The organism is Acinetobacter sp. ANC 5045, assembly GCF_004331005.1.
Lineage (GTDB): Bacteria > Pseudomonadota > Gammaproteobacteria > Pseudomonadales > Moraxellaceae > Acinetobacter > Acinetobacter towneri.
Genome location: NZ_SJNS01000014.1, coordinates 1 through 57,671, shown reverse-complemented (window position 1 = coordinate 57,671; position 57,671 = coordinate 1). Strand labels below are relative to the sequence as shown.

50 protein-coding genes are annotated in these 57,671 nt (G+C 39.9%); 31 read left to right on the top strand and 19 right to left on the bottom strand.

The window, feature by feature from the left end; all coding sequences use genetic code 11:
• Positions 1-90: 90 nt before the first annotated feature.
• The 3 genes from E0H79_RS11195 to E0H79_RS11185 all read right to left on the bottom strand — a co-directional run bounded on the left by E0H79_RS11195 (position 91) and on the right by E0H79_RS11185 (position 5,236).
• Positions 91-1,038, bottom strand: coding sequence for a sensor domain-containing diguanylate cyclase (locus E0H79_RS11195; RefSeq protein WP_131261648.1), 948 nt, complete (start codon positions 1,036-1,038; stop codon positions 91-93).
• Between the two features lie 164 nt (positions 1,039-1,202).
• Positions 1,203-3,767, bottom strand: a complete 2,565-nt coding sequence (locus tag E0H79_RS11190; protein ID WP_131261647.1) for an EAL domain-containing protein — start codon at positions 3,765-3,767, stop codon at positions 1,203-1,205.
• A 393-nt stretch (positions 3,768-4,160) separates the two neighbouring features.
• Positions 4,161-5,236 (bottom strand): IS3-like element ISAba20 family transposase gene (locus tag E0H79_RS11185; RefSeq protein WP_131261646.1). Its coding sequence is split into 2 segments (ribosomal slippage): positions 4,161-4,984 and positions 4,984-5,236, totalling 1,077 coding nucleotides; the frame shifts between segments, so codons are not numbered across the junction.
• Between the two features lie 418 nt (positions 5,237-5,654).
• Here E0H79_RS11185 and E0H79_RS11180 point away from each other — a divergent pair.
• From E0H79_RS11180 to E0H79_RS11160, 5 genes are all read left to right on the top strand, one after another.
• Complete coding sequence (locus E0H79_RS11180) at positions 5,655-6,500, top strand: OmpA family protein (protein ID WP_131261645.1); 846 nt, start codon at positions 5,655-5,657, stop codon at positions 6,498-6,500.
• A 45-nt stretch (positions 6,501-6,545) separates the two neighbouring features.
• Positions 6,546-9,761: a BapA/Bap/LapF family prefix-like domain-containing protein gene (locus E0H79_RS11175; RefSeq protein ID WP_131261661.1), complete on the top strand. Its 3,216-nt coding sequence runs from the start codon at positions 6,546-6,548 to the stop codon at positions 9,759-9,761.
• A 226-nt stretch (positions 9,762-9,987) separates the two neighbouring features.
• On the top strand, positions 9,988-11,502 hold the full coding sequence (locus E0H79_RS11170) for a TolC family outer membrane protein (RefSeq protein WP_131261644.1): 1,515 nt from the start codon (positions 9,988-9,990) through the stop codon (positions 11,500-11,502).
• Positions 11,499-13,628, top strand: coding sequence for a type I secretion system permease/ATPase (locus tag E0H79_RS11165; RefSeq protein ID WP_131261643.1), 2,130 nt, complete (start codon positions 11,499-11,501; stop codon positions 13,626-13,628). Before E0H79_RS11170 ends, E0H79_RS11165 begins: the two co-directional genes overlap by 4 nt.
• Positions 13,625-14,812, top strand: a complete 1,188-nt coding sequence (locus E0H79_RS11160; protein ID WP_005134206.1) for an HlyD family type I secretion periplasmic adaptor subunit — start codon at positions 13,625-13,627, stop codon at positions 14,810-14,812. Before E0H79_RS11165 ends, E0H79_RS11160 begins: the two co-directional genes overlap by 4 nt.
• A gap of 79 nt (positions 14,813-14,891) precedes the next feature.
• Here E0H79_RS11160 and E0H79_RS11155 read toward each other — a convergent pair whose 3' ends face one another.
• From E0H79_RS11155 to tehB, 3 genes are all read right to left on the bottom strand, one after another.
• Entirely contained in the window at positions 14,892-15,512 is a 621-nt protein-coding gene (locus E0H79_RS11155; RefSeq protein WP_131261642.1) for a helix-turn-helix domain-containing protein, read from the bottom strand.
• 269 nt (positions 15,513-15,781) lie between these two features.
• On the bottom strand, positions 15,782-17,029 hold the full coding sequence (locus E0H79_RS11150; RefSeq protein WP_131261641.1) for a tyrosine-type recombinase/integrase: 1,248 nt from the start codon (positions 17,027-17,029) through the stop codon (positions 15,782-15,784).
• 322 nt (positions 17,030-17,351) lie between these two features.
• Positions 17,352-18,218 (bottom strand): SAM-dependent methyltransferase TehB, encoded by an 867-nt coding sequence (gene tehB, locus E0H79_RS11145; protein WP_131261640.1) that lies wholly within the window; start codon positions 18,216-18,218, stop codon positions 17,352-17,354.
• A 279-nt stretch (positions 18,219-18,497) separates the two neighbouring features.
• Between tehB and E0H79_RS11140 the strand changes: the two genes are divergently transcribed.
• The 6 genes from E0H79_RS11140 (at position 18,498) to E0H79_RS11115 (ending at position 22,914) form a co-directional block, all read left to right on the top strand.
• A complete protein-coding gene (locus tag E0H79_RS11140; RefSeq protein WP_131261639.1) occupies positions 18,498-19,124 on the top strand; it encodes a 2'-5' RNA ligase family protein in 627 nt (208 codons plus the stop codon).
• Positions 19,121-19,642, top strand: a complete 522-nt coding sequence (cobU, locus tag E0H79_RS11135; protein ID WP_131261638.1) for a bifunctional adenosylcobinamide kinase/adenosylcobinamide-phosphate guanylyltransferase — start codon at positions 19,121-19,123, stop codon at positions 19,640-19,642. Before E0H79_RS11140 ends, cobU begins: the two co-directional genes overlap by 4 nt.
• The gene (gene cobT / locus E0H79_RS11130) at positions 19,639-20,697 is read left to right on the top strand and encodes a nicotinate-nucleotide--dimethylbenzimidazole phosphoribosyltransferase (protein ID WP_004976913.1); all 1,059 of its coding nucleotides are present in this window, start codon (positions 19,639-19,641) and stop codon (positions 20,695-20,697) included. The genes cobU and cobT overlap by 4 nt, the downstream gene beginning before the upstream one ends.
• Positions 20,694-21,299, top strand: a complete 606-nt coding sequence (locus E0H79_RS11125; protein ID WP_131261637.1) for a histidine phosphatase family protein — start codon at positions 20,694-20,696, stop codon at positions 21,297-21,299. The genes cobT and E0H79_RS11125 overlap by 4 nt, the downstream gene beginning before the upstream one ends.
• Positions 21,296-22,039, top strand: coding sequence for an adenosylcobinamide-GDP ribazoletransferase (locus E0H79_RS11120; protein WP_004976907.1), 744 nt, complete (start codon positions 21,296-21,298; stop codon positions 22,037-22,039). The genes E0H79_RS11125 and E0H79_RS11120 overlap by 4 nt, the downstream gene beginning before the upstream one ends.
• Before the next feature lie 665 nt (positions 22,040-22,704).
• Entirely contained in the window at positions 22,705-22,914 is a 210-nt protein-coding gene (locus E0H79_RS11115; RefSeq protein ID WP_131261636.1) for a hypothetical protein, read from the top strand.
• Between the two features lie 85 nt (positions 22,915-22,999).
• Here E0H79_RS11115 and bioB read toward each other — a convergent pair whose 3' ends face one another.
• On the bottom strand, positions 23,000-23,992 hold the full coding sequence (gene bioB, locus E0H79_RS11110) for a biotin synthase BioB (RefSeq protein WP_104851863.1): 993 nt from the start codon (positions 23,990-23,992) through the stop codon (positions 23,000-23,002).
• 288 nt (positions 23,993-24,280) lie between these two features.
• Positions 24,281-25,381, bottom strand: coding sequence for a tRNA epoxyqueuosine(34) reductase QueG (gene queG / locus E0H79_RS11105; protein WP_131261635.1), 1,101 nt, complete (start codon positions 25,379-25,381; stop codon positions 24,281-24,283).
• Positions 25,382-25,402: 21 nt separating this feature from the next.
• Between queG and E0H79_RS11100 the strand changes: the two genes are divergently transcribed.
• Positions 25,403-26,923 (top strand): NAD(P)H-hydrate dehydratase, encoded by a 1,521-nt coding sequence (locus tag E0H79_RS11100; RefSeq protein WP_131261634.1) that lies wholly within the window; start codon positions 25,403-25,405, stop codon positions 26,921-26,923.
• A 24-nt stretch (positions 26,924-26,947) separates the two neighbouring features.
• Here E0H79_RS11100 and ruvC read toward each other — a convergent pair whose 3' ends face one another.
• Positions 26,948-27,493 (bottom strand): crossover junction endodeoxyribonuclease RuvC, encoded by a 546-nt coding sequence (gene ruvC, locus E0H79_RS11095; protein ID WP_004976895.1) that lies wholly within the window; start codon positions 27,491-27,493, stop codon positions 26,948-26,950.
• A 200-nt stretch (positions 27,494-27,693) separates the two neighbouring features.
• Between ruvC and E0H79_RS11090 the strand changes: the two genes are divergently transcribed.
• The 3 genes from E0H79_RS11090 to E0H79_RS11080 all read left to right on the top strand — a co-directional run bounded on the left by E0H79_RS11090 (position 27,694) and on the right by E0H79_RS11080 (position 29,616).
• Positions 27,694-28,077 carry a YkvA family protein gene (locus E0H79_RS11090; RefSeq protein WP_131261633.1) on the top strand — a complete coding sequence of 128 codons (384 nt, stop codon included), beginning with the start codon at positions 27,694-27,696 and terminating at the stop codon, positions 28,075-28,077.
• Positions 28,078-28,245: 168 nt separating this feature from the next.
• Entirely contained in the window at positions 28,246-28,821 is a 576-nt protein-coding gene (locus E0H79_RS11085; RefSeq protein ID WP_004976892.1) for an FxsA family protein, read from the top strand.
• Positions 28,822-28,980: 159 nt separating this feature from the next.
• Positions 28,981-29,616, top strand: a complete 636-nt coding sequence (locus tag E0H79_RS11080; protein ID WP_096901197.1) for a LysE family transporter — start codon at positions 28,981-28,983, stop codon at positions 29,614-29,616.
• 20 nt (positions 29,617-29,636) lie between these two features.
• Here the strand turns inward: E0H79_RS11080 and E0H79_RS11075 are convergent, their stop codons facing one another.
• Positions 29,637-29,846, bottom strand: coding sequence for a hypothetical protein (locus E0H79_RS11075; RefSeq protein WP_131261632.1), 210 nt, complete (start codon positions 29,844-29,846; stop codon positions 29,637-29,639).
• Positions 29,847-30,161: 315 nt separating this feature from the next.
• Here E0H79_RS11075 and E0H79_RS11070 point away from each other — a divergent pair, with 315 nt between their 5' ends.
• A complete protein-coding gene (locus E0H79_RS11070; RefSeq protein ID WP_372238839.1) occupies positions 30,162-30,392 on the top strand; it encodes a hypothetical protein in 231 nt (76 codons plus the stop codon).
• Between the two features lie 143 nt (positions 30,393-30,535).
• Here E0H79_RS11070 and E0H79_RS11065 read toward each other — a convergent pair whose 3' ends face one another.
• Together E0H79_RS11065 and metK are read right to left on the bottom strand one after the other, a co-directional pair.
• Positions 30,536-30,856 (bottom strand): monooxygenase, encoded by a 321-nt coding sequence (locus E0H79_RS11065; RefSeq protein WP_131261631.1) that lies wholly within the window; start codon positions 30,854-30,856, stop codon positions 30,536-30,538.
• Positions 30,857-31,013: 157 nt separating this feature from the next.
• Positions 31,014-32,180: a methionine adenosyltransferase gene (metK, locus tag E0H79_RS11060; RefSeq protein WP_004976883.1), complete on the bottom strand. Its 1,167-nt coding sequence runs from the start codon at positions 32,178-32,180 to the stop codon at positions 31,014-31,016.
• Between the two features lie 749 nt (positions 32,181-32,929).
• Between metK and tkt the strand changes: the two genes are divergently transcribed.
• The 4 genes from tkt (at position 32,930) to E0H79_RS11040 (ending at position 36,669) form a co-directional block, all read left to right on the top strand.
• The gene (tkt, locus tag E0H79_RS11055; protein WP_004976881.1) at positions 32,930-34,918 is read left to right on the top strand and encodes a transketolase; all 1,989 of its coding nucleotides are present in this window, start codon (positions 32,930-32,932) and stop codon (positions 34,916-34,918) included.
• A gap of 152 nt (positions 34,919-35,070) precedes the next feature.
• Complete coding sequence (locus E0H79_RS11050) at positions 35,071-35,286, top strand: hypothetical protein (RefSeq protein ID WP_004976879.1); 216 nt, start codon at positions 35,071-35,073, stop codon at positions 35,284-35,286.
• A gap of 221 nt (positions 35,287-35,507) precedes the next feature.
• Positions 35,508-35,948 carry a GNAT family N-acetyltransferase gene (locus tag E0H79_RS11045; RefSeq protein WP_004976877.1) on the top strand — a complete coding sequence of 147 codons (441 nt, stop codon included), beginning with the start codon at positions 35,508-35,510 and terminating at the stop codon, positions 35,946-35,948.
• 136 nt (positions 35,949-36,084) lie between these two features.
• Entirely contained in the window at positions 36,085-36,669 is a 585-nt protein-coding gene (locus tag E0H79_RS11040) for a YceI family protein (RefSeq protein WP_004976875.1), read from the top strand.
• Positions 36,670-36,896: 227 nt separating this feature from the next.
• On the opposite strand, the gene E0H79_RS11035 is transcribed toward E0H79_RS11040, so the two are convergent.
• A complete protein-coding gene (locus E0H79_RS11035; RefSeq protein WP_131261630.1) occupies positions 36,897-38,408 on the bottom strand; it encodes an aldehyde dehydrogenase family protein in 1,512 nt (503 codons plus the stop codon).
• Positions 38,409-38,652: 244 nt separating this feature from the next.
• On the opposite strand from E0H79_RS11035, the gene E0H79_RS11030 reads away from it, so the two are divergent.
• Positions 38,653-39,834, top strand: a complete 1,182-nt coding sequence (locus E0H79_RS11030) for a hypothetical protein (RefSeq protein WP_004976871.1) — start codon at positions 38,653-38,655, stop codon at positions 39,832-39,834.
• A 64-nt stretch (positions 39,835-39,898) separates the two neighbouring features.
• On the opposite strand, the gene E0H79_RS11025 is transcribed toward E0H79_RS11030, so the two are convergent.
• On the bottom strand, positions 39,899-40,894 hold the full coding sequence (locus E0H79_RS11025; RefSeq protein WP_131261629.1) for an alpha/beta hydrolase: 996 nt from the start codon (positions 40,892-40,894) through the stop codon (positions 39,899-39,901).
• A 246-nt stretch (positions 40,895-41,140) separates the two neighbouring features.
• A complete protein-coding gene (gene mdh, locus E0H79_RS11020) occupies positions 41,141-42,313 on the bottom strand; it encodes an iron-dependent methanol dehydrogenase (protein WP_004976867.1) in 1,173 nt (390 codons plus the stop codon).
• A 456-nt stretch (positions 42,314-42,769) separates the two neighbouring features.
• Between mdh and E0H79_RS11015 the strand changes: the two genes are divergently transcribed.
• From E0H79_RS11015 to E0H79_RS10995, 5 genes are all read left to right on the top strand, one after another.
• Entirely contained in the window at positions 42,770-44,773 is a 2,004-nt protein-coding gene (locus E0H79_RS11015) for a hypothetical protein (RefSeq protein WP_131261628.1), read from the top strand.
• An 89-nt stretch (positions 44,774-44,862) separates the two neighbouring features.
• On the top strand, positions 44,863-46,575 hold the full coding sequence (locus tag E0H79_RS11010) for an AAA family ATPase (protein WP_131261627.1): 1,713 nt from the start codon (positions 44,863-44,865) through the stop codon (positions 46,573-46,575).
• Between the two features lie 140 nt (positions 46,576-46,715).
• Positions 46,716-47,699 carry an ion transporter gene (locus tag E0H79_RS11005; RefSeq protein WP_096901190.1) on the top strand — a complete coding sequence of 328 codons (984 nt, stop codon included), beginning with the start codon at positions 46,716-46,718 and terminating at the stop codon, positions 47,697-47,699.
• Positions 47,700-47,982: 283 nt separating this feature from the next.
• Positions 47,983-48,903: a LysR family transcriptional regulator gene (locus tag E0H79_RS11000; protein ID WP_131261626.1), complete on the top strand. Its 921-nt coding sequence runs from the start codon at positions 47,983-47,985 to the stop codon at positions 48,901-48,903.
• Between the two features lie 130 nt (positions 48,904-49,033).
• Entirely contained in the window at positions 49,034-50,209 is a 1,176-nt protein-coding gene (locus E0H79_RS10995) for a CynX/NimT family MFS transporter (RefSeq protein ID WP_131261625.1), read from the top strand.
• An 85-nt stretch (positions 50,210-50,294) separates the two neighbouring features.
• On the opposite strand, the gene E0H79_RS10990 is transcribed toward E0H79_RS10995, so the two are convergent.
• Positions 50,295-50,750: a DUF441 domain-containing protein gene (locus E0H79_RS10990; RefSeq protein ID WP_004976854.1), complete on the bottom strand. Its 456-nt coding sequence runs from the start codon at positions 50,748-50,750 to the stop codon at positions 50,295-50,297.
• Positions 50,751-50,909: 159 nt separating this feature from the next.
• Here E0H79_RS10990 and E0H79_RS10985 point away from each other — a divergent pair, with 159 nt between their 5' ends.
• The gene (locus tag E0H79_RS10985) at positions 50,910-51,632 is read left to right on the top strand and encodes a pseudouridine synthase (RefSeq protein WP_131261624.1); all 723 of its coding nucleotides are present in this window, start codon (positions 50,910-50,912) and stop codon (positions 51,630-51,632) included.
• A 101-nt stretch (positions 51,633-51,733) separates the two neighbouring features.
• Here the strand turns inward: E0H79_RS10985 and E0H79_RS10980 are convergent, their stop codons facing one another.
• From E0H79_RS10980 to E0H79_RS10970, 3 genes are all read right to left on the bottom strand, one after another.
• Positions 51,734-52,177 (bottom strand): GNAT family N-acetyltransferase, encoded by a 444-nt coding sequence (locus E0H79_RS10980; protein ID WP_004976850.1) that lies wholly within the window; start codon positions 52,175-52,177, stop codon positions 51,734-51,736.
• A 93-nt stretch (positions 52,178-52,270) separates the two neighbouring features.
• Positions 52,271-52,627 carry a type II toxin-antitoxin system RelB/DinJ family antitoxin gene (locus tag E0H79_RS10975; protein ID WP_004976848.1) on the bottom strand — a complete coding sequence of 119 codons (357 nt, stop codon included), beginning with the start codon at positions 52,625-52,627 and terminating at the stop codon, positions 52,271-52,273.
• 110 nt (positions 52,628-52,737) lie between these two features.
• Positions 52,738-53,652 carry a pseudouridine synthase gene (locus tag E0H79_RS10970; protein ID WP_131261623.1) on the bottom strand — a complete coding sequence of 305 codons (915 nt, stop codon included), beginning with the start codon at positions 53,650-53,652 and terminating at the stop codon, positions 52,738-52,740.
• Between the two features lie 216 nt (positions 53,653-53,868).
• Here E0H79_RS10970 and tsaE point away from each other — a divergent pair, with 216 nt between their 5' ends.
• The 4 genes from tsaE to hfq form a co-directional block, all read left to right on the top strand.
• Positions 53,869-54,345, top strand: a complete 477-nt coding sequence (tsaE, locus tag E0H79_RS10965; RefSeq protein WP_004976844.1) for a tRNA (adenosine(37)-N6)-threonylcarbamoyltransferase complex ATPase subunit type 1 TsaE — start codon at positions 53,869-53,871, stop codon at positions 54,343-54,345.
• Positions 54,338-56,320: a DNA mismatch repair endonuclease MutL gene (gene mutL, locus E0H79_RS10960; protein WP_131261622.1), complete on the top strand. Its 1,983-nt coding sequence runs from the start codon at positions 54,338-54,340 to the stop codon at positions 56,318-56,320. The genes tsaE and mutL overlap by 8 nt, the downstream gene beginning before the upstream one ends.
• Before the next feature lie 6 nt (positions 56,321-56,326).
• Positions 56,327-57,271: a tRNA (adenosine(37)-N6)-dimethylallyltransferase MiaA gene (gene miaA, locus E0H79_RS10955; RefSeq protein WP_131261621.1), complete on the top strand. Its 945-nt coding sequence runs from the start codon at positions 56,327-56,329 to the stop codon at positions 57,269-57,271.
• Positions 57,272-57,363: 92 nt separating this feature from the next.
• Positions 57,364-57,671: RNA chaperone Hfq (gene hfq / locus E0H79_RS10950; RefSeq protein ID WP_131261620.1), on the top strand; the 308-nt coding region annotated here is incomplete at its 3' end.

Sequence of the window (57,671 nt, the reverse complement as noted above, 5' to 3'; positions counted from 1 at the left end):
AAATAATCAAAACTTTTAAAATCATATAGTTATGAAATCTTTGTGCAACAAAGCCTTAAGATCCTCAAACATCCTGTTCATATGGATCAATCAAATGATGACTTTAATTTGACGTTTATGCTGATACATTTTTTCATCTGCTTCAATTACTGCCATTCGTAAATTTTTACTTGGTTCACGTGCCGCAACACCAACAGCAGCATTAATTCCAGCATTTTGTAAGGACTTTAAAAGCCGATTCACCAATTTCTGAGTATTTTCTAAAGTCGTTTCAATATTTAGAATGCCAAACTCATCTCCTCCTAAACGCGCGACTAAATCATTGGAGCGTACATTTTTCTTTAAAATTTGGGCCGTTTTTTGGATCATTTGGTCTCCAGCCGAATGACCAAATTTATCGTTTATAGCTTTTAAGTCATTTAAATCTATAATAATCACTGTGGTTGGATGTCCGTACGTTTTACATCGATCTTCCTCCAAATCCAAAAATGTATCCCAAGCACGACGATTAAAAACACCCGTTAAATGATCGGTTAATGAATCCATTTCAAGCTTTTCACTAACTCTTTTTTGTTCATTAATTTTAAGTTCATTTTGTAAAATTCGACTAAGTAATAAACTGAATAGCTCTAATAGATCACTATATTGTTCTATACTTTGAGGCTGTACTGATGGATCAATAGCACATAATGTGCCGAAAATAGAACCATCCTCATTGAATAAAGGTTGCCCAATATAGGCGTTTATATCGACCAGTTTGTTGATGCCTGCTTCTACATACAGTGGAATCTTTTTCGAATCAGGTGCTATGCGTGGCCCTTTATCTAATACCATCTTAGAGCAGTATGAGTCAGCCCAATTGAAAACCTGTCCTGCCTGTACTCCATATCCATGATCTTTAGCTTGCAAAACTATCCAATCATTACTTTCAGTACGAGTAATCATCCATAAAGCAAAGCCTAAGTGATTATGTAAATACTCTAAAATTTTTTCACCAGCATCTTTAAAATCTTTAAAGTTTTCATAAGAAGGGATCATAATTACTCACTATTTTGATTAGGATTAAACCTAAAAAGTGGCAAAATGCCATTAAATAGGACCGATAGAAACTTTAATTCTCATCGTGTGAACCGTACTGGGTTTGTCAGAGACGTTTTTATTTAAGGTAGGCCATTTAGAGGGGAACTCATCCTTTCAGGTATTTATACAATAAAGTCATCTAAAATAACTTTTAAATCTTCTATAGAAACGGGCTTAGAAAAATAATAGCCTTGCAAGTAATTGCATTGGCTCTCTGTTAAAAACTTAGCTTGTTCTTCTGTTTCAACACCTTCAGCCACGACTTCTAAGTTTAATGTTTTTGCCATTTGAGTAATTGCTATAACAATTGCCGCATCATTTTTATGTTCTGGCAAATGTTGAATAAAACTACGATCTAACTTAATTTGATCAATAGGCAGTTGACGGAGGTAACTCAGGCTGGAATAGCCCGTACCAAAATCATCGATTGCTACTTTGATTCCAAGTGCTCGTATAGCTTTTAAAATTTCAACCGATCTTTCAATACCCATCAGTAACATCCCTTCTGTTACTTCTATCTTCAATAACTTAGCATCAAAGTTATTTGTTAGTAGGGTATTCCTTAACTCAGCCAAAAAATTAGTACGTTTAAATTGTATAGGAGATATATTTACAGCCACGCTAAGTTGATCTGGTCTATTCTTATTAAGCTCAGTAATATCTTTGCATGCCTGATTTAATGCCCAATTTCCTATTGCTGAAATTTGTCCAGTACGTTCGGCTAAAGGTATGAAAGACAATGGAGAAATTAAACCACGCTCAGGATGGAACCATCGAATAAGTGCTTCAACGCCTACAATCTTATTAGTTAAACTATCAACGATAGGTTGATAAAATAATTTAAATTGCTCATCTTCCAAGGCCATAATGAGTTCATGGCGTAACTGGATGTCATTCACTTTGTGAACCGTATTTCTGCCACTTGTATACCAGTGCCAAGTGCTACGGCCTTCATTTTTGGCTTCATACATTGCATGAATTGCATGATGCAATAACTCTCTAAAATTTTCGACTTCCTCTGTATCAGTCGCAATACCAATACTAGCGCTAAGACGAATATGATGCCCTTTTATATTAAAAGGTAAAGCTAAAATTTTTAAGATGCCTTCTACTGTTTGAGTTACTTTTTCCTGAGTATATTCTTTGTTTAATAATAGAGCAAAGCCATCAGCGGCAAAACGTGATAGAACATCATCTTCTTGCAAAATAGTCCGTAGACGCTGACTGACCAGCTTAATTAATTGATCTCCTTCAGCATATCCGAGATCTTTATTTATTGTACGGAAGTCATCTAAATCAATATATAAAACCGCTAATGTATTGTTCATTCCACCCTTTTTGTAAAAGGCAAGGTCCAATAACTCTTCAAAAACTTGACGGTTAACTAATTCAGTTAGACTGTCATGAGTATGCTGATAATTTATATATTCTTCATCTATACGTTTCTGGGTTACATCTTGCTGGGTTCCAATAAAATGAGTACATTCATTATTTTGATTCCATACTGGGCTAAGAGTAAGTTGATTCCAGAACCAGGCGCCATCTTTCCTATAGTTTTTTAAGGTAATTTGAACTTCTCGCTTATCTTTAAGCGCTTGGTGAATTTCCTGAACTGCATTAATATCGGTATCTTCTCCTTGTAGAAAGCGACAATTACGACCTAGAATTTCTTTCTCGGAATATCCGGTTAATTTTAGAAAAGCAGGATTAATGTATACAATTTGATGATTTGAAGTAGCATCAGTAATTACAATACCATTAGGACTTGCATCTAATCCCCGTTTTAATAATTGTAAATGCTCTTCTGTTTTATATCGGTCTGTAATATTTTTTACAATTGCAAATACACCTACAATTTTTCTATTTTGAAATAATGGTAAAAAGGTGAGATCTGCCCAATATTTTTCCTCTCTAACGTCATAAACCTGTATTTCTAGACGTTGAATATGACCTTCTGTAGCTTTTTTAAAAGCTTCTTCTGTTATTTTTTGATATTGAAGATGAATAAAATTTAAATAGTGTAGTCCTACAATCTGCTCTATCTCAAATCCATTAATCTTTTTTGATGTTATATTTAATTGGTTAATATTTCCATGTAAATCCAATTCATATACCGTATCAGGATGATGATCAAAAAAAGAATGATATTTATCATTCATAGCATTTTTATGCTGACGCTCATAATATAGATCGATCCCTAAAGCAGTCAGGTATGCCGCATGATTAAGCATTTTAATCTCATCATCTGTTGGGCTCTTCGGTTTTCGATAATAAGTTGCAAAAGTTCCATATAAAGTACCTTCAGCACTAATTATAGGAACAGACCAACAAGCAGAAATATTTTCTTCAATAAGAAATTTTTGATAGCTTATCCAGTTAGGATGAGTAAAAATATCTTCACAAATAACGATTTTACGATAATAGGCTGCTGCTCCACATGCACCAACATATGGCCCAATCTTTAAATTTGTTAATGCATTACGATATGCTGAAGTAAAATATTGTCCTCCACTGATCAAATTTAAATGTTTTTCATTCTCTGAGAAAAACATAATAGTTACCATTGATCCAGGAATTAAACCTTCCAACCACTTTGAAACTGTATCCAAAACAACTTTTAAATCAGTTTGTTTACCTAAAAAATCAAGAATAAATAAAGTATCAGGATTATTAAATTCTCTAGACATTACACACCATTCAATAAACGCAAACTCAAATCATAAGTGCGACACATTTGTAGTTAGTTGAAAAAGTTAGGTGTATTCGTAAAATCATTAGACTTTTTCAACTCGCAATTGGAAGGCACACAATGAAGAAATGGCTTTGTTACACAAAGATTTCATAACTATATGATTTTAAAAGTTTGATTGTTTTTTGATCTAAAATTAAATCTATTTAAATCAGATGCTTACATATTTATGCAACAAAGCCTATAAAATTAGACAATTAATTGTATCTTTATTTAAAATAGTGTTCCAAACAAAATATGACTTTCTTAAAAGTTCTGTAAGCATCCGGCTAACACAGCGGTAATACCCCCATTTTTAATTGAATTAATGGGTAGAAAATCTAAAGCCTTGTTATTGTTTAAAAATAGGTGGACAACCATTTACTGACATATGAGGTCGTTCATGATTATAAAAGTACTGCCAGTCAGTTGTATAGTCCTGCACCTCGCTCAGATCTCGAAATAAATATTGATTTAGACACTCATAACGTACTGTACGATTAAATCGCTCAACATATGCATTTTGCTGTGGATTGCCTGGTTGAGTAAATACATGCTCAATACCATGCTGATCACACCACTTTTCCATCAGCTCACTTATATACTCTGGGCCGTTGTCGGTTCTAATGCGTTTAGGTTTGCCTCGCCATTCAATGAGCTGATCAAGTCCTCTCAGTACACGTTCTGCTGGCAATGAAAAGTAAATCAATATATCCAATGACTCGCGATTATAGTCATCAATCACGTTGTGAACTCGATAACTACGTCCATCACTGAGTTGATCATGCATAAAGTCCATTGACCATGATTCATTCTTAGCTGTCGGTACTGCAAGGGTTTCTGGCTGTTCTCGTTTAATCCGCTTATTAGGCTTGATTCTTAAATTAAGCTCAAGCTCCTTATAAATGCGATAGACACGTTTGTGGTTCCATTTGTATTTTTTAACATTACGCAAATACAGGAAACAAAGCTTGAAGCCCCATGTTTTATGATCATTGGTTAATTGAATCAACCATTCGGCAATCTGTTGATTCTCTTCATCTAAACGAGCTTTATAGCGATAACACGTTTGACTGACTTTAAAAATTAAGCAGGCCATGCTGATTGAAATCTTAAATTGCTCAGTAGCTTGCTGAGCAAGTGACTTTCGCTGAACAGGCCTTAAAACTTTTTTAAAAGTGCATCTTGCAAGATGTCTGACTTTAGCCGCTCATCAGCATACATGCGTTTTAAACGGGCATTTTCAGCCTCAAGTTCTTTAAGCCGCGTCATCATTGAAAGATCCATGCCGCCATATTTGGACTTCCACTTGTAGAATGTAGCAGAGCTCATACCATGTTCGCGGCACAAGTTCGGTATGGGTGTTCCTGCTTCAGCTTGCTTCAAGATACTCATGATCAAGCTGTCTGAATACTTAGATGTTTTCATAGAAAATCTCCTTAAATCAAGGTTATTCGATTTTCTACTTTTAAACTCAATTATTTTTAGGGAGGATTACCGTATGATTTTTGTAATGCTCATCAAAATAGAAATTTGATGAGCTTTTTTATGGCGACCAATATTGATCAAGTGAATAGGTGGAAACTTTTTGAATTTAGTTGCATCTTGTTGATATATTTGATTTTTAATCTTCGTTTAATTAGGGCTATCTAGTTGAGTATTTCTAATAAAACTATAAAGTGATACAGTTCACATAAAAAATAAATGTTCAAAATACACATTTATTTTGATATAAAGATGTTAGGAATGTATACTGCGTCACAATAATAATCTTTCAGTAGATTCATGGAAAGATATTTGTGTAGAAAATGTGCTTGAAATTGTTCTAAGTCCACAAGGGGTAGTTATGTTGAGATTGTCACTTTTAGCTGTTGTAGTTTCATTGGGAGTAGCGGCTTGCACATCAAGCCCATATACGAAGCCATCAGATTTACGTTTTCAGAAAAAAACGCAAGAAAATAATCAACCTATTGTATTAAAGCGAGATGAGAAGCTGTGTGGTGGTGATACAGCAGAACAGCAAAATTGCCCGATTGAATTTTATATTGACAGTATTAAAGCTGGAAATTTTTATATAAATAATTCGGCTCAATATGCATTGAAACCAGAAACATATAATTTCAAAGTAAAAAACTGTACTGAAGAATCATGCCAAAGTTGTGATGTTGACTTAAACGTAGGAAAGCTAACAAGCAATGAATTTTTACTCTCTGTCAATACAGACGGTAAACCTTTTATTTCCAATAATGGTCAGCCTTTAAGTTGTGAGGTGAAGCATCAGGTTGCTGCTCAGGAACAGATAATACGAGTGGATTTAGCTGCGGACACTTTATTTAAATTTAACGGTTCTTCCTTGAATGATTTACTGCCAAAGGGGCGTCAAGAGGTCTTGAATGTTGCTTCGCAAATTCATAACAACTTCGTTTCTGTAAGCCGCATTAATTTAGTTGGTCACACAGATCGTTTGGGAAGTGATAGCTATAACAATCAATTGGGGCAAAACCGTGCAGACACAGTACGCAACCTGTTGGTTCAAAATGGTGTGGCAGGGAATGTTATTTCGACTGCAAGCGCAGGTAAAGGCCAGCCTGTGACGAATGGTTGTTTTGATGTAAAACAGCGTGAAGAACTCAAAGCTTGTTTACAGCCTGACCGCCGTGTAACTGTCGAAATTACAGGCATTACTAAATAGTTAAAGTTTTAGAAGATAAAAGAATATAATTTTTTGGGTAAAAATATGACTAATTTTATTGTAATTGAGAAAGACTCATTAAATAAGTCTACAGTAAATGCGACACAGATTACATTAACCGAAGCTTCTATTGTTCATACTAAAATGAGCCGTGATGACGTCGATGAATTTATCCGTGATGGCAATAACTTAGTGCTTAAGTTAAAAAATGGTGAAGTTGTTGTTATTGAGAATTTTTTTATAACATATGACGATGTCGCTTCAGATTTGGTTTTTGAAGAAGATGGGTGTGTTCTATATTGGTTTGATGGCGTATCGGGTTTTAAAGGCATTCCAGGATTAGAAGCATTATTGCCTGCTGTTGAAGGCAGTAAACTTGTTGGATTGTTACCTTGGTTGGTCGGCGCTGCTGTAGTTGGTGGTGCTGCGGCGATTATTGACCACAATGACAAGGATAAGACAGATTCGATCCCGAATGGCACTAATACGCTTAAAGTAAATACAGATGGTACAGTTACAGGTAAAACAGAGAATATCCCTGAAGGTACTGACGTTAAAATTACTATTAGCGGCAAAGATAAAGATGGGAATAATATTGAATATCAAGATATTGTTAAAGTTGATAAGGATGGCAATTACGTAACGGATGTGCCACCAAATTTTGCAGATGGTGACTTAGTTGTTGAGTCTGAAGTTATTGATCGCAATGGCAATACGATCACTGCAGAAGACAAATTGGGCACAGGCAAAACTGATGATCCAGCAACTCCAGGTGATGAAAGCGAAGGCCTAGATCGCGTTGATGGCAAGATCACGGTTGAAGTTGACAACAAAGGTAAGATCACGGGTACAACCGAAGATGTTAAGCCTGGCGAGAAAGTAATTATTACTGTTGAAGGCTTTGACAAAGACGGCCAGCCAGTATCGAAAGATGTTGAAGCGATTGTTCAGCCAGACGGTAGCTATAAAGCAGATGTGCCAGCAGAAATTGCAGACGGTTCATCCGTTGATGTTGAGGCGAATACAACAGACCGTAATGGTAAGCCTGTAGGTCCAGCAACAGATGCGGTTGAAGGCAAGACTGATCATGACAATGATCCAAGCACACCAGACCAAGGCGGCCTAGATCGCGTTGATGGCAAGATCACGGTTGAAGTTGACAACAAAGGTAAGATCACGGGTACAACCGAAGATGTTAAGCCTGGCGAGAAAGTAATTATTACTGTTGAAGGCTTTGACAAAGACGGCCAGCCAGTATCGAAAGATGTTGAAGCGATTGTTCAGCCAGACGGTAGCTATAAAGCAGATGTGCCAGCAGAAATTGCAGACGGTTCATCCGTTGATGTTGAGGCGAATACAACAGACCGTAATGGTAAGCCTGTAGGTCCAGCAACAGATGCGGTTGAAGGCAAGACTGATCATGACAATGATCCAAGTACACCAGACCAAGGTGGTCTAGATCGCGTTGATGGTTCGCTTAAGATTACCGAAATTAATGAAGATGGAGTGGTAAAAGGCCAAACTACTGATGTGCCAGTAGGCAGTGATGTTGTTCTGACCTTCAAAGATCATACTGGTAGTCAAATTAATGACCCAGTAACAGGAAAACCAGTAACAGTAACGACAGTAGTTAAGCCAGATGGTAGCTATGAAGTTCAATTACCTGAGGATTTAACAAGTCTGACAGATCAAATTAATGTAAAAGCTGATTCATTTGATAACAATGGTAAACCAGTTAGTGATAATGAGGATACCAAAAAGCCAATTACGGAAGTTACTTCAAATGACGACAATAATTTAATTGGAACTGCGGGTGATGATATACTGGCTGGCGACACAGGAGGCCTAAAAACTAACTTTGAAGCAGGGCATAGTTATAATGTTTCTGTAGTGTTGGACTTGTCTGGTAGTATGAATTATGCACTAGATAGTAATAATAATCCTGCTACTGGACAGTTAAGTCGCCTAGATATTGCAAAAGCAGGCTTAAAAGCTTTTATTCAGCAAATGGTTGAACATGATGGAATTATTAACCTTCAGCTAGCATCCTTTTCTAGTGCCGGATATAAGGGGAATGATTACAATAAGTCGTGGGTTGTGAATAAAGATAATCTAAAAGCTATCTTTGACTATATTGATGGATTAGAAGCAGCAGGTGGTACGAATCCAAACGTCGGTTGGGATAAGGCTTCAAAATGGTTCGATGGGGCTGAAACAGGACTAGCAGAAGGATCAGTTAAAGCTGATTCCAGTTATGAAAATCAGACTTATTTCCTGACAGATGGTAAACCAAATACCTATAATGGTACGGGCCAAAATCCAACTAATTCAGATATGGCAAAATATGATGCTGATTTTGCCAAACTAGCCAATAAAGGTAAGGTTTTCGCAGTTGGGGTAAGTAATGCGACTGGAGTACAAGAAGCTGTTTCGCGTTATGATAATACTGATGTAGATGGAAATATTATCCCTAATTGGTCGAAAGATAATCATGGTTCGGCACAAGCCATTGCTGATGCAGATAAACTGATTGCATATCTCATAGGCGGTTCTGAAAACTTTATTCCAGCTGATGTTGGAAATGATATTGTCAAAGGCGGCGCAGGTAACGATATTCTGTTTGGTGATGCCATGAATACAGATTGGATTACGGGTCTAGATCCCCTGCAATATCCAAAGTATTCAGGCTACTCAAAACTGATTGCGCATTTAAAAGCTACCGTGACTGGTGGCGCAGAACCAACCCAGCAGGAAATCTATGATTTCGTAAAAGACAACTACCAAAAATTTATCACTGCTGATGCTACTGATACTGCAACTAAAGGTGGTAATGACACCATTTATGGCGGTTCAGGTAATGACATCATTATTGCTGGTGCAGGAGATGATCGCATCTATGGTGGTTCAGGTAATGACATCATTTCCACAGGTCCTGGTAAGGACACTATTGTTTTTGATGTGTTAAATGCTGCCGATGCAACAGCTGGTAATGGAACCGATACATGGGTTGATTATGCAGCCAATGACAAAATTGAGTTTGGGGCAGATTTCTTTAATGATTTACTTGCTGATGATAAATCAAATATTTCTGAGTACATTAAGGTTGAAGATGTAGACGGAAAAGCAGTATTGAGAGTCGACCGTGATGGTGCTGCTGAAAATGGCGGTACAACTCATGATTGGGCTGATTTGTTAATTATTGAAGGTAAGACCGCATCGGAATTACAGGATTTAATTAATAACCAAATTATTATTGGCTAATCGCTAAGTGGCGGATTGGTTTTAGATTGATCCTTCACAAGGAGCGTTATGTCAAACATAACGCTCCTTTCATTCATTTTAAATTTGAATTTATCTTGAGTTCATTTTAGGCAAAGATAGATTAAAATTTGCAATGAAAATGGCTGCAAATTACTGTACTCAATTTAATGCTATGACACAGCATTCGAAAACTCACACGGTATGAATTTACCAAGATGTTTAAATCATGAATTTTAGAATATCAAAGATATGGCTTGTACTGTTTCTTCCACTATATATGCCAATAACGCCTAGTTATGCAGCAGCACCAAAACATTATTTGGGCTCAGCAAAAGAAAATATTGAGCAGTTTTTTTCGCCGGCAACTGCTGATATGAATAAAGTGAGTATTCAAGAACTGAGCAAATTCTCATGGGGTGAGCAGGCAGGTTTAGATACATTGCCAATAATTCAATCGAGTGGTATTCAACCGCAACCTAAAGGTATGGCAAAAATAAGTATTAACTCAGAAGCTGAGCTAACACTTTTTGATGCAATTCATCAAGCGCTACAGCGTCGACCAGAAATTACGCAGAGTATTGCGGCTATTGCAGGTCAAGGTGCAAACATTGATGCGGCGAGGGCACAATATTTTCCTCAAATCTCTGGTGGTATTAGTACAGCTGATTTAACGACTGGCGAACGGGGAAGACAGCTTTACAGTTTATCAGCGACACAGGTTTTATATGATTTTGGAAAAATTAAAAGCGATATCAATATAGAAGAAGCGAGGTTGCTGCAAGAGCAAGCAAATGCATTAGAAAGTATTGATGATATTGCATATCAAACAGCGAATGCGATGGTCAATATCAATCGTTATCAAGAAATCGTTCGCATTGCTAATCAACAAATTAAAGGAATTGCTCGAATTGCGGAAATCGCCAATTTACGGGCTAATGCGGGTATTAGTAGTCAGGCAGATCCGATTCAGGCACAGTCAAATTTAGAAGCGGCGCAGTCAAATTTACTCATACAAGAAACGCAATTAAAGCAGTATCAGCAAAAGTTACAAATGCTGCTGGGCTATGATGTGTCCCATGTAAAGATGCATATTCCAGATACGGTCATTCGTAATGCTGGTTTATACAATGACCCAAACTTTACTCAAATTCCCAAGATGATAGCAGCTCAGGCATCAGTGCAAGTCGCTAAATTTCAAAAAGAGCAAACAAAACTAAGTACATATCCAACAATTAATATTAAAGGTAGCTTAAATCAAGCGTTGAATGGAAAAAACCCGAATAATAATGAAGATGATGGTTTTTATAGCTCTGTCATGTTGGAAGCGAATAGTAACTTTTTCCAAGGCGGGGCAGCTCGATCAAAACTCCGTTCTGCTAATTATGCGGAAGAAGCAGCAAAAGCAGCAGTTAACACAGTTTATTTAGATGTTTTGGATCAGGTACAGCTCATTCGTGTACAAGTCGAAAATAAGCAAAAGCAAATGGAAGTTCTAGCTTTAAGAAAAGAAACCACGGCTCGGACAAAAGAGCTGTATCAAGAACAATATAAATTAGGCACACGCACAGTGGTGGATTTATTGAATTCTGAACAAGCAATTCATGCTGCTGCACAGGAAATTGAAAATGCTAGATATGATATTTACGCGGCACTCATTCAGTATATCTATGTTACTGGTGCTTCAAGAGCATTTTATCAACTAAATAATATTTCTATTCAAGGGTTTGAAATTTTACCATGAGCAAAACTATGAATTATCAGCCATGGCTTCAAGCCGTTCTAGCAATTGCAAAACATTATCGTATCGAACCATCTGAAGAGCGTTTACGTTTGCAACTCGATTGGAATCCGAGCCAGTCACTTGATGATATTTTGAGTTTGGTGAGCCGTCAGATCGGGATGAGTCTAAGAAAAACTGAATTTAGTGAAGATATTTTGAATCCGTGGCGTTTACCACTTCTAATTCAAATGCAAGATGGACAAGTTGGCGTATTGAATCAACTTGATGTCAATGGGAATGCAAATATTCAGTTCAGTGGTGATCAGGGATTAGCACAGGTACTTACTGTAGAGCTATTAAAAGAAAATGTGAACAATGTTTATATTTTAAGACCTGAGAAATCAATTCCTGATGTCCGTATTGATGAATATATTAAACCATATGAGCAGAACTGGTTTTGGACGATTGTACTAAGAGATTGGAAGCGCTATTTGGATGTGATGTTTGCATCATTAATGGCCAATATCCTTGCCTTGGCGACAATTCTATTTTCTATGAATGTTTATGATCGAGTGATCCCTGCACAGTCTGTTCCAACTTTATGGGTATTGGCTGGTGGTGTACTCATTGCTGCAATATTTGAATTTTGTTTACGAGTTGCACGTATTTATTTATCAGACATTATTGGAAAACGTGCAGATCTAAAAATCTCAGATAAGGTATTTGGTCATGCCTTAAGAATTAAAAATAAAGAGCGATCTAAATCAACAGGTACGTTTATTTCTCAGATACGTGAATTGGAAGGTGTTCGTGAATTAGTCACTTCTACAACCATTTCAGCGATTGCAGATTTGCCTTTCTTCTTTTTGTTTTTGGCAATCTTTTGGCTGATCGGTGGCAATCTGTTTTGGGTAATGGTTTTGGTTGTACCTTTAATGATCATTCCTGGAATTTTGATTCAAAAGCCATTGGCAAAATTAGCATCTGAAGGAATGCGCGAAGGTGCTATTCGCAATGCAACACTGGTGGAAGCTGTTCAAGGTATAGAAGATATTAAGTTATTGCGAGCGGAATCTCGATTCCAGAACCAATGGAATCACATGAATGAAGCTGCTGCAGATATTTCAATGCGCCAGCGGAAATTAGTTGGAATTGTGGGGGTGTGGACTCAGAAAGTGCAAGGGCTTACTTTTGCGCTTGTCGTCCTTGTTGGATGTTTTGCTGTGATGAAAGGGGAAATGACTACAGGTGCATTAGTTGCTTGTTCAATTTTATCATCGCGCATGCTTGGACCAATTGCACAGATTTCAGGAGTTCTAGGGCGTTTTCAACAAGCTAAAGTTGCTAAGACAAGTTTAGATGAGCTTATGAAGAAACCTGTTGACCAAGCACCAAATGCACATTTAATTCATAGGCCTGTTTTGAATGGACATTATGAACTTAATAATATTGTCTTCAAATATAGTGAAAACGATGCAAAACCTACTCTCATCATTCCTAAACTTGAAATTCAAGCGGGTGAGAAAATTGCGATTTTAGGTCGTAATGGTGCAGGTAAATCAACGCTATTACAGTTGCTATCAGGGATGCAAGAACCTGTTCAAGGGAAAATCAATTTAGATGGGGTTGACTTGGGGTTAATTGATCCAACTGATGTACGTCGAGATATGGGCTTACTCAATCAGAATGCACATTTGTTTTTTGGTTCTGTACGTGAAAATTTAACATTAGGCTCACCTTTGGCGACTGACCAAGAGCTTTTAAATGTGCTCAAGCTCACAGGGGCATTAAACTTTGTATTAGATAAGAAAGAAGGTTTAGATCATCAAATTTTAGAAGGTGGTGTTGGTTTTTCTGGTGGCCAGCGTCAAGCTTTACTTTTATCACGATTATTACTTCGTCAACCAAATATTCTATTGCTTGATGAGCCGACAGCCGCAATAGATGACGTTTCTGAAAAACAACTAATTCAGAACCTTAAGGGGTGGTTAGGACAAAAAACTTTGGTCATTGCAACGCATCGTCGAGCAGTACTTGAGTTGGTGGATCGAATTATTGTAGTACATGATGGAAAAATTGTTATGGATGGTCCTAAAGAGCAAGTATTAGGTAATACTCAAACCAATATAGCGAGTACAGCATCATGATTAGAAAATATATAAAAAGTGATACTGTAAAGGCTAAAGAATTAGAACCTGCATTACCGAGAGCTAGCTTATTTATCTGGATTATTTGTATTGGTCTTTTGTCATTACTCATCTGGGCATGGCTTTTTAAACTTGAAGAAGTTTCAACAGGAATTGGCAAAGTTATTCCATCTTCTAAAGAGCAAGTAGTACAGTCTCTTGAAGGTGGAATTTTAACAAAGCTTTATGTGCATGAAGGACAAATCGTACAAGAAGGGCAGGTACTTGCTCAACTTGACCCAACTCGCTTTGCATCAAATGTTGGTGAATCTGCATCCTTACTACTAGCATCACAAGCAACAGCAGCGCGACTACGTGCAGAAGTTAATGGAACTAGTTTAAAATTTCCGAGTGAAGTACTTAAAGAGCGAGATTTAGTTGAAGAAGAAACAGCACTCTATCATTCACGACGATCTAATCTAGAAGAATCTTTGTCAGGTTTACAACAAGCACTTATTTTAGTTGAAGAAGAGCTGCAAATGACTGAACCATTAGTAGCGAAAGGTGCAGCTAGTGAGGTCGAAGTATTGCGGCTCAAGCGCCAAGCAACTGATTTGCGCAATCAAATGAATGATGTGAGAAATCAATATTTGGTAAAAGCTCGAGAAGAGTTGGCAAAAGCCAACACAGATATCGAAACGCAATTACAAGTCGTAAAAGGTAAATCAGACTCTTTAAATCGTACTCTTTTTAAATCACCTGTACGAGGGATTATTAAAGAAATTGATGTTATGACTATTGGCGGAGTGATTTCTCAAAATGGCAAGTTGATGACAATTGTTCCTCTGGATGAACAACTTTTGGTTGAGGCACGTATTTCACCGCGAGATATTGCTTTTATTCATCCTGGGCAAGATGCACTCGTGAAGATCACTGCCTATGATTATTCTATTTATGGTGGGTTGAAAGGAAAAGTTTCAATTATTTCACCAGACACATTGAGAGATGAAGTTAAGCAAGATCAATTTTATTATCGAGTGTATATTCGAACGGATTCAGGAAAATTGATGAATAAAGCAGGCAAACAATTCAGTATTACTCCTGGCATGGTTGCAACAGTCGATATTAAAACAGGGGAGAAAACGATTTTAGATTATCTAATAAAACCATTTAATAAAGCGCAAGAGGCTTTAAGAGAAAGATAGTTTTGAGTGAGTCTGTAAATAATTTTTGTATTTGTGCTTTTTATATGTGAATACTAGGACTTCCACTGACACCAAGATTTTAGCATAACTTTTCTTTTAATCGTTCATAGGGTGTTTTGCCATTCATGGCTGCATGAGGTCGGGCATAATTGTAAAATGCCTCCCATTCGGCCAGCTTGGCTTTTAAATCCACATCAATAGCGGTATATTGATATCGTTTGACTTGTTTTCCATTTTGATCTTTAAAAAAGAGAAACTTTACATCAACTTGAACGTGATGCCCTGGTACTTGTTTTTTATAACGTTGAGGAATAGGAATAGAACGTTTACGCTGATTTTGGGGTAATCGATTCATACCATGCCGTTTTAAAACATGGTACGCCCCAGCTGCTGAAATTTTAATTTGGTGATAACGCCATAAATACCAACTGATCCGTAGTTGTCCAAAATGATAGTGTTGACGTAAATAAATAATCTTATCTTCAATCTCAGCAGGCGTGCGTAGCTTAAGGTTCTGTGGACATGGCTTACTGTTGACTAATCCTATCTCTCCTTTGGATTTATAATTCTTCTTCCAACGATAAAAAGTATTTCGTGAAATACCAAAATATCGACAGGTCAATACAACATTGCCATTTTGTTCAGCATGAGCAAACACTTTTAATTTATGGGCAATTTCCCGTTGGGCTTTTGTACTCAAAATTCAAACTCCTATGACATGAGGTAAAATTTACCAAAATGTCAGTAGAAGTCTCAATTTTCACACATTACTCAATTATCCATTTACTTTGAAGGTCGATTAGATCGATATAATTAAAATCTAGTCAAATTTACTGACATAGATTTTTGAACGCCCTCTTTTGAAGAGCGTGTAACCAAGTATTTTTAAAACTGTATTTACACAGAATTATTTACACCCTTTACCAGTCAATTTCTTAACTGACTGGCATTAGTCCGTATCGAGGTATTTCAATTAATGCCATTTCGCACTTGTTGCAAAATCCAATCCTCATATTCTTGTAGTGTTTCTTGTAGCATATCCATAGGTCGTACGATGTAGTGCCTTTCAACTAATGCACTTGGTTTATGACCTGATATCTGTGCTAAAGATCCTTCATTGATTTTTGCCCAAATAGCTAACGTTTTATATGATCTCCTCAATCCATGGGGAGTAAGTTCAATATTTAGTTTTTTACATATTTTCTCTAAGCTATCGTAAGGATTAACAATATGGCCACATTCAGCGCCCTTACTGCTAAATATGAATTTAGAATCAGAATTTTTCTTTAGTTCTAATAATAAGCTTTCAACATATGCAGTTAGAGGAATTAGGCGACCTTCATCTTCAATTTTATCCCTGACTTTTGCTGTTTTCCAACGAAAATCGACATCTGTCCATTTTAATGAAAGCAGCTCATTCTTTCTGCAACCAGTGATTAAACTACATATCAAAAAAATCGCTATTTTTCTGCTAGTTAACTTATTTACCTCTTCAAACCATGGTTTTAGATGCTGTTTCATCAAACAATCATTCTTGGCTTTTGGGGAAGGGACTTTATCTTTAACTTTTTTTGAGTTGTATGATTTTGGAGGCACTAAGTTTTCATAATCCTCGTGTTCATCACACCAATTCAGGAAAGCTCGTGTAAGTCTGTATGCTTTAGCTGATGTTGTTGGACGGAAGTCATTGTGATCAAGCCAATCGCATAATACATCTGCAGTTAATTCAGAAAGTTTGTACTCAAACAGTTGAAAAATGGGTTGACTGGTATAAACACTATTTTTTTCAGGATCGTAACCACCTCTAGATAATTCAATGTGGTCCTGATAACTTCTTGGTCGCCAATTAGGTTGTCTTGCTTTTAAATATTCAAACCATACATCTTTAAATTTAATAGTTTTGCGTTTTTCTTGTTTTAGCAGTTCTTTATTATCAGCTAAAGCTTTCTTACGCTCGATTAATGGGTCAATCCCTTTGTGGCACATAATCGCCAATTCTTGTGCATATTTACGAGCTTCATCTAATTTCCATACATCAACGTCACCAATTTTGATACGACGGTTTTGAAGACCAATACGGCCTTGGAAAATGTAGCTTTTATTATTTTTAGGTGTAACTTTGACGCCGAATCCTGGTGTTTTCTCATCCCAAAAAAAAGTTGGTTTATTTTTGTCTGAGCAATCAATTTTATCAATAGCAGGTTTTGTTAACTTCATTCTAGTAAGCATCTGGTAAGCAAGTAGTAAGCAAAATCAATATATATTAATCAACAAAAAGAGTTAATAATAAATTATTAAAATTACATAAACATATGATAGTATTGACATTATATTTTTAATTTGTTGATTTTTAATTACTATGTTAACGGACTCATAATCCGTTGGTCGACAGTTCAAGTCTGTCTGGGCCCACCATATAAAACAACCACATAGGTGTACTAATCCTAAGTGGTTTTTTATTTTAAGCTTTATGTAAGCAATTGAAATGTAGTCTGTGAGCAGCTCAAAAGCTTATTCATTTAAGATTCCACTTGCACATCTACTTCTTCCTCGCCAACAACGTCGCAAAACGCTGTTTAATGCGATTGCCATCTGCATCTGTGCGGTGCAACTCACCGACATTTTCATTGTATTTCACAATATCCCAATCAGCATAATATGCACTTAACTCACCCGCTTTAAAACTAAAAGGGAAGTCTTGTTGCACGGGGTAATCTTCAGTATCCATCGCGCAAACAATTAAGTTAAAGCCTTGTGGTTTGGTCGCTTGCTGCATGTGCTGAATAAGCGTAGGAATGGTTTCAGGCGCCAAAAACATCATCACCACTGTACAGTTAATGAAGTCATATTCCTCCGTAATTGTGGCATCCTGATTTAAATCCCGCACAGTAGTTTGAATAGATGAAATCTGTTCTGTAGCAATAATTTCATTTAATTTTTGGATACTACTCGGATTCACATCCCAAGCATCCACCTGAAAACCGTTTTGGCTCAAATACAGCGCATTTCGGCCTGTACCACAGCCAACATCCAAAGCTTTACCCACGGTTAACTGTGGAAGTGCCATTAAAATTTCAGAATGTGTTGGGCTTAATTTATATTTTTTAACAAAATAATCTTGAGGCAAACAATAAAAACTAAGCTGGCACTCAATATCATCACTGGCAGATACAATTTTATGCCACGCTTGCGGTTCAATAAATGGTGGTTGATTTTCCACAGAAAAAACATGCTCAGATTGTACTTCACCAGATTCATGCAGCATCGAAAAATGCAATTCGCCTTTTAAAATAGTCAACTTCGCCCATGTGCCGACTTGGGTATTGTGTTGTTTTTTAAACCCTTGTGGAATTGAGTCATGATTCCAAATAGGAAGTTGTTTATAACAGATCAATTCTTGTTGCATCATAAACTCCAGTTATACCGATTCTGATGGGGTAAAGCTTCACAGTAATGTAGTGTCTTGTGTAGATTAGAAAATATCATCTTCATTTCAGCATAACATTGCAGACCTGTTTCAGCCATCTTCTGAATTTTATCCATCTCATTAAAATCAAAATTATTTAAATGATGTAGATGGTTAAAATACCAAACTGAAAAATATTCACCTCAAATTGCATGATTTTCATGTCTATTCAGTTGTGAATGTTTTACCATAAGCTGTTTTAATTCATTGAATTATCCCGTGTTTATTCAAGCCAATCAGTACGTTATTCCAACACAGCAGCATGATTATCCTGAATGGCATCGTGGGCGTGAGCGTTATGTGCTTTGGTATTTAGCTGTTCAACATCCAGCTTTAGAATGTTATTTACAACAATTAAAACAGCAATTTTCAGATGTATTATTTCGCCCAAACACTCGCCAGTTTCATATCACCTTATATATTTGTGGGTTTTATGCAGCAAAAAAGCATTGGGAAGATGACTTTCTCGAGTCACAATTTCAACAACAAGTTCAAGCCTTACAGCAGTTGCAACTAGAGCCTTTTCAACTGAAAGTGGGCGGCATCAATAGTTTTGATAGTGCTTTATTTGTAGAAGTGCAAGATCAATCACAGCAACTGGCGCGTATACGTCAGGCACTTAGCGTAGGCGGGGCTGAAATCGCAGCTTTACAGTATCATCCACATATTACTTTGGGTTTATATCAAACAGCGTGTTCAACCAATTTGATTTTGCAGCGTATTCAAAATCTCCCCGTGCAATATTTCGATTTAGATATCCATCATTTAAATTTTGGTTATTATCAGGCACACACTTTACAAGGTCAGCTATTTAGCAGGCATCAATTTCCTTTGGAGCACATGTGATTCAACTTATTTTGGGCGGTGCGCGTTCGGGTAAAAGCCGTATGGCTGAGCAAACCGCGCAGCAACTTGGCAAATCCGTCATTTATGTAGCAACTGCACAAGCGGGCGATGCAGAAATGCAGGCGCGGATTCAGCATCATCAACAACAGCGTCCGCAGTCATGGCAATTGCGTGAAGAACCTTTATATTTGGCGCAACAGTTAAAAATGCTGGATCATCCAGATCATGTCATTTTGGTAGATTGTCTAACTTTGTGGATGAGTAATTTACTGATGCAAACGGCAGAAAACTTTGCTGAACAACAAATTGTAGCATTACTTGAAGTTTTACCTCATTTGCAGGCCGATATTATTTTGGTGAGCAATGAAACAGGTTTAGGTGTTGTGCCACTAGGGGAAATCACCCGAAAATTTGTCGATGAAACAGGGCGATTACATCAGCAATTGGGACAAATTGCAGACAAAGTGCAGTTCTGTGTCGCAGGTTTTCCAATGCTTTTAAAAGGAGAGAAGAAATGACTTGGTGGTTTGCAGCGTGTCAAAAGCCAAATGAACAGATGAAACAACAGGCAATTGCACGACAACTTCAATTGACCAAACCAACAGGTTCATTGGCAGCATTGGAAAATATTGCGATTCAACTGGCGGCTTTGCAAGGAACAACGCAGCCGAATATTGAACGTCCGTGGATATGTATTTTCGCAGGCGATCATGGCGTGATGGAAGAAAATATTTCCGCCTATCCCCAAGCCGTGACTCGGCAAATGCTACAAAATTTTGCCACAGGTGGGGCATGTATCAGCGTCATCGCCCGACAATATCAGGCGCATTTACAAGTGGTGGATTGCGGCTCGGTCGGGGAAGCGTATGAATATGCAGGAGTAGAGCGGCATTGTATTCGTGCAGGCACAGCGAATTTTGCTAAAACCCGCGCCATGACTGAACAAGCGTGTGCAGATGCGATGGCACTTGGACGTCAAAGTGTGGAAGATGCCATCGCACAGCAGGCCTCGATTTATGTCGCAGGTGAAATGGGTATTGGAAATACCTGTTCGGCATCAGCCTTGTCTTGCTTTTTATTACAAGAACCTGCTGAAGCCTTGACTGGCATAGGCACAGGAATTGACACTGCACAATTGCAACATAAAAAACAGGTGATTGATGCTGCTTTAGCTCTACATCAGAACTATGTGCAAGATGATGCTTTTAAAGCCTTATGTGCAGTTGGTGGATTGGAGGTCGCTGCAATGGTGGGCGCGTATATTCGCTGTGCGCAGTTGGGCTTGCCGATGGTGGTGGATGGTTTTATCAGCAGTGCTGCTGCATTAGTTGCAGTGCGTTTAAATCCTCAAGTCCGAGAATGGATGTTGTTTGGGCATCAATCGGCTGAATATGGACATCGTCGCTTATTAGAAGCATTAGGTGCACAAGCCTTGCTGCATCTAAATTTACGCTTAGGTGAGGGCAGCGGTGCGGGCGCGGCATTGGGCATTATCCAACTGGCCTGTGCCTTGCATAATCAAATGGCGACTTTTGCCGAAGCTGCGGTTATTGGTGAGAAAGTATCTTTATGATCATGCTAGACCTATTAAGACATGGCGAAACAGAATTGGGTCATACTTTGCGTGGCTCAACCGATGATGCTTTGACTTTAAAAGGTTGGCAAGACATGCAGCAGACTTTAAACACGGCAATAGCTACAGGACAGCGATGGGATGTTGTGGCAAGTTCACCTTTACAGCGTTGTCTGCAGGTTGCTCAGACCTTTGCGCAAGCACAGCAATTGCCACTGTATATTGATGCACAATTTCAGGAAATGCATTTTGGAGCATGGGAAGCTATTTCCACTCAAACCTTATATGAACAATACCCTGAAGATTTAGCTAAATTTTGGATGACACCGACCCAATTTAGTCCGCCACAAGCAGAATCTTTGCTAAATTTTCAGCAGCGCGTTTTGCAAGGTCTGTCCGATCTCAACCAATATTTACAACAACTCGAGCAACAACCTAAACGTGTGTTATTGGTCACGCATGGCGGGGTAATTAAATTGCTCAAAGTATTGGCGCAGAAAAAATCTTTAGACGATATTTTAAAAATGTCTGCAGCGTTGGGGCAATTGAGTTCATTCCAGTTACATCCCAATGGCAACATTTGCATGCAGGGGCAAACATGACACCTTTTTGGATTGCCTTGCAATTCCTGAGCACTTTTCCTGTTTCTTTAAAACAGATGCCAACTGCAGCGCAAAATGCACAATCACTGCTGTTTTATCCGCTCGTTGGCTTACTAATTGGAGCTGCGCTGTGGGGGATGGCGCATTTATTGCAATTCTTGCCTTTGGTTCTGAGTAGCAGCTTAATTTTAGTGCTCTGGATTTGGCTGACAGGTGGTTTACATTTAGATGGACTGGCTGATACTGCCGATGCATGGGTCGGCGGTTTTGGTGATCCTGAACGTAGCTTAAACATCATGAAAGACCCAAGCAGCGGCCCGATTGGAGTATTGAGCTTACTGATCTGCTGTTTATTAAAATGGTCTGCGTTGTATGTATTGCTCGAACAACAGTATTTGGCATTTTTGCTGTTTGTACCCGTATTGGGACGATTAAGCGCTTTGGTTTTATTTTTAAGCACGCCTTATTTACGTGCCAATGGTTTAGGCACTGCTATTCAGGCACATTTGCCTAAAACAGGCACAAAAATTGTGATCGCATTGACCTTGCTTGCAGGAGTGCTTTGGGGATGGGTGGGTTTGGTGACCGTTCTGACTTTTATCCTTAGCACCTTGTATTTGCGATATAAATTTATGCAGCGTTTAGGTGGAATTACGGGCGATACCGTTGGTGCGAGTATTGAAATAACAGAAAGCATGATGTTATTGGCTATTGCGATTCTTTGGTTTTTAATAAATTAGCTTTTGAGCAGTTTTTCTTGTTTCAAGTGCGCTGAAAATTGAAATAATATAAGCGAATGAATTTACAGCTATTTATGCACTCAATTTCAGCAAGTATGCAGATGAATTTGTCATTTGTCGGAAAGTTCCTAAATTAGATTTGCTATTTTTTTTAAATATGATAATAGTAGTTTATGTCAATCAGCCTTGATGGCATTTGTATCTCAGGATGAGATCACAAACGTGATGTATAAAAATCAAAAGGAATGTCATTTATGATCAAACTGTTAAAGCAAATTTTCTGTATCCATATTTATGAATATGACGCAATGGAAGAAATCGGGGCGCATTTAGAGTGTCGTAAGTGTGGGGATTCTAAGACACAATAATGTTAAGTATTGAATCTGTATTAAAACCAAGTGAGTCTTTATGACTCACTTTTTTATTTTAGGCTAATAGCCTGAATATTTTGCTTAGTCTTGCCTGCATGTATAGATTAGACTGCACTTATCCATCTTCAAAACTACATATATCATTCCCACCTCTTTTGGTGGGGAGACTTCTCATGCTGTACGAAGTTTGATTTATACAAGTGCACAATTAAATTTTCTATCCTCCGCACACTTTATCCCACAAGGTATTCCGCTTAAAATCCAGTACCTAGAAATATTGAACTGACCGTATTTATGGCTAAAAACTTTCAAGAAAAAACGTATATTGTAGATGACAATCTAGCAGATACTTTGACGTGGTTGCTGCATCATCAGGACTGTTATGATCGGTTTTATTATGATGCGATTCAGCAACAACTGATGGTAGAACATGCCAACGGGGTAGATATTATTAAAACAGGGCAGTATTTAAATGCCAGTTACGGAATTTTAATTACCTCTTAAAAGCGTTGCCGCATAAACTTATTTTGCTGCATAAAAAACAAAGTCCCTTTTAGGGACTTTGTACATTTGGATGGGTGCTAAAATTTTAAGCCATTGCCATCGCATCTACCGACAACTCAGAAACGGTTGGCTTGGCACGTTCAGGCACTAAGCCTAATTTTTGGAACAATTGTTTGTCTTTGCCTTCGCCTGCGTTTGGTGTGGTTAAAAGCTTTTCACCTGAGAATAACGAGTTCGCACCTGCCATAAATGCCAACGCCTGATCTGAATCGGATAACGATTCACGCCCTGCAGATAAACGAATATAGCTGTTTGGCATGATAATACGTGCAACTGCAATGGTACGAATCCACTCAATCACATCCAGTTTTTCTACTTCAGCCAATGGTGTACCTTCAATCGGAACTAACATATTGATTGGCACAGATTCAGGATGTAACGGTAAAGTCGCTAATTCATGTAATAAACCAATACGGTCTTGGGTATCTTCACCTAAACCGACAATACCGCCACTACATACTTTCATACCTGTTTGACGCACAATATCCAAAGTGTTTAAGCGATCATCAAAACTGCGGGTACTAATCACATTAGGATAATACTCACGCGAGGTGTCTAGGTTGTGGTTGTAATAATCTAAGCCTGCATCTTTTAAACGTTCTGCCTGAGATTGGTTTAACATCCCCAAAGTCATGCAAGTTTCTAAGCCGAGTGCTTTGACTTCACGCACCATTTCTAAAACATACGGCATATCGCGTTCATGCGGATTACGCCATGCTGCGCCCATACAAAAACGTGAAGAACCTGATGCTAAAGCTTCTTTAGCCTCTTGAATGACTTTATCAACCGCAATGCGTTTTTCAGCTTCAAGCTGTGAATCATAATGCGCAGACTGCGAGCAATATTTGCAGTCCTCAGGGCATTTACCTGTTTTAATCGACAATAAGGTACTGACTTGTACAGTATTGGCAGCAAAATGTTGGCGATGCACACGCTGTGCTTCAAAGACTAAATCCAGAAAAGGCTGTTCATATAACTGCTGAATTTCTTCTCGAGTCCAATCATTGCGTACTGACATAAGTAAAAGTCCATCATCCCTATTATTCATAGTCTGTATCATACACAAATAGTTTGAATCAGAAAGGCATAATCTCCCAATTTCGTGGCAAATATTCGACAGAATAGAATTAAAATCATGCAGTCTATTTAGTTGCAAACTTAAGCAATTTTTCTGATATTTCGCTGCAAAATTAAATTTTATGGATTATTATTTTTGTGATGAATTGGTCACTAAAATTCAGTTAACTGCATAAATTGGCAAGTAACCTGCAGTCAAAATATCGCACTATTTTGGTGGTCATTTTGTTTAAATTTTATGTTGTTTAAGCAATTGTTCCTGAATTGCCCAATCCATATGGATTTGCACAATCTCATCATGCTGTGCGCGCGTTTGCTGCAAAGTTTGTAAAATCTTTGCTGAAAAAGGGGCATTTCCAAGCCCGATTGCAATATTACGCATAAAACTTTGATAACCTGTGCGACGCAATGGACTACCTTCAGTTTTGGCTAAAAACGTGCTTTCATCCCATTGCCATAAATCTAGCAAGCTGACCTGATCTAAGGCATGTCGAGGATGAAAATCATCCACCGTGGTGACTTGGGCAAAGCTATTCCACGGGCAAATCAGTTGGCAATCATCACAACCAAACACACGATTACCAATGCCACGGCGTAATTCTTCAGGAATCACACCCTGATATTCAATGGTTAAATAAGCGATACATTTACGCGCATCCAACATATAAGGTTCAACAATGGCCTGTGTTGGGCAAATGTCGATGCAGGCTGTGCAAGAACCGCAATGCGAAGTTGCAGGTGCATCAAAAGGTAAATCTAGTGAAGTAAACAGCTCACCCAATACAAAAAAAGACCCAGATTTTTTATGAATTAGTAAGGTGTGTTTGCCTGTCCAACCCATGCCTGCACTTTCTGCAAGCGACTTTTCAAAAATTGGGGCTGAGTCGGCAAAAGGGCGTGATTCAAACTCGCCCACTTTTTCACGAATACGTGTCGCAAGGGTTTTGAGGCGTCCGCGCATGACTTTGTGATAATCGCGTCCACGTGCATAACGGGCTATAATTGCAGAATTAGGTGCATCGGGAATATGTCGTGGACGTGGTGTTTCCACCAAATAATTCATGCGCACACAAATAATGCTTTTGGTATTCGGGACTAATAGTGTGGGATTGGCGCGCTTGTCTAAATTTTCTTCCAGAAACTTCATATCGCCATGATAGCCACGTTTTAAATATTCCTGAAAACGTGCTAATTCTGCTTGAGCATCTGGTTTGGCAATGACACAATCAGCAAAACCTAGCGCCAAAGCTTGCGCTTTAATCCACGCTTTCAAGGCGACTGGATCGTCTTGATACAGAGAAATTTGTGCTGAAGTGGTGGATTTTGCCATAACAAAATAGAAGGGAAGAAAATGCCGCAGCAAGTGTACCATAGCCCTATTTATCATAGCCAAAGTATTCAAGCGTGGGAGCAACGCTGGTTTGCTCGCCAAAACAGTTCTTATGGTTTAATGCAGCAAGTAGCATGGACACTGCATTTACAACTTCGCAAAATTTTTGCAGCACAGCCATCTACAATACAAAAAATTGCCGTGTGTTGTGGACAAGGCAATAACGCGGGTGATGGTTATTTAACTGCAAAATATTTAAAACAAGCAGGTTTTCAAGTCGATATTTATGCCGCAACACGCGGTTCATCGGCAGATTTACATCAGGCTTTTTTAGAAGCTCAGACAGAACAAGTCAATATAATTCAAGGTTTTGCATTTCAACAAAGTTATGACTGCTATATTGATGCATTATTTGGTATTGGTTTAGATCGTCCTTTAAATGATGAGTGGCAGTCGCTTATTCACGCAATGAATCAACAAGCGGGTTTAAAAATTGCGGTTGATATTCCAAGCGGTTTAAATGCCAACACGGGGCAGCCATTGCCATGTGCAATTAAAGCCGATTACACCTTTACAGCTTTGGGTTTGAAAGCAGGGTTATTTACAGGGCAGGCACAGGAATATACTGGACTGGTCGATGTGCTGGATTTGATTCCAGCCGATGCAGAACTCAAAGCGTTGGCCCAACTCACACCACATTTGATTCAATTACCCGCACGGCAGGCTTTTGGACACAAAGGCAGTTATGGGCATGTGTTGATTGTGGGCGGACATGCGCAAATGGGTGGTGCGGTGATGATGGCTGCAGAAGCCGCATCAAGCGCAGGTGCAGGGAAAGTGACTGTGGTCTGTCATGCCAAACATCATGTGGCGATATTAAGCCGTGCGCCGAATTTAATGTTGCGGGATATAGACGCACTGACAGGCGCAGAAATTCAGCACTTAATTTCACAGGTCGATGCCGTGAGTTTAGGGATGGGACTAGGACGAGATGCTTGGGCAGAACAGCATTATGCAGACTGGTTTGCCGCACTAAATCAGTCCGAGGTAGAAGTAGTTTACGATGCCGATGCCTTGTGGTTTTTGGCGAAACAAGCGCATTCATCGCATCATCCAGCCCAACTAAAACCGAACAGTTATGCCACACCACATTCAGGTGAGGCTGCGACCTTGCTCAATACTACGGTTGCAGCCATTGAAGCAGACCGTATTGCCGCGATTCAGCAATTGCAGCAACGCTATGCAGGCGATTGGGTGTTAAAAGGTTCAGGTAGTTTGACTTTGCAAGCTGCATCTACAGAACCGCAAGCAAGTTCATTGTGGATTTGTACCGCAGGCAATCCTGGTATGGGTACAGGTGGTATGGGCGATGTGTTGGCAGGCATGATTGCCAGTTTAAAAGCCCAGTTTCATCATAAAATTCAATTGCATGAAATTGTCATGTTACATGCCTTGGCGGGGGATGTATTGGCACAGCAGGGCATGCGCGGTTTACAGGCACAGCACATGAGCCAAGCGATTTATCAGGTTGTGAATCGGTAAAATATAAGCGATGGCGATGCTGATTTAGCGACGTCTGGAGCTTGAACGACTACGTCCGCGTGCCATACCACCCAAGGCATTGAGCACAGCCAATTTGGTCATACTGCCCGATGCATGAGCATGGCAAATTGCAGCAGCCAAAGCATCGGCAGCATCTTGTTGTGGTTTGATGGATAGATTTAATAATTTCATGACCATCATTTGTACTTGTTCTTTATCGGCAGCGCCATAACCCACGACAGATTGTTTAATTTGACGAGCGGTATATTCCGCCACTTGTAAATCTAAATTTACCAAAGCGGCAATCGCTGCCCCGCGAGCCTGTCCCAATTTTAAGGCAGAGTCTGGGTTTTGCGCCATAAACACTTGTTCAACTGCTGCTTCAGTCGGGCCGTGAAATTTCACAATCCGTTCAATCCCTGCAAAAATCCGTTTTAAGCGTTCGGGCATTTCACTGGTTTCGGTGCGAATGGTTCCTGCATCTACAAAACGTAATTTAGCGCCATCACGTTCAATAATGCCGTAGCCCGTTAGACGAGAACCAGGGTCGATTCCAATAATAAGTGACATGCCAAGCCTTAAAAAATTACATCAAGTTGAATTATAGGAGTTTAAATCTCTTTTGTGTGGAGTAATTTCAAAACATTCGGTCAGTAAGCTGCCGTTTAAACAATTAGCATGTATCCTTTGCCATATTTTCAATTTTGGACTTCATTTTATTTTAAGTTTTGAGACGTATATTTTATATACGGTAGCAAATGAGAGCGGCAATGAAGTGGATTAATAGGCTAAAACAGTGGGCGAAGCAAATTAAACGAGATGTTTATGCGGTGTGGTTTGCAGCACGTGATCCTGAAACACCGTTTATGGCAAAGCTTTTGGCATTGTTGGTCGCTGCTTATGCTATTTCTCCCATTGATTTAATTCCAGACTTTATACCTGTTTTGGGTTATTTGGATGATTTGATTTTAGTGCCATTGGGCATCATGTTGGTATTGCGTTTAGTACCTGCAGAGGCAATGCAGCGCTGTCGTTTACAAGCCGATGCGATCAGTCAAAAACCGAGCAGTTATATTGCAGCATCAGTTTTTATTGCGTTGTGGTTATTATTGGCTTATGCCGCATATTTTTATCTTTATCGTTTAAATATATAGACGTATTAAGTCTGTTATTGGGTGATGATGAAAATATTAATGACAGACTTAACCTTTAAAAATACAATAATGCCCATATTGAAACAACAGCGAATCAAAAAAGCTTGATCCCGATGAAGCACTTGGTTACTGCATTTTATTTATTTTGTTGAGATTAGATTAATTTTCATGAAATTATTTCTTATTGTTCTAATTGGCTTAGTTCTTGAAGTCTTCGTCTGGATTGGTGTGGGCGACCTAGTGGGGAGCATGTGGTACGTGTTCTTTTGGTTTGTCGCTGCTTTCTTCATTGGTTTGAACCTGATTCGTAAATATTCTGCAGGCGTGATGCCACAAATGCAGCAAATGCAAATGGGGCAGATGAGTGCCGATCCTGCGCTGAGTAATAATTTACCTAAAATTTTTGCGGGTTTTTTATTGATGATTCCAGGATTAATCAGCGATGTTTTGGCATTGCTGGTGATGATTCCTGCCGTACAAAATGCCTTTAAAGCGGCAATGATGAAAGCCATGATGAAACGTCAGCAAGCCATGATGGATCAAATGATGGGTGGCATGATGGGCGATATGAATGGCATGGGCGGAGCAGGTCAAAACCCGTTTGCAGATTTAATGCGCCAAATGCAAGACATGCAAAATCAGCAGGGTGGTGGTCGTGATTCCAGTATTATTGATGGTGAAGCACGTGAAATTACCCCCGATGCGAAAAAAATTGAAATGAAAGATGTCAATCCACCTAAATAATATAGGTGATGCTTGATATCAAACCGAATCGTGCTGATTCGGTTTTTTTTATGTGTGTTTTTGGGTAAATATTCAAATATTGAGAGGCCTATTTTAAAGCCTTATTTATTCTCCTACCGCACAAGGTATAATCGGATTTTCAATTCTCCTGATGTATTTATGTCTTTGTTATTCACCATTTGTGCGCTGCATTTTGTGGCACAGCTTAGTCCAGGACCAGATGTTTTATTAATTGCCAAAAGTGCAGCCAGCAATACCCGCCGTAATACCTTGCAGATTATTGCGGGTATTTCATCGGGGATTGTGGTGTGGGTAGTGCTGACCCTATTAGGTTTTACGGTTTTGGTGCAGCAATTTCCTTGGATTCAGCAAGTCTTAATGCTGATTGGCGGTTTATTTCTTGCCAAAATGGGATGGGGCATGTTGTCGGGCGGTTGGCATAGTTGGCAGCAGCGCAAACAGTTTGATGATACTCAAGTGCAAATTCCAGCCGCAAAAAACTACTTTTTATTGGGGCTATTCACCAATTTATCTAATCCGAAAACCTTAATTTATTTTAGTAGTGTATTTGCTTTGGCGTTGAGTTCATCGGCAAGTGCATCTTTGAAAGCCCAATTGGCAGTGATTATTCCAATCCAAACTTTTGTGACATTTACACTATTTATGTTGCTACTTTCTACACCAAAAATGAAAAAGTTATATCAGCGTTCAGGCAGTTATATTGATATGGTCTCGGGCGGATTATTTTTATTATTTGCTGTGTGGTTGTGGTTAGATGCACTGCGTATGTTTTAAAACATAGGTTTTGATGCCAATTAGTTAGATGATTTGATGTTGTCCAAAGCCAAGTTTGACGATTTTTTATTCGGAATTTCGGTTTTAGTCGTGTTTTCAGTTTTATCTAAATGATTGGGCTGATAAGTACGGTTTGATTGCAAAGTTGCTTCGGTATTTTCCGAACCTTGGTATTTACGACTACGGTTGGCACGTTCTCGCAAGCCACCTTTTTTAATGAGTTGCACCACTTTAACTTTACTCCGTGTAATAAAAAAATATGTGCTGAAAGCCAAGCTTGAGTCTAAACTTCAAGTAATCGAGCATGCAGAATTTTAGCATGGCATACCTATTTTAGATGGATAAAGTGACTGTTTATTCAAAAATACGATTTGCGCGAATAGCAGAACTTTGACATTCTAATTCACAAGCGATTGTGTCAGTTAAATCATCCAAAGGATGCAGGCTACAAAGTGTCACAGTTGCTTAAACAAAATTACACTGCATCAGGGTAGATGGTGTAACAATAAAAACAAGAATTACAGTGAAGTAGGAGAATACCTATGCTGTATCATCAGTATCGTTGCGCATGTTGCAATCGGGTGGTGGAATCATCAGAAAAAGAATGTGGTACTTGTGGTTCACACAATATTCGTAGTCCTTATGGTTTCTGGTTATTCTGTATTTTGGCATGCTTGGCAGCAGCCGTTGTGTTTAAAGTCGTGCATGTTTATTTGCAAGATCATCAAGAAGTGCCCGTGCAACAATCGGTGCTTGAGGTGATTCGTACGCAATAAGTGCTGCATCCAAGCTTAACGCTTATTTCGTCTATACAAGATTTCAAAAAATCCTGAATCATTAAATGGCTCAGGATTTTATTCAACTGTTTTTTCAATATTGAAGAGACTCACCATTTTATTCTTCAATATGGATGAGCAATTTAAAAAGATGAGCGACTTAAAAAATCAGCTTGGTTGATTGCAGACAGTGCAGCATTCACCTCAAAAATCTTGCCACGAATATTCTTCACGCCAAAACTTTCTAAACGTGCAGTGTGCATTTTTAAATAGCGTTCAGCATTGGCCGCATGATCAAACAGATAGATTCCACCTGCTTCCTGTGTTTGACCGTTCTCAGTCCAAATTTTCCAAAGCATGCCAGTTTCTAGGTTAATGCTTTCTGCAAGTTCACGGTACGCTTGGCTCATGCTTTCGCCAAATGGGCCTTCAGAAGGGAAATCGACTTGAAGAATAACCGCCATAATAAACTCCTACATCATTATCTTAGATGAGTATTTAAAAATCTCAGGAATGATTCACTATAACATATTCGTATTTTGTATATTGTGGTTTGACAGCTAAATTTTAGGCATAAAAAAGCCCACCGAAGTGAGCTTGATAAAACTGAAAAGTTTTACATTACAGACCTGCAGAGGCTTTTAATGCTTCAACTTTGTCGGTTTTTTCCCATGTAAATGCAGTGTCAGAACCTTGACGACCAAAGTGGCCATAAGCTGCAGTCTGTTTATACATTGGTTGTAACAGGTTCAACATGTTGGTAATGCCGTATGGACGTAAATCGAAGTGTTCACGTACTAAAGCAATAATCAACTCATCTGCCACTTTTGCAGTGTTGAAGGTGTTGATTGAAATTGACGTTGGCTCTGCAACACCAATAGCATAAGACACCTGAATTTCACATTTGTCTGCCAAGCCAGCTGCCACAATATTCTTTGCAACATAACGACCTGCGTAAGCAGCAGAACGGTCAACTTTAGATGGGTCTTTACCAGAGAATGCACCGCCACCATGACGTGCCATGCCGCCGTAAGTATCGACAATGATTTTACGACCTGTTAAGCCGCAGTCACCTACAGGACCGCCAATCACAAACATACCTGTTGGGTTGATGTGGAATTTGGTGTCTGCATGGAACATTTCTGCAGGAATCACTTTTTTCACAATTTCTTCAATTACCGCTTCTTTAAGCTGAATTTGCGAAATTTCAGGATCGTGCTGAGTAGATAACACCACCGCGTCCAAACGTACAGGCACACCATTTTCATAAGCAAAAGTCACCTGACTTTTTGCATCTGGGCGTAACCACGGCAAAGCACCACTGCGACGTAATTCAGCTTGCTTTTCCATTAAGCGGTGTGCGTAAGAAATTGGGGCAGGCATTAATACATCAGTTTCACGGCTGGCGTAACCAAACATCAAACCTTGGTCACCTGCGCCTTGATCTTCAGGCTTTTGACGGTCTACACCTTGTGCAATTTCAGGTGATTGTTTACCAATCATGTTAATGACCGCACAGGTTGAACCATCAAAACCTAAGTCAGAATGATGGTAACCAATGCCATTTACGGTTTGACGAACAACGGCTTCAAAATCGACATTTGCAGTTGTTGTGATTTCACCTGCCAGTACAACCGCACCCGTTTTTACAAGCGTTTCACAAGCAACCCGCGCATAAGGGTCTTCTTTTAAGATTGCATCCAAAATGGCATCACTGATTTGGTCAGCCATTTTATCTGGATGGCCTTCGCTTACAGATTCCGAGGTAAATACAGCGTACTCGCGCATAAGTCCTATCACAGTTAAATTCAAAAGACGCAATATGTTACATCGAGTTAGACTTTAGGACTAGCGCATTACGACTAAATTGGCTGAATTTATTTCAATTCAATGACTTTTTATCGCATATCTTTAGCTAAAAAATAGATAAAGTATCGGTATGACTATATTGTGACTCAAAAATATTCATGTTGGCTAAAGTATGCTGTCATAATTTTAAACTAAGGAGCACCTTGTTTTTAAGTGGTGAATCATTTTTAAAAACAATATTGTAGATGGGTAATTTAAAGACTTTGAATTGACTTTATCTGCATCAAGCTGCATTTTCAAAAGCTGTTTTAAAATTTTGGACGATGGCTGTGATTCAATTTATTGTGTGAAAAGTGAATAAAATTCAAGATGTGTTAAAATCTATCTATTATTTCTACAGAATACTGTTGTGTTTTAACTTGTTGCTAGGCATTTGATTGGAGTTGCTGCAAGAGCGACATCACAATTCCATCCTGCGTCTATAAATTGAAATATCTATACTTTAGAATTTTGCCAAGAATAGAGCTTAACACGGCAATTAGCTATTTTCTTGTTGTTATAAACGTGAAAACGTCTTTGAATTTGCACGAAAAATACCCTGAATGGGAATTAATGCGGAAATATTGTTGCATAGGCTTTACCCCTCAGGCGTTTTTTTGAGAGAATAGCGGCTGTTTTGAATTCTATTCATCTTCTTCTATTTAACGATTTTTTGTGGACTCTGACCTATGACGACCCCGCTTAACGAACGTCGTATTGCAAACGCAATTCGTGTATTGGCAATGGATGCTGTGCAAAAAGCAAATTCAGGACATCCAGGTGCACCGATGGGGATGGCAGATATTGCCGATGTGGTGTGGCGTGAATTTTTGAATCACAACCCAACCAATCCACAATGGGCAAACCGCGACCGTTTTGTATTGTCTAATGGTCATGGTTCAATGTTGCAATATGCGTTGTTGCATTTAACAGGTTATGATCTTTCAATCGAAGATTTAAAAGCGTTCCGTCAGTTACACTCTAAAACACCTGGCCACCCAGAATTGGGTTATGCACCAGGGATTGAAACCACCACTGGTCCACTCGGTCAGGGGATTGCCAATGCTGTTGGTTTTGCTTTAGCAGAAAAAACACTGGCTGCACAATTTAATAAAGAAGATATTCAGGTTGTAGACCATTTCACTTACTGTTTCTTGGGTGATGGTTGCTTAATGGAAGGTGTTTCACACGAAGCATGTTCATTGGCAGGTACTTTAGGTTTAGGCAAGCTGGTTGTTTATTATGATGACAACGGCATTTCTATTGATGGTGAAGTAGAAGGCTGGTTCTCTGACGATACCGAACAACGTTTCTTATCTTACGGCTGGCAAGTCTTAAAAGTTGATGGTCACGATGCCGATGCAATTCGTGCTGCAACGGTTGAAGCAAAAGCTGAAACGCAAAAACCGACTATTATTATTTGTAAAACTGTTATTGGTTTAGGTTCGCCAAACAAACAAGGTAAAGAAGACTGTCACGGTGCGCCATTAGGCCATGATGAAATCGCTTTGACGCGTCAAGCATTAGGCTGGACAGATGAAGCATTTGTTATTCCTGAAGATGTATATGCCGCTTGGGATGCTAAAGCGAAAGGTGCAGAAGCAGAAGCAGCATGGAATACAACTTTTGATGCCTATGCAGCAAAATATCCAACGGAAGCTGCAGAACTTAAACGCCGTTTAAGCGGTGAACTACCTGCAGAATTCATCGCGCAGGCAGATGCGTTTATTGCTGAAACCAATGCTAAAGCTGAAACTATTGCAACGCGTAAAGCCAGCCAAAATACTTTGCAAGCATTTGGCCCATTATTGCCTGAATTATTGGGTGGTTCTGCAGACTTGGCAGGTTCAAACTTAACCCTTTGGAAGGGTTGCCAAGGCGTTCAGGACAATGCAGCAGGGAACTACGTGCATTATGGCGTACGTGAGTTTGGTATGACTGCTATTGCAAATGGTGTAGCACTTCACGGTGGTTTCATTCCTTACGTTGCAACATTCTTAATGTTTATGGAATATGCGCGTAATGCCGTGCGTATGTCTGCATTAATGAAGCAACGTGTGATTCATGTGTATACCCACGACTCGATTGGTTTGGGTGAAGATGGTCCAACACACCAACCGATTGAACAAATTGCATCTTTACGTGGTACGCCAAACTTAAATACATGGCGTCCTGCAGATACCGTTGAAGCGGCTATTTCTTGGAAATCTGCATTAGTACGCAGCGAAGGTCCAACTGCTTTAATTTTCTCACGTCAAAACTTGCCATTCCAAACTCGTACTCAAGCGCAAATTGAGAACGTGGCAAAAGGTGGTTATGTCTTGGCTGAAGAAAAAGGTGAATTGAAAGCCATTATTATTGCAACAGGTTCAGAAGTGGGCTTGGCAATGGAAGCATACGCGCAGCTTGAAGGTGTACGTGTTGTGTCTATGCCGTGTGCAGAAGAATTTGTGAAGCAAGATGCAGCATATCGTGAAGCGGTATTGCCATCACATATTCGTGCACGTGTTGCGGTTGAAGCAGCGCATGTAGACTACTGGTGGAAGTTTGTCGGCTTAGACGGTAAAGTTATTGGTATGACAACTTATGGTGAATCTGCACCTGCAAAAGACTTGTATCAGTACTTTGGCATTACCACTGAAGCGGTTGTTGCTGCAGTAAAAGAATTAACAGCTTAATTTTTTAATCCAGTGTTTTTAAAGGCGTTCCTGCAAAGGGACGTCTTTTATTTTTGCATATTTGTTTGGTATTCGATGTGATGATCCAACAAATTTTGTCAGTGTAAGTCAGGTTTGTGAATAAACCTCTGTGTAATTGAGTGAGATGAGAAATGAGTTTGTACGAGCAAATTAATGATGAAGTCACTTTAATGGATGCGGGTGAGCAAAAGTGGATTGGACAAGATTTACCACTTGAAGCTATGGTGGCGGTAGAGTTGTTGTTACAGGATTTGGCTGAAGATCAGCAAATCAAAATTCGCCGTAAGAACCATGAAAAGCAATCAGGCTTAAAGCAAGTTGATCGTATTTTGATTGAGAAGCTTTAATCTATTGCGATGAATGCGGTGCATTAAATGGTGTATCGTCAAAAATAGCTTTATTCTATGCGTAGGGTAAAGCTTTTTTTATTGCTGAAAAATAGTTTATAAAATAGCCTAAGCATAATATTCAATGTGAATCATCAAGCATTTCAAGATATAACAATTAGGCAATATCCAAGCATGCAGACAACACAAGTACAGCATAACTAAGTCAAAAAATAGATATTGTGCCGTTAAGCGGAATTCAGTTTGAACAATGGCAAGCACTTTGGCAAGGCTATCAGCAATTTTATCGGGTGCAACTCAGTGATGACGTGACACAACAGACTTGGTCAAAACTAACTGATCCTCAACGACCCTATATTTATGGCTTGGCTGCCGTATATCAAACTCAAGTTGTCGCCATTGTGCATGTAATTGAACATGACAGTTGCTGGACGCTTAAACCTTATGCCTATTTGCAAGATTTATATACCTTGCCTGAGTACAGAGGGATGGGAATTGCTCAGCAGCTTATTCAGCAGGTGAATCAAACAGCGCAACAGCGTGAATGTGATCGGGTATATTGGCTGACTCATGAAGATAATTTACAGGCACGGCAGTTGTATGATCGTGTCGCAAAAAGAACAGGTTTTATTCAATATCGCAGCCCTGCAACAGCGATGTAAAACGCGCATGCATATTTTTACAAATTTATCGTTTCAGTCATGCAACATACTGTTTTATCTTTAATCCTGTATTTGCAGCAAAAATCTATAAACTAAACCTCATTGAAACGTATCAACACTTTTAGAGATGAACAATATGAACATGAAATCAATTGCTTTAGGTTTGGCTATCGCGTCTGCAGCAACAATGACAATGGCTAAACCAGTGGCTTATCAAATTGACCCAACGCATACTGCTACTGTATTTACTTGGGATCACTTCGGTTTTTCTACGCCATCAGGTAACTTCTCAGACATTCAAGGTACTATCAACATTGATGAGAAAAAACCTGCTAACTCATCTGTGAATGTGACGATTCCATTAAGTAGCATCAACACCAACGTAAAAGCTTTAGATGAGCACTTAATGGCAGCAGATTGGTTTGATGCAGCAAAATATCCAACCATTACTTTTAAAAGTACCAAAGTTGAAACTCAAGACAAGAAAAACTTTAAAATCACAGGTGATTTAACAGTTAAAGGTGTAACTAAGCCAGTGGTACTTGACGCAGTATTGAACAAACAAGGTCCACACCCAATGACTCAGGCAGCGACTGTTGGTTTTAATGCAACAACATCATTCAACCGTTCTGCATTTGGTATCGCAAGCTATGTACCAAACGTAGGTGATAAAATTACTGTCAACATCACTACAGAAGCGTCTGTAGCTGCTAAAAAATAAGTAGTAATGATTTGATCAAAAAGCATCATTTTAAAAATGGTGCTTTTTTATGTCTGTGATTTTTATCCATGATTTTAATGTCAGCAACTTGAGGTCTATGGCTTTAAAATCTGTTTGGATGAATGGCTTTTTTATTTTACTTTTTGTCCATTCGTATATCCAAAACATAAAAAATGCGAACCGAAGTTCGCATTTTCATTCATCATGTTAAGGTTGAATTAACCAACTTAGAAGAAGCCAGCAGGTTTAGTTGAGTAGCTCACCAACAAGTTCTTGGTTTGTTGATAATGTTCTAACATCATCTTGTGGTTTTCACGGCCAATACCTGATTTTTTATAACCACCGAAAGCGGCATGCGCAGGGTAGATGTGGTAACAGTTCGTCCAAACGCGACCCGCCTGAATAGCACGGCCTGCACGGTAAGAAGTGTGCGCAGAACGTGACCAAACACCTGCACCTAAACCGTAAATGGTGTCATTGGCAATTTTAATGGCTTCATCGAAGTCTTTAAATGTGGTCACAGACAGCACTGGGCCGAAAATTTCTTCTTGGAAAATTTTCATGTCGTTGGTGCCTTTGAAAATTGTCGGCTCAATATAGAAACCACTGCCAACTTCATGACGTTCACCACCACCTGTTAAGACTTGAGCACCTTCGGCACGACCTGTCGCAATACAACCCAAGATTTTGTCTTGTTGTTCTTGCGATGCCTGCGCACCAATCATGGTTTCAGTATCAAGCGGGTGACCTGTTTTAATACGTTTAACACGTTCGATGGCTTTTTCAAGGAAACGGTCAGCAATACTTTCCTGTACGAGCGCACGTGATGGACAAGTACAAATTTCACCCTGATTCAGCGCGAACATGGCAAAGCCCTCAAGCGCTTTATCTAGGTAGTCGTCATCTTGCGCCATAATATCTTCAAAGAAAATATTTGGAGATTTACCACCAAGTTCCAAAGTCACTGGAATGATGTTTTCAGTGGCATATTGCATGATCAATTGACCGACTTGAGTCGAACCTGTGAATGCAATTTTGGCAATACGTGGATTGGTTGCCAATGGGCGACCGACTTCTACGCCGTAACCATTGACTACGTTTAGTACGCCTGCAGGCAATAAATCTTGAATCAGCTCGACCAAAACTAAAATACTAGCAGGGGTTTGCTCCGCAGGTTTAAGTACAATACAGTTACCCGCAGCCAAAGCAGGTGCAAGTTTCCATGTTGCCATTAAAATTGGGAAGTTCCATGGAATAATTTGTCCCACAACGCCCAATGGCTCATGGAAATGATAGGCGATGGTATCTTCATCAATTTCAGAAATTCCGCCTTCTTGGGCACGAATACAGCCTGCGAAATAACGGAAATGGTCAATTGCCAATGGAATGTCGGCAGCCAATGTTTCACGGACAGGCTTACCATTATCCCAAGTTTCGGCTACTGCCAATAATTCCAGATTTTGTTCTAAACGATCTGCAATTTTAAGCAGAATGTTGGAGCGTGTGGTTGGAGATGAGCTGTTCCATTGTGCTTTGGCTTTATGGGCTGCATCTAAAGCCAGTTCAATGTCTTCTACCGATGAACGTGGGACTTTGGTAAATACTTTGCCATCTACAGGAGAGATATTTTCAAAGTATTCGCCTTTTACAGGGGCGACCCACTCGCCACCAATAAAGTTTTCGTATTGTGCTTTAAATTGAACTTTTGAACCGGGTTGATTGGGATCTACGTAACGCATAATTCTCTTCCTTTGATGGTTTTTTATAATCTGCCGTCACTTTACCGTTTAGAACAATCCTGTGTCTAAAATCAGGTTAAATTTACGGCTATGGTATAAGGTACTTTGGTACGTTATTTGTTTAGCATACCAATATAAGGTTGGAAAAAGGTTGGAAAGTTGCAGGTTTACAAGCAACGAACAAATCCTTACAAAAACAAGCACTACATTGGATGTAGTGCACACAGGATTGTGAGAATCAGTCATGATGAAAAAACAAGATCTATTGGAAAAAAAACTGCATATTGAACGGTTTAGACAAAGCAGTAGTTTATCGCCGCTGCATGCGCAGCAAATTCAGCAGAGTATTTTAAATTCTTGGCAACGCTCTGAAATTGCAGAAATTCCTGTAGATCGGCAGGCTGCTCCGTTAAATTCCAGTTTATCGCATCCGCAAGGCGGTTCGGCTTTACAGAGAGCTGTGCAAAATTGCGCAGAAGATTTAAAACATATCGCGCAGCAGTCCGACATGGTGGCAGCCGTGGGCGATGTGGGCAGTACGATTATTTGGACGGCAGCGAGCGCTCAAATGCGTAATGTGGCGGAACGAGTACATTTTGTAGAGGGTGGACAGTGGCGTGAAGAGTTGGTGGGTACCAATGCTTTGGCTTTGTCACTCAAAACTCAGCAAGCCAGTTGTGTGTTTTCCAGTGAACATTATATGTCATCGTTACATGACTGGGTTTGTTATGCCGCACCAATTTTAGACCCACATTCCAAACAAGTGTTGGGCGTGATTGATTTATCGACCACTTGGAAAAATCATAACAGTTTGGGTTTGTTGGCAGCAGAGCGCTGTGCTTCTTTAATTCAAAATGCGTTGCTGGAACAGCAAAAACAGCAGCTTTATATTCGCGCGTTTCGTGTGCCACAGGTGTTATTTAATGGCAAAGTGGTGGTGATGACACCGCGTCAAATTGAAATATTGGTGATTTTGGCACTTTGCCCACAAGGCATGAGTTTAGACACTTTACACCAAGCACTATATGGTGAGCGTAAAGTCAGCATGGGAACGCTAAAAGCTGAAATGTCGCAATTACGCGATATTTTAGGGGGGATGCTCGGCTCGCGTCCTTACCGAGTTTTGGCGCATATTGAAGCCGATTTTTTACAAGCTGAGCAGGCTTTAGATGCAGGTTATGTGCAGTCTGCCTTGCAAACGTGTGCAGGGGTATTTTTGGCGAAAACTGAAAGTCCATTTTTATGCGCATGGCGAGATTGTTTAGAATCACGCCTGAGTGATGCCATTTTTAATGCACAAGATACCGATGTATTGCTGAAACATTTGGCGCATAGCCCTGAAGCGATTGATGCGGTAGAGCGTTTAATTGAACTGATGCCAAAGCATCATCCTGCACATCAAATTTTATTAAAATACAAAGCCTAAATGACGAGTCAAGTCTTTAGGCTTTCATTTCACTGTCCTTTAGTCTTACTGTTTTTTTTAGTTTTTACAGCCCTTTGCGGTTTAACCAGTCAAACAAGGACTGATACACTTCCGCGCGGACTTCTGGCGCAGAAAGCACCAAATCATGCACGCCATCTTCAATTTGGCAAAGCTGAATATCACCATGCATGTGATGCCCATATTTTTGCATATCTGCAACATCCAAAATTACGTCAGTGCGTTGCGCAATTTCATTACATTGGCGTGGATAACTACTTTGACTCGCATGCATAATTAAGGTTGGTACACCCAAATGTACGCTAGCATGAATTTCTTTTTGCGCTTCATGAATTGCACGTACAAAACTTAATCGTACTTTAGGATAGCGTGGCTTTTTCCATTCCAAATTAAATAACCATTCACCATGATATTGCTTGTGTAGACTTGGTACATAAAATGGATTGAGGCGGCTTGGAAATTTCATTTCTGGCAGCAATTTGCCCAATTGGCTTAAGCGCGGAATACCGACTTTTTTCTCAATTTCGCTCATATTGAAATCATAAAAAGGGCTGTTGCACCATAAACCACGAATCAGTGGATGATTGGGATGATGTGCCACATATAACGTGGTGATTAATCCACCTGTTGAATGTCCCGCCAAAATCACTGAGTCATGTTCTTCTGCGGCAATTTGCTCAAGTGCAGCGGAAATTTCTGCATCATATTCAGACAAGCTGCGCACGTTGTACCAATGCTGATGTGACAAATGCGAACGCCCGTATTTGCGCAAATCTAAGGCATAAAAGTCGTAGCCGTGCTGATTAAACTGGTCTGCCATTTCTGTTTGAAAGAAATAGTCAATAAAACCATGAATATAAAGTACGGCTTTACGGGTTTCCTGTTCAGCTTTTTTGCGTACCAAGGTAGCAATCACTTTGCCTTCATAATCAGATGGAAAATCCAGCGTCATTTGTTGGTAATCTGCACCCAAAATATCAGGTTGATAGCTTGGTGTTGTTTTTTGTTTTTTGCTTAACAGCATAAGGTGCTCGTCATCCATTTTATTTTGTCTATATCCTTGATGAGCTGTGCGCATTTGTCAAATTGAATTATGCAAACTCTCTGCATCTATAACGGTTTAGTTTTATGCTGAGAGTTCATTTTGTTCTGAACAGCAAAAAAAGCAGAACGCATCTGAGATGGTTCTGCCAAAGGGAAGGATAAAAATAAAACAGCAACAGACGAAAATTGAAAAAAGGATGGGAGATGCTGAGCAAATCGTGATTCACTCAGCAGGAGATTCAAATTACATCGCGGCTTTAAAAATTTCGACCACTTGTGCATGATTGGCTTTACGTGGGTTGGTGAGCATGCAGGCATCTTTTTGTGCATTTTCAGCCATAATCGCCAAGTCATCTTCTTTAACGCCTAACTCTGCTAAACCTGTTGGAATACCAATCGAGCTAGATAGTTCACGAATTGCATCAATTGCGGCATAGGCGGCTTCTGTGGTAGTTAATCCATCAGTATTTACCCCCATCAGTTCTGCAATATCTGCATAACGCTCAGGGCAGGCAATCAGGTTAAACTCGCAAACATGCGGCAATAAAATTGCATTACATACGCCGTGCGGCAAGTTGTAGAAACCACCGAGTTGATGCGCCATGGCATGCACATAGCCTAATGAGGCATTGTTGAATGCCATACCTGCCAAATATTGCGCATAGCTCATGGCATCACGTGCTTCAATATTTTCACCATTTGCCACAGCAGGGCTGAGCCACTGGCTAATCATACGAATAGCTTTTTCCGCACAGGCATCGGTAATAGGATTGGCTGCAGTTGAAACGTAGGCTTCTACAGCGTGAGTTAAAGCATCCATGCCTGTTGCTGCGGTTAAACCTGCAGGTTTGGCAATCATGAGTTTTGGATCATCAATGGCGATGAGTGGTGTGCAGCGCCAATCGACAATTGCCATTTTAACGTGCGTGTCAGTGTTGGTAATGATACAGAAACGGGTCATTTCCGATGCTGTACCTGCTGTGGTGTTAATGGCAATTAGCGGGGTCATTGGCACGGTACTTTTATCAATGCCTTCATAATCACGAATATGCCCACCACCTGCGGTAACTAAGCCAATGCCTTTGGCGCAGTCATGTGAAGAACCACCACCTAAAGACACAATAAAGTCGCATTGATTGGCATTGTAGGCATCGACACCTTTATGTACGTTAATGTCGGTTGGGTTTGGCTCAGCACCTGCAAAGATATGGCTAGCAACGCCTGCTTCGGTGAGATAGCCTGCAATGGTATCGGCTACGCCAAATTTAAACAGTCCTTCATCTGTCACAATCAGGGCTTTTTTAGCACCTAAATTTTGCGCTCTTACGCCAATTTCTTTGGCACAACCAGGGCCGAAGAGAGACACACAAGGAATATAAAAACCGTTGGTTTGATCTGCAATATTTTTAAAAGCCATGCTCAGATTCCTTCTTGCATTGGGTATTGGAATAATGTGTTGTTATCGCGGTGTTGAACCGTGATTTGAGTATTCAATGCTTTGTGGTGAAATCCTACCTACCAAACACCAACCCTATTTTCTGAGTAAATAATGCAAACTAATCAATTGAAATTTATTTGTTTTTTAATGGGTTTTTATTTTTTCTGAAGTTGTGCGCAGGCTATAGGCAAGGGCTTAAATCTTGTTTATAGTGTTTTTGTATCTCTAATTTTAAGGTGTAGATACCGTTCACATAAATTTCAGGTGTAATTCAATTAATAAGTGGCTTAAGCTCGATTGAAGAATTGTCCACTTTTTGCAGATGGAAATAAAAAACAAAAAATAGGGATGTATCACGTGATGGGGCTAGTCGGTGCAATCAAATAAAAATAAGATGACACTTAGATAGACCGCACTTAAGCATGAGGAGCGTATATGCAGCCAATTTGCCAGCATAGCCAGTTGCATGCCGTTGCACAGCAATTGGTTCGTATTTCCAGTGTGGCCGCAGAAATCTATCAAGATCAAATGGATTTGGTTGGACATTTTACAGCACAAAATTTGTTTCGGATCGATCCTTTGCAGCATCGGGTTGAATTGCTAAACGGTCTATTTAGCCTTGAATTTTATCCGCCTAAATCTAACCCTAGTTTAATTCAGACGCAGTTTGAGTTTGCGGGGCTGCATCAAGAAGCGTTTGAAGATTTTTTTCTGCATGATTTACAGTTTCACACGGGCGATTTAAAGCCACAACACTCCTTATTTTTGCGTAATCAGGCGCAGCAATTACGACATCTGATTATGCAGCAAGCCTATATGTGGGTGGATGGTGCTGCACGTGTTCAACAGTTGCTGCTGCATTTAGATGGTGTACAGGCTCAGATTTTAGATCAAGCCTTGATTCAGTCTGATTATGCCCAACACGCTGTTTTTACAGGTGCTGTACAGCATGGTGCGGTCATTCCAGAGGAAACTTTGACTGCTTTATCTGCATTGTGTGCTTTAGAATTTATTGAGGGTGATACCTTTTTGCCTGTGCAAGCCTTAATGCACAGTTATGATGATTTTTGTTTTAGTGCAGCACAGTTTTTGCCTAAAGCCATGTATCGTATTTTGGCGGTGTCCTTTCCTGAGCGTTTTAATTTACAAGATTTAATTGACCATCAGGATGATATTCAGTTGTTGTATCGGCATGCCGAAGAACATGGTCATTTACTGGGTTTTGCCCGTTTAATGCACCGAGAAGTGTGGCAGCGTTCCGATGCATTGGCAAAACCGCATTTCTTAAAATCCTGTCCTTTAATTTGGCAAAAGAAGGTTGCCAAACTGCCGTTATTTGATTATCCACGAGCGGTGAACTGGCTGTTTAAACAGTCTGCACAAGTGTTGGATTGGCTCAGTTTAAATATGCAGCACACCAGTGTGCGGGTCGCAGTGACAGCGCTCAGTTTTGTCGATTGTAGTCAGGCACATCCACGGATTATTTTGGCAACTTTGCAATATTTTCAATATTCTGCGGCGCGTATGTTTATTCAAAGCTGTAATGTGTATGCGACACAGCAGGCGTGGTTTGCGCATGCACATAATGTCAGCCTAATGCCACATGGTGAAAAACAATCTGTAGATGATCCACGCGTTGCGATTAGTCCTTCCATTTTGTATTTGGATGAATGGATGAGTTTGCTAAAAACAGTGGCGCAGCAAGATGAGTATTTGGTGAAACATGTATTTAGACGTTTGAGTCGTGTCATGCAAAGTTATATGTTGTATTTACAGCAAATCACACAGGATTTACCACCCGCTTTGTTGGATTATATTCAGCCCGAGAGTCAGCAGCAGCGTGACTTTTATACGGTATTGCAGCGTTATCAGCTTCAACCCGATGATTTTAGGCAGCGTTTTTATTTACGGGCGCAGCATACGCGAGTTTCAGTGTTTGACAGTTATGTGCGTGACTATTTACTGGAATATTTTGCAGCGCATACGCATATTCCTAAAAGTCTGAGTTGGTTGGGGCTGTTTCATCAGGCGGTGCGTTGGCATCAACAAGTGTATAAAGCAGAGCTATTTGCCAAACTGAAAAAAGAAATTCCGTGTAGCACATGGCAGGCGAAAAGCCCGCAGCAAATATTGTACTTTTCAGGTTGGTGTTTTGAAGAACTGACCGATTTAGACCGTATTATTGAAGAATCGAAAAACTTTAAACACTGTTTGGCACTTAGCTATGCCAAGCTAATGAGTGAAGGGCAATATGTGGCTTTTCACATGGCATCGCCACATTATGCGCAGCAATTGACTCTGGGCTGTCATTTTCGGCAGGGGCAACTTGAATTTGATCAGTTGGAATATCCGAATAATCAAAAAGCGGAACAGTTACTGGTGACCATTGCAGAGCAGTTTATTGCATGGCTGAATCCACAATTGCCAGCTAAAGCATAAGACAACAGTTGTCGTATTCGCAGACTTGAGCCTTAACTTTTAGGCAAAAACTCGTTAGGCTATAGCCGTTCAGCAATGGTATAGGTCTTATGAAACAGGAAACTGCACTTAAACTTTTAAAAGCAGGCGAAAATGTCTTTTTAACAGGCTCTGCTGGTGCGGGTAAAACCTATACCCTGAATCAATACATCAATTATTTAAAAGCACGAAAAGTACCTGTAGCCATTACAGCATCTACAGGTATTGCTGCAACGCATATGAATGGCATGACCATTCACACGTGGGCAGGTATTGGTATTAAAGACTTTTTGTCCGATGCCGACCTAAAAAATATGAAAGAGCGCAAATATCTCAAAGAACATTTAGAAAATGCGCAAGTGTTGATTATTGATGAAATTTCGATGTTGCATGCCAAGCAACTGAATTTAGTCAATCAGGTTTTAAAATATTTTAAAGACAGTGATGAAGCCTTTGGCGGCATTCAGGTGATTGTTGCGGGAGATTTTTTCCAGTTACCGCCTGTGGGAAAAAACGATGAGCGCAATCGTGACAAGTTCTGTTTTATGTCAGATGCGTGGGTCGAAGCTAAATTTCGGGTCTGTTATTTAACCGAGCAGCACCGTCAGGGCGATGACTACTTAAATGACATTCTCAATGCGATTCGTGCACAAAGTATTGATCATCAACATATTCAGGCTTTGGAACACACCCGTCATCAAGATATTGGCGACACTTTCACACGTTTATATACGCACAATATGGACGTGGACAATATCAACTTTAAGCATCTGAATGAAATTGAAACTGAGAGCAAGCAGTTTGATGCCGTGTGTGATGGCAATGAAAAGTTGATTGAAACGCTGAAATCATCCGTACGTGCGCCTGAAATTTTAAATCTAAAAAAACATGCCAAAGTGATGTTTGTTAAAAACAACTTCGATATGGGCTATATCAACGGCAGTTTGGGCGAAGTGATTGGCTTTGAAGAAGATGACGATCACGGTATTTTGCCTAAAGTAAAATTGACCGATGGCACAGTATTACTGGTCGAGCCTGAAACTTGGTCGGTGGATAATGATGCAGGCAAAACCATTGCCAGTTTCCAGCAAATTCCGCTGCGTTTGGCATGGGCAATTACCATCCACAAATCACAAGGTATGACCTTAGAAGCGGCAGAAATCAATCTTAGCCATACTTTTGAAAAAGGGCAGGGTTATGTGGCGTTGTCACGATTAAAATCGTTAAGCGGTTTGCGTTTATTGGGATTTAATAGCCAAGCTTTGGAACTCGACAGTTTAGCGATTAAGGCTGACCGCCGTTTTCAGGAATTGTCTGAAGAAGCTGAAACGCACTATGAGTTGTTGGATTTAACACCACAACATAATGCATTTATTCGTCACTGTGGTGGCACGTTGAACGAAACCGAAATTTTGCGCAATGAAAAGAAAATTGCCAAAGGTGGAAAAACCAATTATGCGACTGCCACGTTAGATGAAACCCGCGCTTTATTTGAAGAAGGTTATGATATTCAGGATATTGCAGTAGAGCGAGGTTTAACTCCTGCAACTATTATCAACCATTTGGCACGTTTGCAAAAAGAACAAAATCTGGATATTTCAGTGGCACATCCAGGTGAAGAAGTGGTGGAAGAGGTCCGTAAAATTTATAAGCGATTAATGAAGCGTCAAAATGCAGAGCACTTCAGCGATGATGGCGCAATTAAACTGCGCCCGATTGTTGAAGCGACTAGTCCACGCATGGGCTATGATCAGGTGCGTTTAGCATTGCTGTTTATTCAGTAGTTTAGTCATTTGGATAATGATGACTTATACTGCAATTCTGCATTAAAAATGCCCGCTTAACGTCACATAAAATACTATCGTTTTGAGAAAAACTTCGGTTAAACTGCCATCACTGTAAGCCTTAAAATATAATATTCGGTATGGCATTTACACCGTGGTACACATTTCGAAAATTTGTCTATAACAACTTACACGACGATGACTATGAAACATGGTTTAGTCGTTGCATTAACTATTTTTTAATTTTACTGATTTTAGGCAATGCCAGTGCGGTTATTTTAGAGTCGGTGAATGATGTCTATCTTGCCTATCAGGTATTTTTTGACCATTTTGAAAACTTTTCCATCGCAGTGTTTACGCTTGAATATTTGCTGCGGATTTGGAGTATTGCCGAAAAAGACCCGTTTATTTCGCCGTGGAAACAGCGTGTAAAATGGCTTACCAGCGGTGGGGCAATTATAGATTTGTTGGCGATTCTACCTGCTTATATTAACTTCTTTGTGCATCTAGATTTACGGTTCCTAAGAATTTTACGTTTGCTGCGTTTGTTAAAACTGACACGTTACTTTGTATCATTGCAAATTTTATTAAGAGTGATCGAACGGGAAAAAGGATCATTTCAGGCAGTCATTTTTATTCTCTCTATTATGATTGTGATGTCTGCCGCAGGTGTGTATGTGGTGGAAAGCAAGGCACAGCCTGAAGCCTTTAGCTCAATTCCCGCTTCGATGTGGTGGGCAGTGGTGACTTTAACCACAGTCGGTTATGGCGATGTCACACCAATTACCCCTTGGGGCAGAATTTTAGGTGCGTTAATTACGGTATTGGGTGTCGGCTTGGCAGCATTGCCTGCAGGTATTTTAGCCACAGGTTTAGCCAACGAACTTGAACAACGTAAGCAGCATTTAGGGTTGAAATTTAGAGAGCTATTGCAAAATAGTGAGATTGATCTGTTAAATGATCAAGAAAAAATTGAAGATTTACGCAAACAAGTCGGTTTAACCACTGAGCAAACCCAAGATATTTTATTGCAGTTAATTCGTGAGCGTCGTGAAGAAGAGCTGCGTTTAGAACAGGAGCCTTATAAATACTGCCCACATTGTGGAGAGAAGTTGTCGGAGTAAGCGAGGCTTGGGTTAAGAATTTCAATTCTAGTTTGGCTCTGCACGTTGGAAGCCTAAAACATGCTTGCTGAAAGCCATATTATTTTTATGGAATTGTATTGATTTCGTAGTAAATATCATCGAATAAAAACTAAGATGAAGAAAACTCATTATTTACATGCTAAGATTAAATTAATTCATTATTAAATTGAATCATGTTTGGCTTTGTTTCTTATTTTGCAAAATAAAAATGCGACCTAGGTCTAAACATGCAGTCAATAACTTGAAAAACTAGGAACAAGCAATGCTTGAAATTCGCCACTTAAAAACGCTATCAGCCCTGCGTGAACATGGTTCTTTGGTTGCTGCCGCCAATGATTTATGTCTGACGCCATCTGCCATTTCTCATCAACTCAAAGAACTAGATCATTGGTATGGCGTAGAAGTGGTGAACCGTCGTAGTCGCCCTGTGACATTTTCCAATGTCGGACAGCGTTTATTGAAACTGGCGGATGATGTCCTGCCACAAATTCAAATCACCCAAACTGATATTACCCGCATTGTGCATGGTCAAACGGGGCGAATTATTTTTTCTTCGGAATGTCATAGTTGCTTTGACTGGTTGATGCCGCTGCTGAATCAATATCGTCAGCAATACCCTGATGTAGATTTAGATTTTGCTTCAGGTTTTGAAGCCAATCCGCATGAATTATTGCAAAACGCAGAATTTGATTTATTGATTACCGCAGACCCGATTGCCTTAAAAGGTATCGAATATTTTCCAATTTTTGAATATGAATCGCGTTTGGTGTTGTCAAATACTCATCCTTTAGTACGTGCCGAGCGCATTACCGTACAGGAGTTGGCAGAAGAAACCCTGATTACCTATCCTGTCGATAAACACCGTTTAGATATTATGTCTAAGCTATTCATTCCAGCCAATATTCAGCCAAAAGCTATTCGTACTACAGATTTAACCCAAATGTTGATTCAACTGGTGGCGAGTGGGCGAGGGATTGGCGCATTGCCAGATTGGGTGGTGAATGAATATGAGCAAAAAGGCTGGGTAACTTCACGTCGTTTAGACTGCGTTGCTGCGGGAGGATTACGCCGTACCTTGTATGCGGGTTATCGTAGCGAAGAAAAAGAAAAGTGCTATTTTGAAGGCTTTTTGAAGCAATTAGAGAAATTTTCCCAAAAACGCACGCAGTATTATTCAAGTTAAAAATCGTACGATCAGCATCGTAAAGAGAATGCTAATTTATCGCTAAAAACACTAAGCTCATCTAAATCTCCACTAAAAACAGTGAGATGTTCTTGCTAAGCTTGCCTTGCGAAAATTAAGGGAGAGCGCAGTGAGTTCGGTACGTTGGCTGACAAAGGATTTGTGGATTGTTGCTGCGGGTTTTATGGCAGCAATGCATATTGGCAAGTTGCCACCGACTGTACCCATCCTACAAGCTGAACTCGGAATTAGTTTGGTTCAGGCAGGTTTTTTGCTGTCTTTGGTACAAGCTGCGGGCATGTCTTTGGCGTTGTTGCTAGGCAGTTATACCGCAAAAATTGGCTTAAAACGCTGTGTACTTTTGGGTTTGTCTTTATTGGCAGGTGCAAGTTTTGTTGGTGGTTTTGTACATAGCTTTTCCGCACTATTAAGTCTGCGTGTAATTGAAGGTTTTGGCTTTTTACTGATTACACTCAGCGGCCCTGCATTTATTCGTCAACTGGTTGCAGTGGAGCAGTTGCCTGCCAAAATGGGGCTGTGGAGTGCCTATATGGGCGGTGGGATGGGTATTGGTTTACTAAGTACGCCGTTTTTACTGCCCATCTTGGATTGGCAAGGCGTGTGGATGTGTTTTGGATTGTTATCCTTTGCGCTCGCAATCATCATTTATAAAGCCGTACCAAGTGTGCAGATCAGCACGCAAGCCATTGCCATCTTTGAACTGATTAAAAGCACTTTGAGCCACCCACCCGCATGGATATTGGCTTTGGTTTTTGGTGTTTATGCAGGGCAGTGGTTCAGTTTGGTGGGTTTTTTGCCGACCATTTATCAGCAATATCAAATATCTTTACAAACCGCAGGTGTGCTCACAGCTATGGTTGCAATGGCAAATGCGGTGGGTACATTTGTATGTGGGTTGTTATTACAGCGTGGGCTGAGAGCGCAAGTGTTGATGCAAATGGGTTTTGCGATATTGATGCTATGCGCACTGAGTTTTTATATTTTGCGTGATGTTTTACCATTCATTGTGCAGTTTTTATTGGTCATCCATTTCTCTTTATTTGGTGGTTTAGTCGCAGCTGTGGTATTTGCGCAAGTACTTAATTTTGCACCACAACCGATTGCGATTAGTACCACCGTAGGTTTGGTGTTGCAGTGCTCGGCAATTTCACAATTTTTATTGCCGCCTGTGGTCGCAGCGATCGTATCTGCCACAGGAACATGGCTTTGGGTTGGTATTTTAATGGCCGTTTTATCTGCAATGGGAATGATATTAACATCTATCTTGTTTCGCAAAGTGGCTTAGATTTGGATGGTTTTTATTGAAATTGGTTGATACAAGACGATGAATTCAAGCAAAACCATCTAAACCAAGCGTCCCTAAATCTATGTTAAGAATAGCCAATAAACAAGGTGAGAATTCCTGCTGCAATCAGTGGTCCCACAGGCACGCCACGTAGCACAGCAACACCTGCGACTGTACCAATCAATAAGCCTGCGACCACATCAGGCTGATTGGTCATGAGCTTGACACCCCGCCCGCCTAACCATGCCACAAAAACACCAATTGCAATCGCAAGTAAAGATTTCCAACTCAGGAAAGATTTTAGAATTGCTTCGCCTGGAAGTTTGCCACTGGCAATGGGTGTCAGTACGCCAATGGTGAGAATGATAATGCCCAGATTTAAGCCATGCTGCTGCAATAGTGGGAAAAATTCACTTAGCGGCGTAATTCTAAAAACAATCAGTACTGCTGCGGCAATGGTCACAGCCGTATTTTGGCTAAAAATACCGCATGCGAGTAGAACGATCAGCACCATCAGGTTAAGGTCTAATTGAGAGAGCATGGTGATCCATAAAAGGGGAAATAAATTGGAAAAGTGCAGTTATTGTAACTGTTTTGAACTACAAGCGGGCAAGGTACGCAATGTGTTCAGAATTTACGGTGTATTTGGTTTAGAATAGCAGCAAATATATTTATACTTTTTATCATTAGGTCGCTCATCATGTTGTTGGAAAAAATGTTGCAATCACAAGGCTTTGGATCACGTAAACATTGCCAACAACTCATTAAAAATGGTGCAGTCACCATTATGGGCGAAACCCAGACCAATCCTAAATTCGCGATAAAAATTGCGCCTGAAACGGTTTTGCAATTTTCGGTGTATGGGGAAAATTATCAATATCGTGAAAAGGTCTATATCGCCTTACATAAACCACAAGGCTATGAGTGTTCGCATCAGGCGACCCATCATTTTAGTGTGTTTGACTTGTTTGATGATGTATTGCTGAATCGTGGTTTGCAGTGTGTTGGACGCTTAGATCAGGACACCACAGGGCTGTTATTGCTGACGGATGATGGACAGTTTTTACAAGCATTGACCCATCCTAAAAAGCATGTGGCAAAAGTGTATGCTATGCACACCGCAGACCCGATTAATGCAACACAAATCCAGCAACTTGAGCAGGGTGTCGCATTGCGCAATGAATCAGGGACATTTGCTGCAACAGAGGTACAACAGCTTGCTGAACATGAATTGCAGATGACCATTCATCAAGGTGTTTATCACCAAGTTAAACGTATGCTGGCAGCAGTGGGCAATAAAGTAGAACAATTACATCGTCAGCAAGTTGGTGCATTAAACTTGACTGATTTGGCTTTAGATGTGGGTGAATGGATGTATTTAAGCCCTGAACATGTCGAGTTGGCAAAAAGCCGTATGGAATAACATGAGTTTAGCTGAGCTTTCATCAATAGCTTATGAGCAATGGCTTGGGCTAGGTTAAATTTAAATCCATTGTCTAACTCTGCAATCGTCAGATCAGATGACTATTTTAAAAAGCAGTGATAGGTTTGAAATTCATCATCTTTGACAAAACCCATCTTTTCATACAATTGGTGGGATTGGTAATTACTTTTCTGTGTTTCAAGGCTAATCCGTAGCGCATTTTCATGTCGTGCAAATAAAATTGCAGTATCAATGAGCTGTTTGGCCGAACCTTGTCGTCTAAAAACAGGGGTGACATAAACGTCATCTAAAATATAGTAGGTCGAGCAGGCAACCGAAGAAAAGCCTAAATAAAGTAATACAAATCCAGTGATTTTTTGATCTTTGATATGAATGAAAATCACACTTTCCTGATTTTCAAAACGCTGTTTTAAGAATGCTGCTGAAAGGCTTAAATTCGAGGATGCACCATAAAACTGACGATACTCATCGAACAATACAGCAAGCTGGTCTAAGTCTTCTAAAGTGGCACGTCTTACAATCATTACGATACTCCATGCTTTTTTATTGTCCTTGCATGAAGCATAGCTAAGTTTTTAAAGTAAATTTTTAAAGAATTGTTTAAAAATGCAACACTGTTAATTTTTGTCAGTTTCACCCAAAATTGCATTGAGTTCATCAAACAAGTCTAGATGTTCATCATCCAGTTCAAAATCTTCAACACTATTATTGCCAGTTACAGATGCTTCATTGCTTGGGGTTGCATCCACTAGCGTTGCTTTTTGCTCTTGTTTTAATTTGCGTAACTTAATCAATTGTTCCAGATTAATATTCTGATTTTCAATTGAAAAGGGAATTGATTTAGTCAGCACGACTTGCTTAAAAAACAAACGTACCGCTTGCGCAGGCGTAATCCCCAACTGTTTAAACACAGCAAAGGCTTGTTTTTTCTCTTGAGAGTCCAAGCGTACTTGATAGACTTCAGTTTTTCTCATAATTTTTAATAGAAGGAAATAGATTTAAATTTTAGCAATATTGTAAACAATTCATTTGTAATTTCAATATGACTACAACGAAAATCCACTATTTTGTAATGACAAACATATTACAATGTCAATTCTTGCTGTGCGCTAAAGTGGAATTGTTGCTGGCTAATCGGGTCAAAAAAACTTAAATGCTTGGCAAGCAATTGTAGCGGTGCAGAAAAATCATCTGCTTGTTTGTGCTGTAAAATGGGATAAAACGGGTCATTCTTAATCGCAATACCTAAGCTATTTAAATGCACACGCAGTTGGTGCTGCTTGCCTGTTGTAGGCTTTAATTCATATTTTGCCCATGTTTGATTATGTTCAAGCAAACGAATTTCTGTTTCGCTGTTAGGTGTGCCTGCCACGACGTGCATCAAATAAAAAGGTTCACCTTTTTCCATGCGTAATTGCACAGTACATGGTAGTGACAAATTAGCTTGATAAGGCGCAATGGCATGGTAGGTTTTTTGCACCTGACGTTCTGCAAATAATTGCTGATACACCGCCCGAGTTTCTGGTTGTTTGGAAAACAGCACCACACCCGCAGTTTCGCGGTCTAAACGATGAATAGGTGTGAGCTGCTCATTCTGTGTTTGTTTTTTTAAGCGTACTAATAGGGTTTCTTGTACATATTGCCCTGTAGGACTCATGGTCAAAAAATGTGGTTTATCTACAACCAATAAGTGTTCATTTTCAAATAAAATTTGATGCTGAAAAGGCACGGCAACTTCATGCGCTAAAAAACGATAATAAAAAATATCCTGATGTGCGCTATAAGGTGTATCTAAATCTAAACGCTTGCCTTCGGCATCATAAACCAGACCTTCCTCAAAGCGTTGCAGCCATTCCTGTGCAGAAATATGGGCAAACTGGATACATAAATAACGAAAAATTGATTCAGGCTGTGTGCTTAATTTGGGTAAATGCAATTTGCTGGCGCTCACACCATCTAGCATGGGTGGAACAAAGGTGTTGGGATGAGTCGACTTCATCTGCAAATTGCTCATATTCAGGTGGGAGAGTTTCTTTTTCATCATATTGAAAATAGCCTAAGCAGTTTGGGTGCTAAGCTTAACAATATTGATTCATTGCCTTGTCTAAACTTGTTATAAATTGTCCACATTCACACAGTTTTATCCATCAGTACATAGGCTTTAAAGCAGTGCGATGCTATCATAATTGGTCTTTTGAATCATGTCGTGAGCGTTATGCAGTATTCATTTAATTTGGCTTTAAATAATGAGCAAGATACCCAAAATCTGGCGCAGGTTTTGGCAACGCATTTTCGGTCGGGTGTGATTTATTTAATTGGTGATTTAGGCGCAGGAAAAACCACTTTATCGCGTTATTTTCTACAGCATTTGGGGCATCAGGGCGCGGTTAAAAGTCCGACTTACACCTTGGTGGAACCTTATCAAATACAAGGACAAGATATTTTTCATTTTGATTTATATCGTTTAAATGATCCTTATGAATTAGAGCTGATGGGCATTCGTGATTATTTAGAAACCCCAAATGCCTTGTTTTTATTTGAATGGCCATCAAAAGGTGGCGATGAAATTCCGCCCGCAGACTTGATCATTGAAATTAAAAAATCGGAAGATGAATTAAGCCGTACAGCAATGCTAAGTTCGTCTTCGGCTGCATTACAACAAGCTTTGGAGCAACAATTTAATCATGCCTAATGATGTGTTAAATCTACGTCGGATCCACACGCTTGAACCTGCCTTAGCCAACCAAATTGCTGCGGGTGAGGTAATTGAGCGTCCTGCCTCTGTGGTCAAAGAGTTACTAGAAAACTCCATTGATGCAGGTGCAACCGAGCTGATTATTCGTGTGGCACAAGGCGGCAGTACACTCATTGAAATTATTGATAATGGTCGTGGCATTCATGCCGAAGACTTGCCTTTGGCGGTGACTCGTCACGCGACCAGTAAAATTCAAACGGCCGATGATTTACATGCCATTGTCAGTTTAGGCTTTCGTGGAGAAGCACTGGCATCAATTGCAGCAGTATCGCGTTTGACTTTGGTCAGCAGCCAAACTGAAGATGGTGTTGGTTATCAGGTTGAAGTCAATGGCACTGCCTTTGACCATCAAGATATTCAGGCCGTTGCTGCACAAAAAGGCACACATATTCGGGTGCAGGATTTATTTTTTAATGTGCCTGCACGACGTAAGTTCCTGAAAAAAGCAGGTACAGAATTTGGACATATTGAAGAAATTGTCCGTCGTTTGGCGCTGACACATTTTGATATTCGTTTTGTTTTGGAACACAACGACAGCATTAAACTGAATTTACCCATTGCAGACAGTGGCGAATTGCGTTTTCAGCGCGTGCAGCAACTTTTAGGACGAAACTTTGTCGAAAATGCCTATTGGATTGATGCTGATAGTGTCACCATGCGCTTATCGGGTTGGTTGGGGCATCCTTCCGATGCACGTTCGCAAGCCGATTTACAGTATGTGTATGTGAATGGACGTATTGTAAAAGACAAGACCATCTCCCATGCTTTGCGTATGGCATACGAAGGTATTTTGCATGGACATCAACATGCTGCATATTTGCTATTTTTAGAAGTAGAACCTGAAAATATTGATGTCAATGTGCATCCGACCAAGCATGAAATTCGCTTTTTAAATCAGCGAGAAGTGCATGAGTTTGTACGACATTACGCCAAAGAAACCTTAGCTCAATTTCAAACTGCAACTGCAGATTTAGCTACAGCCATGAAAGCCGATCCTGTCGAACAAGCTGCGCCTTATGTGGTACAACCGCGTTATCAGGAACAATTTTTGCTGCACAAACATGCCGAGGCTAATCCTCACAACTCTGTAGACGGTGCAGCAGCTGAATACACGATGCAGCCTGATTCACAAGCGGGAAGTGAGCTACTTACCGATTTTAATCAAAATCAGCCGCAGACAGTTCAATATAACCGACCTGTGCAGAGCAATTATCAAGGTTCGCAACAGCTCAACAATGCTTTAAAAAGCTATCTCGCGCCTTTACGTGAACTGGATCAAGACTCAGCCAATCTTACGCAAACAACCACAACACCTGTGGTGGATGAACATCCACTTGGCATTGCAATTGCGCAATTGCACGGTATTTACATATTGGCGCAAAACAGTGAAGGCTTGATTATTGTAGATATGCATGCTGCCCATGAACGAATTGTGTTGCAACAAATGAAAGCCGCTTGGGATAAACCTGAGTTTTGGACTTCGCAGCAATTGCTGATTCCCAAAGTTATCAGCATCAGTCGTATGCAAGCCATGCGGGTGGATGATTTAAAAGAACAATTGGCAAGACTGGGCTTGGAAATAGACCAATATGGTGATGAACAGGTCATTGTGCGCGGTGTGCCCGCGATTTTGCATAGGGCAGATTTTGCTGAATTAATTCCTGAACTCCTTGATGATTTAGACCCGAATGATGAAGCGCAAGCCTTGTTGCAAAAGCGTGATCATATTTTGGCAGGAATGGCATGCCATAGCGCAGTACGGGCACATCGGATGCTAAGTCTTTCTGAAATGAATGCCTTATTGCGTCAAATGGAACAAACCGAATTTGCTAGCCAATGTAATCATGGTCGCCCGACTTGGCGTGCCTTTCCATTGGCACAACTAGATAAACTTTTTGCTCGAGGAGAGTAGCGTTACATGTCAAATCAATTGCCGGTCATCAATTTAATGGGACCAACTGCAAGCGGTAAAACTGCTTTGGCATGTGAGCTGTATGAAATGGGGCATTTTGAGCTGATTTCAGTCGATTCTGCGCTAGTTTATCGAGATATGGATATTGGTACAGCCAAACCAACTAAAGCGGAACAGGCGCGTTATCCGCATCATTTGATTGATATTATCAGCCCGCTTGAAGTGTATTCTGCTGCACAATTTGTCGAAGATGCCTGCGCCTTGATTGACGATATGCACGCGATAGGAAAAACCCCAATTTTAGTGGGCGGAACCATGCTGTATTTTAAGGCATTGCTTGAAGGTTTATCTTCAAATTTACCCAGTGCCAATTACCAAGTACGTGCTGAAATTGAAGATAAAGCCGCGCGTGAAGGTTGGGAGGCTGTATATGCAGAATTATGTGCGGTAGATGCATTGGCGGGACAAAAGTTTAAAGTGTCCGATAAGCAACGTATTATTCGTGCTTTGGAAGTTTATAAATTAACAGGCACACCAATTACCCAACTGCAAGCAGAACAACCTAAAAATGTACCATATCGTTACACTTTTCATAACCACGCCTTAGTGCCTGATCGGGTAGAATTACATCAGCGTATTGAAAAACGCTTAGAGATCATGTGGGAAATGGGTTTTTTAAATGAGGTGCGTCATCTTATTGAAAAATACGATTTAGATGCAAATTTACCTTCCATGCGCTCTGTCGGTTATCGTCAAGCTTTAGAGTTTTTACAAAAAGGTGATGAAAGTCGCAGAAAAATGCAGGAAATGGAGGATAAGGCGCTATTCGCAACACGACAACTTGCGAAACGTCAATATACTTGGCTCAGATCGTTGCAGGAATCGCATAAATTTCACACATATTTTACGATAAAGCAGGCTCAAGAAGACTTGCGAAACTGGTACGGATAAAGCAAAATTTACACACTGTCTTTTTTATAATTTTTAATTGAAAAATAAAGATAGTTTTTGCGCTGATTTTTAATTATTTTTGGAGTTATAACATGTCTAAAGGTCAAACTTTACAAGATCCGTTCTTAAATTCTCTCCGTAAAGAACGTATTCCTGTTTCTATCTTCCTTGTGAACGGTATCAAGCTACAAGGTCATATTGAATCTTTTGACCAATATGTTGTTTTATTGAAAAACACTGTAAGCCAAATGGTTTACAAACATGCAATTTCTACAGTTGTTCCTGCGCGTAATCCACGTCCAGCGGGTGCACCAGCAGGCGGTCAAGGCGCAGGCTTTGGCGGTCAAGGTGGCTTCGGCGGTCAAGGTGGCTTCGGTGGTCAAGGTGGCGGCTTCGGCGG

Excerpts from the sequence above, each read along its gene's own strand:
- E0H79_RS11195 (WP_131261648.1), bottom strand. The coding sequence starts at position 1,038 with ATGATCCCTTCTTATGAAAACTTTAAAGATTTTAAAGATGCTGGTGAA.
- E0H79_RS11190 (WP_131261647.1), bottom strand. The coding sequence starts at position 3,767 with ATGTCTAGAGAATTTAATAATCCTGATACTTTATTTATTCTTGATTTT.
- E0H79_RS11180 (WP_131261645.1), top strand. The coding sequence starts at position 5,655 with ATGTTGAGATTGTCACTTTTAGCTGTTGTAGTTTCATTGGGAGTAGCG.
- E0H79_RS11175 (WP_131261661.1), top strand. The coding sequence starts at position 6,546 with ATGACTAATTTTATTGTAATTGAGAAAGACTCATTAAATAAGTCTACA.
- E0H79_RS11170 (WP_131261644.1), top strand. The coding sequence starts at position 9,988 with ATGAATTTTAGAATATCAAAGATATGGCTTGTACTGTTTCTTCCACTA.
- E0H79_RS11165 (WP_131261643.1), top strand. The coding sequence starts at position 11,499 with ATGAGCAAAACTATGAATTATCAGCCATGGCTTCAAGCCGTTCTAGCA.
- E0H79_RS11160 (WP_005134206.1), top strand. The coding sequence starts at position 13,625 with ATGATTAGAAAATATATAAAAAGTGATACTGTAAAGGCTAAAGAATTA.
- E0H79_RS11150 (WP_131261641.1), bottom strand. The coding sequence starts at position 17,029 with ATGAAGTTAACAAAACCTGCTATTGATAAAATTGATTGCTCAGACAAA.
- tehB (WP_131261640.1), bottom strand. The coding sequence starts at position 18,218 with ATGCAACAAGAATTGATCTGTTATAAACAACTTCCTATTTGGAATCAT.
- cobT (WP_004976913.1), top strand. The coding sequence starts at position 19,639 with ATGACTTGGTGGTTTGCAGCGTGTCAAAAGCCAAATGAACAGATGAAA.
- E0H79_RS11125 (WP_131261637.1), top strand. The coding sequence starts at position 20,694 with ATGATCATGCTAGACCTATTAAGACATGGCGAAACAGAATTGGGTCAT.
- E0H79_RS11120 (WP_004976907.1), top strand. The coding sequence starts at position 21,296 with ATGACACCTTTTTGGATTGCCTTGCAATTCCTGAGCACTTTTCCTGTT.
- E0H79_RS11115 (WP_131261636.1), top strand. The coding sequence starts at position 22,705 with ATGGCTAAAAACTTTCAAGAAAAAACGTATATTGTAGATGACAATCTA.
- bioB (WP_104851863.1), bottom strand. The coding sequence starts at position 23,992 with ATGTCAGTACGCAATGATTGGACTCGAGAAGAAATTCAGCAGTTATAT.
- queG (WP_131261635.1), bottom strand. The coding sequence starts at position 25,381 with ATGGCAAAATCCACCACTTCAGCACAAATTTCTCTGTATCAAGACGAT.
- E0H79_RS11100 (WP_131261634.1), top strand. The coding sequence starts at position 25,403 with ATGCCGCAGCAAGTGTACCATAGCCCTATTTATCATAGCCAAAGTATT.
- ruvC (WP_004976895.1), bottom strand. The coding sequence starts at position 27,493 with ATGTCACTTATTATTGGAATCGACCCTGGTTCTCGTCTAACGGGCTAC.
- E0H79_RS11090 (WP_131261633.1), top strand. The coding sequence starts at position 27,694 with ATGAAGTGGATTAATAGGCTAAAACAGTGGGCGAAGCAAATTAAACGA.
- E0H79_RS11085 (WP_004976892.1), top strand. The coding sequence starts at position 28,246 with ATGAAATTATTTCTTATTGTTCTAATTGGCTTAGTTCTTGAAGTCTTC.
- E0H79_RS11080 (WP_096901197.1), top strand. The coding sequence starts at position 28,981 with ATGTCTTTGTTATTCACCATTTGTGCGCTGCATTTTGTGGCACAGCTT.
- E0H79_RS11065 (WP_131261631.1), bottom strand. The coding sequence starts at position 30,856 with ATGGCGGTTATTCTTCAAGTCGATTTCCCTTCTGAAGGCCCATTTGGC.
- metK (WP_004976883.1), bottom strand. The coding sequence starts at position 32,180 with ATGCGCGAGTACGCTGTATTTACCTCGGAATCTGTAAGCGAAGGCCAT.
- tkt (WP_004976881.1), top strand. The coding sequence starts at position 32,930 with ATGACGACCCCGCTTAACGAACGTCGTATTGCAAACGCAATTCGTGTA.
- E0H79_RS11050 (WP_004976879.1), top strand. The coding sequence starts at position 35,071 with ATGAGTTTGTACGAGCAAATTAATGATGAAGTCACTTTAATGGATGCG.
- E0H79_RS11040 (WP_004976875.1), top strand. The coding sequence starts at position 36,085 with ATGAACATGAAATCAATTGCTTTAGGTTTGGCTATCGCGTCTGCAGCA.
- E0H79_RS11035 (WP_131261630.1), bottom strand. The coding sequence starts at position 38,408 with ATGCGTTACGTAGATCCCAATCAACCCGGTTCAAAAGTTCAATTTAAA.
- E0H79_RS11030 (WP_004976871.1), top strand. The coding sequence starts at position 38,653 with ATGATGAAAAAACAAGATCTATTGGAAAAAAAACTGCATATTGAACGG.
- E0H79_RS11025 (WP_131261629.1), bottom strand. The coding sequence starts at position 40,894 with ATGGATGACGAGCACCTTATGCTGTTAAGCAAAAAACAAAAAACAACA.
- mdh (WP_004976867.1), bottom strand. The coding sequence starts at position 42,313 with ATGGCTTTTAAAAATATTGCAGATCAAACCAACGGTTTTTATATTCCT.
- E0H79_RS11015 (WP_131261628.1), top strand. The coding sequence starts at position 42,770 with ATGCAGCCAATTTGCCAGCATAGCCAGTTGCATGCCGTTGCACAGCAA.
- E0H79_RS11010 (WP_131261627.1), top strand. The coding sequence starts at position 44,863 with ATGAAACAGGAAACTGCACTTAAACTTTTAAAAGCAGGCGAAAATGTC.
- E0H79_RS11005 (WP_096901190.1), top strand. The coding sequence starts at position 46,716 with ATGGCATTTACACCGTGGTACACATTTCGAAAATTTGTCTATAACAAC.
- E0H79_RS11000 (WP_131261626.1), top strand. The coding sequence starts at position 47,983 with ATGCTTGAAATTCGCCACTTAAAAACGCTATCAGCCCTGCGTGAACAT.
- E0H79_RS10990 (WP_004976854.1), bottom strand. The coding sequence starts at position 50,750 with ATGCTCTCTCAATTAGACCTTAACCTGATGGTGCTGATCGTTCTACTC.
- E0H79_RS10985 (WP_131261624.1), top strand. The coding sequence starts at position 50,910 with ATGTTGTTGGAAAAAATGTTGCAATCACAAGGCTTTGGATCACGTAAA.
- E0H79_RS10980 (WP_004976850.1), bottom strand. The coding sequence starts at position 52,177 with ATGATTGTAAGACGTGCCACTTTAGAAGACTTAGACCAGCTTGCTGTA.
- E0H79_RS10975 (WP_004976848.1), bottom strand. The coding sequence starts at position 52,627 with ATGAGAAAAACTGAAGTCTATCAAGTACGCTTGGACTCTCAAGAGAAA.
- E0H79_RS10970 (WP_131261623.1), bottom strand. The coding sequence starts at position 53,652 with ATGAAGTCGACTCATCCCAACACCTTTGTTCCACCCATGCTAGATGGT.
- tsaE (WP_004976844.1), top strand. The coding sequence starts at position 53,869 with ATGCAGTATTCATTTAATTTGGCTTTAAATAATGAGCAAGATACCCAA.
- mutL (WP_131261622.1), top strand. The coding sequence starts at position 54,338 with ATGCCTAATGATGTGTTAAATCTACGTCGGATCCACACGCTTGAACCT.
- miaA (WP_131261621.1), top strand. The coding sequence starts at position 56,327 with ATGTCAAATCAATTGCCGGTCATCAATTTAATGGGACCAACTGCAAGC.